We start from the raw sequence: 54640 nt of genomic DNA, 5'->3' as shown, positions 1-54640 counted from the left end.
AGTGGTTGGGTAATAATGGCATATGATTCAACAGAGAATTATTGGATTGGATACTGGGATATTTACAATCTAGAATATGGTTACTATAAAATAACTGTTAGAGCCCTAACTGAAGTGAACATTTATGGTTATGATTGGATAACAGTTTATATTGGTCCACAAATTTAGTGCAGAGGTAAGAAACTTGGTTAAAAAAAGTTACATAAACCCTTATCGCTACTTATTATTATAAGTATATTGCTTCTAGGAATCATATTAACATGTGGTTATAGGCTAGAGGTAGATAGGGAGATTTATAGTGTTGGTGAGACTGTAACTATAAGAATCTTTTATGTCAATGGCTTCCTAATACCTTTACCATTTTTTCCTGGAAATTATAGATATACAATTATTAAGCCTGATGGAGAGGAAGTGGATGCAATTGTGTATATAAATCCTCCATTATCCTCTGCCATGTTATTTGTTGCTCCATTTACAAGAATTTTAGTTGGCGAAATTAATTTTACTCCTAATCAAGAGGGCATGTACATTGTCAGAATAACTCTTCGTTTAAATGTATGTTTGGAAGTAAGGTTTAGGGTGATGAGTTAATAATAGTCTTCTCAATGTAACTTCTCTTTAAGCAATATTTAATTCGTTCCTCATGGAATAAAGCTAATGGGACAAGAGAAGTTTATTAGTTGTCTATGGAGACTTGGTTGGAATGTCTGGTGGGTTTGAATGGGATGGTGTATTGGCTGCATATGGTGAAATAGCTATAAAGTCTGATGTAGTTAGGAGAAGGTTTGTTAGAAGATTGATGAGTAATATTGCTGTTGGTCTTAAGGGTTTGGATATCGAGTTTAAGATTAGGCATAAGTGGTCTAGAGTTATAGTTAACACTTCAAATGTAGATGAGGCTTTAAGTCTGGTCAGTAGGATTTTTGGGGTTGTTTATGCTTCTCCATTTAAGCTGGTTGATTTGGGTGAGCTTAAAGATTTTATTAGGTCGATTTCTCCTAGACTACTGGGAGATGCAGAGTCATTTGCTGTTAGGGTTAGGAGAACCGGCACACATACCTTTACAAGCTTGGAGCTAGAAAGGGAGCTGGGTTCAATTGTAAAGGAGGAGACAAAGCTCAAAGTTTCTCTGGATAATCCTGATAAAATCATCTTCGTGGAAGTTAGAGACAATGAATGCTACATTTTTACTGATAAAATTAGAGGTCCAGGAGGTTTGCCCCTTGGAACCGCTGGTAGAGTTGTTTGCTTGATAAGTGGAGGCATCGACTCCCCTGTGGCTGCATGGCTTATGATGAGGAGGGGTTGCAGCATCGTACCACTGTTCGCCTATTTCCCAAGGGGTGGAGATGAATCTGATTTAAAGCGTTTTATTGAGGTAATGAAAATATTGAAGAAGTGGCATATTGGCGAGGAAATACCTGTCTATATTTATAAACATGAACATAACCTTGTGGCTTTTAGGCGAATTGCCTTAAAGTATACTTGTGTTCTTTGTAGGAGGATGATGTACAGGGTTGCGAATGAGCTTGCTAGGAGAATTGGAGCTAAAGCTATTGTTACTGGTGAAAATTTAGCTCAAGTAGCTTCTCAAACCTTGCATAATTTAAGAGTAATAGACCAAGCTTCAGAACTACCTGTTTTGAGGCCGATGATAGGCTTCAACAAGGAGGAGAGCATTAGGCTGGCTAAAAAAATAGGTACCTATGAAGCTTCATGTATGAGGGTTACTTCTGGATGTACGCCTATCAAAGGTTGTTGGGCTAGACCTCCAAAGCCAGTAACTAAAGCTGAACTTAAAGATGTTCTTGAATTTGAGTCTAAACTGGATATTGATAATCTTCTTAGTAAAAGTGTCGAGAGTATAAGGCAGCTTCCTAACTCTCACTTTAAAGCTTCTTAATGGATTATAGTTATAACAGAGTTAAGAGAATTAATTGTGTGGTGAAAGATTGGATAAGTTTCAAGCTCTCCTCGACTGGTTTAAGGATAAGAACGGTGTATTAGTAGCATTTTCAAGTGGAGTTGACAGTACACTTGTAGCTTATGCTGCTAAGCAAGTTTTAGGAGATAAAGCGTTGGCTGTTACAGCTAATTCACCTCTTCTCCCTCCTGGAGAATTAGAGGAAGCTAGAAAAATAGCTAATTTCATTGGAATTCGGCATTTAATTATTAATGTTAACGAATTGGAGAATGAGCATTTAGTTGAGAATCCGCCTAATAGATGCTATTATTGTAAGTTGGAGTTGATGAATAAATTGCTTGAAATAGCAGATGGGCATGGATTGGAAGTAGTTGTTGATGGAACTAATGCTGACGACATGAAGAGTTATAGACCTGGAATAAAAGCCTTGAAGGAGCTTGGTATTAGAAGTCCTCTTGCTGAAGTTGGTTTAAGTAAGGAGGATGTGAGAGCAATTTCTAGAAAGTTGGGTCTTCCAACTGCTGAAAAGCCTCCTGTTGCATGTCTAGCTTCAAGATTTCCATATGGTGTGAGGATAACTCCAGAAGCAGTTAGGCGAGTTGGAATGGCTGAGCTTATTGTGAAGCAAGTAGCTAAAGTTAACTTGGTTAGGGTTAGGGATCATGGAGTGATTGCTAGAATAGAGGTTGGTAGAAATGAGCGTAAAAAACTTTTTAACGAGAGAGTATTGGATGAAATCTCCAAGCGTCTTAAAGGGCTGGGATACTTATATGTCGCAATGGAGCTTGAGGGTTATGTATCTGGGAGTTTAGATAAGTTAATACTAGTAAGTGGTAAAGGAGAGAAGTAATAGTTTTTACTAGGATTATCGGTGATGTGTTATTTTACTGTCTCAAAATAGCTTTTTAATATTCTACGTAGTCCTCTTCTAATAATTTCTGATAATGTAGATGGGCTTATGCCGAGTCTTTTTGCGAGTTTTGTTATGTTTATTTTTCTAGGATAATCGAAGAAGCCCATTTTAAATGCTAGCCATAAAACTTTGTCTTGGTTTTCAGTTAAGATTTTCCCTTTTGGTTTAAATTTAGTTATTCTTAATACTTTTGGTTTTAAACCACTTTTCTCTATAGCTGAAATTATCCCTAAGTAGGCGTCAAAGTTTGGCACAATAAAATTGTATATGAATGTAGAGTCCTGTATGTTTTTACCAGTTATTAGAAATGAACCATGTGAAATTATGGTGTTACAGACATCACATCCCTCACTTTCTATCCATGCTATGGTTTTTCCCTTGGGGGTTCTGCCTTCATGTAGCTTTATTAGCATGCCTTTTGAAACTTTTGCTACTTGTTCTGGGGTCAATTCTACTAGATGTCTAATTACTCCACCTGTTATTCCTCTGATGTCTGCAACTCTGAATCGACTGATATTTCTTTTCTGTAATTCTCTTAAAACTTTACATCTGTCATTTTTTATTTCAATTGATATATGGTAGGGTTCATTCCATACATCACTCATAATATTTCCCCTTATATTTTCGGGGATACTCTCTAATAGAAATACCTATCAATATACTTCGGTGTCTGTTATGGAGGTTCAATGGCCAGTTAAAATACTCCTAGTTCATCCAAAAGCACCTTTCCTGCAGAAGGATAAATTGACCATTGCAGCTGACTGTGCAGTATTATCTAACAATGAATTGGGTACACGATTTAAAAAGGGTGAAACTGTAATTATTGGTTGTCCATTACTAGAGGATCCTGATAGAATAATGAATAAATTGGCATTGGTAATGAGAGAGACAAGAGCAACTAATGTCGAGGTGTACACTATGGAAGTTCCATGTTGCCATGCAATTCATATGATGACTATGAGAGCTATTAAGAATGCTGATAAAAGTGATTTAAACGCCAAGTACTTTATCGTTAGAGTCGTTTCTGGAAAAATTGAGCCCTATAAGCTTGGGAGAACAGATACCTCAATGATTGAAGCTGAAAAGAAAGCTCACGGTCACCTTTATTAGAGGTGTCATAATTGACTAAAGTAAAGAGATTAATAGTTACAATTGATAAAGATAAGTGTACTGGATGTGGAAACTGTGTTAAAGCATGTTTAACGGGAGCCCTGAAAATAGTTAATGGTAAATCGAAACTAATTGATGAGCGATTATGTGATGGTTTCGGTTCATGTATAGCTGCCTGCCCTTATAATGCAATTAGACTCGAGTATAGGGAAGCTGAAGAATTTGATTGGTCAATACTAAATCAAATAAGCTTTGAAGATCTAGTGAGAAAGTTGAGGATGACTAGTGGTGCTGAAGTGAATTAAATTTAAGATGATTTTTTCCTTAGTTTTAGTTATCTAAACTTTATTTTTGCTTCTCTCATTAATTTTCTAAGTTCTCTAGCTCTTTCATTATCAATTAGGCCTTTTCTCTCTAAGTCGTTGATACATTTCTCAGCATAATTACACCATATGACACATGTTTCAGAGGCTTCTCTACGTACTGTTCGGCCGCAGTTTGGGCATTCCTGTCCAGTTTCATACTCAAAGAATTCAACTTCCTCTCCACAATATGGGCATGTTCCAATGATTATTTGAGGTTCAACAAAGCTTCTAGCTCCAGGACAATATTTTAACATAACCTCACCTCTAAATCTTCCATTAAATGCTTAAGTTAGGCTTTTTCATATTATGATTTCCCCGAAAATATACGGATATTAAATTAAGGGTTAATGTTATAATCTTGATAAATATGATTTTAACTAGACACGTAGTTTGTGGGGTAAACTTCATGAAGCTTGATGTCAATGAGGCTATTAAACTATTATTGAGTGGTAAAGTTAAAATTCATGAGTTAGATGATTTTTTAGGTGATTCTAATTTAGCTACCGAAGTCAGACGTAAATATATTGAAAAACTAGTTAAAGTTGAGTTTAGTAATTTATCTCTTCATCCACTAGACTTTAATGAGCTTGTTGGTAGAAATATTGAGAATCCTATTGGAGTTGTTCAAGTTCCACTAGGTATTGCTGGTCCCCTCAAAATTGATGGAGAGTATGCTAAAGGTGATTTTTACATTCCACTCTGTACTACTGAGGGTGCATTAGTAGCTTCAGTGAATAGGGGTTGTAAGGCTATTACTCTTTCAGGGGGAGCTAGACCTCTAATTTTGAAGGATTATATGACTAGAGCTCCTTTATTTAAGACGCCAAGTATAGTTCATGCCAAAAAACTTGTGGATTGGGTTAAAGAGAATTTTGATAGAATTGTAGAGGTTGCTGAAAGCACTACTCGTTATGGGAAGTTGCTTGATTTTCAACCATACCTGGTTGGTAATTACGTGTTTTTGAGATTTAGATTTTCTACTGGTGATGCCATGGGTATGAATATGGTTACTATAGCTGTGGATGAAATTAGGAAGCTGATTGAGGGGGGAGTTTCATATGCTAACTGTATTAGTTTAAGTGGGAACTTATGTGTCGATAAGAAACCTTCTGCTCTAAATTTAATTGAAGGTCGAGGCAAGACTGTCATCTGTGAAGCTATAGTTAAAAGAGAAGTTGTTAATGAGGTTTTGAAGACTACTCCTGAAAGTATTGTTAATCTTAATTGGAGTAAAAACTATATTGGTTCAGCCTTGGCAAGTTCTCTTGGATATAATGCACATTTTGCTAATATTATTGCTGCAATTTTTGTTGCAACTGGACAGGATTTAGCTCAAATTGTTGAGTCTAGTATGGGCTTTACGGTTGCCGAAGTTGTTGGAAATGGTGACTTATATATCAGTGTTACTTTGCCTTCCCTTGAGATTGGTACTGTAGGTGGTGGAACTAGGCTTCCAGCACAAAGTGAAGCTTTATCAATAATTGACTGTTTGGGTGGTGGGAATCCTCCTGGAGTTAAGGTAAGAAAGTTTGCGGAAATAATTGCTTCAGCTGTTTTGGCTGGGGAGCTTTCTTTGTTAGCTGCATTGGCTTCCCATCAATTGGCTGATGCACATAAAATGCTTGGACGTGGAAAAAGACCTTAACTTTATCTTAAATTTGTCTTTTAAGCCAAGATCTAATCCATTGTTTACGGCATTTTTCAGAGCAGAAGACGTAGAGCTTATTTACACAGCACGTCTTCCTAACATATTTTACATTTCTGACAATTCGTCCACAGATTTGACATCTTAAACTCAATTTGCTCACCCTAGTCAGTTAAGTTTTTTAGTTTTATTTTTCATAAACTTAACGCTGTTATGGGGGTGTTACTTTGAACATGAGGTTAGTTGATGAAGGTGAGATGACTAAAGCTATAATTGAAGCTTCTTTAAAGAAACTGGTTAATCTGACAAGTGTGGATGTAATTGTTGTTGGCGCTGGCCCTGCAGGCTTGACTGCCGCTTTCTATCTAGCTAAGACTGGACTAAAAACTCTGATTATTGAAAGAAAACTTTCTTTTGGTGGTGGAATTGGTGGTGGTGGAATGCAGCTTCCAGCAATATTAGTTCAAGAACCTGCAGATGAAATATTGCGTGAAATAAACTGTAAACTTACCCCGTACAGTGAAGGTTTATATGTGGTTGATCCAGCTGAGATGATTGCTAAGTTGGCTTCAAGTGCAATTGATGCTGGTGCTGAGTTTCTATTGGGTGTAACTGTTGATGATGTTGTTTTTAGAGTTGAAGGGGGAAAACCTAGAATTGTAGGTGTGGTTATTCAGTGGACTTCAATTATTATGTCAGGTATACATGTTGATCCCTTAGCATTGAAGGCTAAAGCTGTTATTGATTGTACTGGTCATGATGCAGAGGTTTTATCAGTGGCTTCTCGGAAAATTCCACAACTTGAATTGATGGTTCCAGGTGAAGCTTCAATGTGGACTGCTGAAGGGGAGAAACTTGTTGTTGAGAAGACTGGTGAAGCTTTTCCAGGCCTATATGTTGCCGGGATGTCTGTTGCAGCTTTATATTCGACGCCTAGGATGGGTCCAGTTTTTGGAGGTATGCTTTTGTCTGGACGTAGAGTGGCTGAAATATTAGTGGAAAAGTTAAAATCTACTAGTGGGTAGTCATTGATTTGATGATGGAGTCTAGAAGGTTTAGGGTTTTAAGGTTTAATGATGGTAATGTAAGCTTTGATGATGATGAAGTAGCGGTGGAGCAACCTGTTCACTTATATGTTAATGGGGAGCATTTAGTGACTTTTCTTGCTTCTCCACATAATTTAAGGGAGCTTGCTTATGGTCATCTGGCTAGTGAAGGGATAATTCAATCTGTAAGTGATGTTGAAGAGATTGATATTGAAGATTTTGTGATAAGGGTTAAAATTCCAAGTGATTTAATGACTAGAGTTAAGCTGTATGGTACCTTGAGGGTTAGATTTACTTCTTGTGGTGAAGTTGATAGTGGTTATCTGAGACTCTTAGATAGCTTGGTTAAGGCTGAAGTTTCTTCGAATACTTGTTTCAGGGTTGAGGATATACTTGAGGCTTTCAAAGTCTTGAATATGAAGTCTATGCTATATAGAAAGACTGGTGGTGTTCATGTTGCCATGCTCTTTGACCCGAATTTGACTGTTGCTAGTTTTGCTGAGGATGTTGGGAGGCATAATGCTGTTGATAAGGTTATTGGTGAAGCATTAATTAATGGCTTTAATTTAAGTAACTTATTTATGGCTTGTAGTGGTAGGCTTTCTTCTGAAATCGTCTTAAAGGCTATCCGACTTAATATTCCTCTTGTCGCTTCAATTTCAGCTCCTACTACACTTGGTGTTATACTTTCCAGGAAGGCTAAGTTGACTCTTATAGGTTTTGTTAGGGGTAAACGTTTTAATGTTTATAGTTTTCCTGAACGCCTTAACTTGTCATGTGAAGGTTTTTACGATTTCTCTTAGTGTTTCACATAGTCTGTTTACTTCTTCCTCTGTATTGTAAATGTAGAAGGAAACTCTCACTGAGCTTTTTATGCCTAGGAATTTGTGGAGAGGTTCTGTGCAATGTAGCCCTGACCTTACAGCTATGTTAGATAGTTCATCTAGGAGTAATGCAATGTCGTGGCTGTCTATTCCTTTAATGTTAAATGATACTATTCCACATCTTTCTTCAATGTTTTTAGGACCATAGATTTCAATTTTATCGCTTATCTCTTCTAATTGTTTTATGGTTTGTTTTACAAGTTTTTCTTCATGTTTCCTAATTTGTGTTTTGTCTAGTTCGTTTAGATAGTCTATTGCTGCTGCTAGGCCAATTGCACCTGCAATATTTGGTGTTCCAGGTTCAAATCTCCAGGGCATATCATTCCATGTACATCCAGTAAGTGTTACTTTTTTAATCATTTCTCCTCCACCGAAGGGTGGATCAAGGTATTCTTCAATTCCATCACGTATGTAAAGGACACCTATCCCTGTTGGTCCAAGCATTTTATGGCCGCTGAATGCTAAAAAATCACATTCTAGTTCATGTACATCTACTAACATATGTGGTGCTGATTGGGCTGCATCTACTAATATTAACGCTCCAACTTTATGGGCTATTTCAGCTATCTTTTTTACTGGATTGATTGTTCCAAGCATATTTGAAACATGAGTTACAGTCACTAGTTTTGTCTTTTCAGTTAGGTATTTATTTAGTTGTTTTAAGTCTAACCTGTAACTATCTTTCAGCCCTATGTACTTTACTTTGACTCCAAATTTTTTCTGTATTATTTGCCATGGAACAATATTTGAATGATGCTCCATTATTGTGGTTATTACTTCATCTCCTGTCTCCCATTTTAATCCATACGCTATTAGGTTTATTGCATCAGTTGTGCCTTTAGTGAAAACTATTTCGCTGGATTTTCTGGCGTTTATGAATTTTGCAATTTTCTCTCTTGCTTTTTCATATTTTTCAGTGGCTTTTTGTGACAGTCTATGTATTGCTCTATGGACATTTGCGGTGTATTCTTGGTAGTATTCGTTTATTGCTGATGTTACTTGTATTGGTTTTAAGGTGGTTGCGGCATTGTCTAGGTAAATTAATGGTTTATCTCTTCTAGTTAGGATTGGGAAGTCTTTTCTTATTTCCTCTACTTTCATTTCAATCATCCTTTAGTTTTTCCATTAACAATGTTATAATTAGTCCTTATAACAATTAGCTTAATATAACGCTGTTAAATTTTATGTTTGGGGAGAAGTATAATGGGAGTATTCGATGGAGAAGAGTACTATAGGAGACAAGTAATTTTACGGGAGCTTGGTTATGAGGGGCAAAATCGTTTGAGAAATTCTAAAATTCTAATCGCTGGTGTTGGTGGTTTAGGTTCTATTTCTGCTTTATATTTGACTCTAGCTGGAGTTGGGCATATAATTCTCGTAGATCAAGATGTTGTCGATATGAGCAATTTACATAGACAGGTCCTATATGATTTAGATGATATTAGGTTTCCTAAGGCTGAAGTTGCAGCTAAGAAGCTAAGCAGATTGAATCCTGAAGTTAATGTGGAGGCAATCTCAGATAATATTAATGAGGAGAATGTCTTTGACTTAGTTAAACAAGTGGATTGTGTTGTTGATGGATTAGATAATATGAGAACTAGATATTTAATTAACAGGGCTTGTGTTAAATATAAGGTTCCATATATTTTTGCGGGTGCTATTGGCTTTGAAGGAAATTTAGCTGTATTAATTCCACATGAAACTGCATGCTTAGAATGCTTCTTGCCAGGTTTAGATGATTCATTACTGCCCACTTGTGAAACGAGGGGTGTTATTGGAGTAACACCTGGAATTATTGGCACTATTCAAGCTATGGAGACAATTAAGCTCCTAGCTGGAATCAACAGTGGTTTAAGGGGTAAATTACTGATTTGCGACTTTATCACTATGGATTTCGTAACTGTAGATCTGAGGAAAAATCCTGAATGTAAGGTTTGTGGAGAAAGGGTTGAAGTTAAGCTTGAACATAAACCTAGCATTGTAATTTTATGTGGAAGTAATACAGTTAATGTTAATCCACCGAGACCTATGAAGATAGATTTAAAGAGAGCTCAGCAGTTGTTGTCAAGTAAATATGAGCTTTTAATTAAGTCTTCATTTGCTATTGCGTTTAGATATTTCGATGACATTGAGGTGACAATTTTTAGTAATGGTAGAATGCTTATTAGAAATATTAGTGATGCTGATAAAGCTCTCGAAATTTATAGGAACTTAATTAGCATTCTTTCTTCTATGTAGTTTTCTTTTATATGTTTTCGAAAGGGTTATAAGGCTAATTATAACAGTGTTATAATGATGAATAGAATAAATGTTGTCCTTGAAGATGCTACTTCACTTAAGCCCTCACTTGAATTAGATTTAAGAGAAGTAATTAGTGAATTTACTCGGATAATGCAATCTAAAGTTGTATCAAATCCAATAATTGTAGATGACGCTTCGAATACTATTTTGAGGGGTCATAAAGTGTTCTTTGCATTAAGTTTGCTCTCAGCTAAAAAGGTGCCAGTAGTTAAAGTGGATACTTCAAAAATTAGTGGACGTGAAGAATTAACTTCCTACTTAAAAGAGATTAGTAAAAAGCTTCCTAAAGTTAAATTCACGTTGAATAAACTTGATGTGTGGTCTAGGGAGGATCCGCGAGTTTTAAGAGTCTATGAGAGTACCTTGGATTTACTAGTTAAGGGTTGGCCTACCCCTTTAGTTAAGTTTAATTCATTGTCCACTGAAGCTCGTTCTGTTTGGGCTAAGTTAGAGGGATTTAATCCATTTAGTAATAGTGTCAAGGATAGAATCGGATGGTCGATGATAATGGAGGCCTTGAAGAAAAGTGAGTTGAAGGAGATATTATATGAAGCTACTTCAACTAATACTGGAATTGCATTAACTTCTATTGCAAATATTCTTGGCAAGAAAACTAAATTGTTTATACCGAAGAGTATTCAAAGGGTAAGCGATACCTTTCTTAGGATTTTAGGCGCTGAGGTTGTAAGAATGCCGGTTAGCTTAACAGTTGAGGCTATAGATAAGGTGGATGATGAAGCAAAAAGGGTTGGTGCTTCCCATCTAAATCAATTTGAGAATGATGTGAACTTCAAGGTTCATCTTAAATATACTGCGAAGGAGTTGGATATGCAATTAACATCCCTAAACCTAAAGCCTACACATATTATTGGCGGTTTAGGGACATCTGGTCATATGAGTGCTATTTCACTTTACTTTAAAAGTAAATATGGTGATGATGTTAGGGTTATAGGTGTCCAGCCTGCTCCTAACGAGATTATTCCTGGTATACGGAGAATTGAGACTGGAATGAAATGGATACACTGGGTTAAATTTGATAAGATAATTGATGTAAAACTTGATGAGGCAATTGAAGGAGTTATTAGAATAGCTAGAAGTGAGGGGCTTCTTATTGGTCTTAGTGCTGGAGCAGTAGTAGATGCTTTCACAAAAATTGCTGGAGAAGATGGAGTTTATATTCTAATATTGCCCGATACTGGATATAAGTATGCAGAGCAACTTGAAAGTTATCTTGTTAGAAAGAGAAACTGTCAACGTAACATTTCTATACTTGGTATTACATAGAACAATGTGATGAGCAATAAACCCCTATGTGAAATGGTTGTAAAATACATGTTACCTGCCATTAGGTATTTGATAGCAAAAGAGTTAATTGAGAATTATGGTTTTCCTCAAATGTCGGCAGCTAAAGTTCTTGGATTATCTCAAGCAGCTATAAGTTATTACATGAATTCTAAGCGGGGACAAAAATGGGTTTCAATTTTAGCCCAAAATGAGAAAGTTATAAAGCTTATTAAATCAACTGCAAAGGAGATTGCTGAGTCAAAAGAGAAGGTTAATGTGGATTTATGTAGATTATGCTTGATGATTAGAGAATTAACATTCTAGAATTCATATTTCTCTGATTTATCTTAAATATCATATTTTTCAGTAAAGTTTATATTATCTGAATTGTTTAGTTTTTATGGTGATTCATTGTGGTTAAGGATGAAAAGTTTTCTGAATGTTGTAGTGGTGAAGCTATGACTAAATGTGCTATTGAAGCGATACTTGTCATTGATGATAGAGGGCAAGTTCTATTTCCCAAGGAGCTTAGAGAGAAATTTAAGTTGAAGCCTGGAGATAAACTGGTTGCAGTTTCATGTAGTAAAGGTGAGAGGATTTGTTGTTTAACTTTAGTTAAGGCTGAGGATTTGGCTAAGAGTGTTAAGAGCTTTCTAGGTCCCTTCTTAAAAGAGCTTATTAAATAATTTGTAGGGGCTCAGTATTGCCGGGTTCTGCCATCAATTGGCAGTAACCGCCAAAGGTACATCATTGCCCATTTTATTATTTTGAACTTGGTTAATTTATTTTAATCTAATATTGGTAGGTGTATCGTATTTTAACGCCGGGGGCGGGATTTGAACCCGCGCGTCCCTTTCGGGACACAGGCTATCTGTTTTTCTCCAGGCCTGCGCCTTAAACCTGGCTAGGCTACCCCGGCTCTATTTTGGTTTACCTCACTACATCCATATTTATTTTTCACTTTATATGTGTGTAATGTTGGCTTATAAGTTTGAATAATAGTTTTACAATTTTCTAATCGCCCTTAATTTATTACTTTTTATCTCCATGCTTTCGGATATGTTCCTCTGTCCATTATTACTCTTTCCGTTTTTGCTACTATTCCTTTTTCTGCTTCTAGTATTTCGTTTGATGTCATCCTTGCTTTTGCTAAGGCTACTAGTTCTCCCTTTTGTGTCATTATTGCTATTAGGCTTCCTCTTTTTATTCCTGTTTCTAGTCTTAGTACTCCTGGGGCTGCTAGGTCTGCTCCGTGACATATTGCGTCTACTGCGCTGTCTCTTATTATTATTTTGGGAAGGTGTTGGATTGCTTTTTCTACTGGTAGTATGGCTTTTCTTAGTTGTGTTTCATTTTTTTCTTCTATCCATGTTTCATATGCGTCTTGTAGGTCATGTAATGTAATTAGGGTTTCATCCTCCTTTAGTGGTCCTGACCGTGTTCTTCTTAGTTCTTGCATGTGTGCTCCTACGCCTAGGACTATTCCTATGTCATGGCATAGTTTTCTTATGTATGTCCCTGCTTGGCATCCTACTTTTATGAGGACGTCTTTCCCTGTTATTTCCAGAACCTCTATATAATAGATTGTCCTTATTCTGACCACTCTTTTTACTGATGATTTTAGTGGTGGTCTTTGATATATTGGGCCAGTGAATTCTTTACATACCTTTCTTATTTTATCTTCATCTACTTTTTTGTGCAGTCTCATTACACATACATATTCTTTTCCTGCATGGATTAATGCTCTTATTGCTTTTGTTGCCTTTTTTAGTGCTATAGGTAGTATTCCTGTTACTTTGGGGTTTCCCCACCCTTTAAGGGTTCTAGGGTCCCTGCATGTCCTGCTTTTTCTATGTTTAATATTCTTTTTACCCATGCAACTACTTCATGGCTTGTGGGTCCTGGTGGTTTGTCTAGATTTATAACGCCTAGTTCTATATGTTTTTCTATGCTTCTTTTCTGTGGTGGGCAGCCATAGTTTGGATTTGTTTCCTCTTCTGCTTTTATCAGTATTTCTCTCTGTATATCTGCTGGTAGAGTTTTATGTCTTTTCAATTATTTCACCAACTATAACAATTTGTTTTCTTTAAATTATGTGTAGTGATTTAGATTTTTATCTTTGCTATTTCCTTCATTTTTTCTAGTAGTCCTGCTTCTTCAAGTGCCTTTTTGACTTCTTCATCTGTTGCGTCTGCTTTTATATTAATTTTGTATTCTGTTGGTTCTAAGTGTTTTATATTGGCTCTTCTTCTTTTTACTCCACTGACGTCTTTAGGTCCTGTTATTAATACAAACCTATCATCTATAACATCTATTATTACACATTTTCTTCCAGCTTCTCTTCCCCTAGTTTTGACGCATATTCTTCCAATTTCTATTGCAGCCATCTTCCACACCTCTTAGTTATATTAGGCTTCATTGATGTAAACAGTTTCTTTGTTTCTTAAACTTTTCCTCTTTATATAGTATTTTATTAGTTTTTCTAGAATTTCACTTACTTCTTCTTCACTCCATTTCTCTGTATTTATTACTATGTCGTAAATGCTTAGGTCCTCTAGGTTTATTCCATAATATTTTAAGTATCTTCTTTTGTTGCTTTCTTCTCTTATTCTTATTTCTTCTAGTGCATCTTCAATTGACTTTTTATCTCTCTTAGCTATTCTTTGTGCTCTGACTTTTAGTGGTGCTGTTAAGAATATTTTTATGTCTGCATAATCCTTTGCCATCCATCCCGTTAGATGTCCATCAATTACAATGTTCCCCCTTCTTGCTTCTTCTATTGTTTTTTTGTCAACTTTGAAGTCGAATTTACTGTTTGTTTCGGCTTTTGAATGGAATTTTTCAAGTGAGATTCCAAGTTTTAATGCCATTTGCCTGAAGTATCTTCCAGTTGAGAAGTATCTTAAATTGAATTTTTCTGCTATTCTCTTTGCGTGGGTTGTTTTTCCTGATCCTGGTGGCCCGCTGACTGTTATTACTATTTTATTTTTTTTCAATTGTTAGGTTGCCTCCCTAACTGTGTTTTTAATTAATTTGTGGAGACATGTGGAGCAGAGTGTTCCGCCATATGGTCTTGTAGGTCGTCTTGAACTTTTCGGTAGTCTTCTTAGTTTTACTGGTCTTAGTCTTGGGACTCCATGTAATTCTTTTCTACATATGGCGCACTTAGCTGGATTTGGTTTTCTTTTAAAGTAATGAATTACAATTCTTCCTCCTGGAGTTCTTACATATTTTCTTTTTAGACTTCGAGATCTGAGTGCTCTTCTAGGCATTTGTTTCACCTCAGAATGATAATTTTAATATTTTTTGAATTATGGGTAAGGTTAGTAGTGAGCATAAAATATACCAAGTTACAAAGCTTGCTTTATCTCCTGCGAAGGGTAGGGTGAATGGGAGGAAAGCTACAATTGAGGGGAAGGCTCCTGAAAATACTATGAAGAACATCCATAATGGCAACATGAATATTAAAGAGGGTTTCATTCTCTCGGCCATTAATTCAGCTTCAAGCTTTTTTATGTATGGCTCCCTTTTTCTTAGTTTTATCATGAGTTTTCTATCTCCACTTGTTAATGCCTTTCTCATTTCTCTTCTCCATTGAGATATTTCAGCTGCGTATTCCCTTAGTTTCTTTACATCTAGTATGAGGTAGTTGGCTAGTGCTGTGGTTAACCCTACACTTAGACTTATAACTAAGACTGATATTGTTGATAGTGGAGGGTATCTGTAGGGGCCTAGTAGATTTCTAATTATGTCAACCAACCATTCCAGCAATATGTCTCCCTCACTTCTAGTTAATATTATGCTGTTGTTGTCCTTCTATTTTTTAAGTTAAAAATATTGCTATTTTTCACCCATTATTCTCCTAACCATTGGGTATAATTCCTCTATTTGTTCTTGTGTCAATATGCTCCAGTATTGATAAATTATTCCTACTGTTAATAATACTCCCATGCCTGATCCTATTGCTCCTATTAAATCTGCTATTGCTGCTATCATTGCTACTGTAATACCACTTAATACGGTCAGTGTTGGTATGTATCTGTTTAATAGTCTTTCGATAATTTTTGGTGATCTTCTAAAGCCTGGTATTTGGAGTCCTGCTTGGACTAATTGTTGGGCTTGATCTCTGGGGTTTAATCCAGATGCTTCCACCCATATTACTGCAAATAATACTGAGCTTAAAATTAACATTAAAGTATATATTACGGCATGTAACGGGTCATTCATAACTGAGTTTAATCCTGTTGGAGGTGTTACATAGTAGGCTAGTCCTCCTATAGGTGTGTTATCTGTAGTATTGAACATTCCAAGCCAGTTTAGAAATATGTTTGTATTGTTATAGTTAAATTGCTTCCAGATCATAAGTGACACTATTTTTAGATCCACAAATAGCATGGATGTAAATATTATTGGGATGTTTGATACATATAGGAATTTTAATGGTACTTTTGTTCTTAGACCTCTATATTTAGGAAATGCTACTGGAACCTCTATTCTCATTCCTTCCAAGTATATAACGAAGATGAATATTAGTATCGTTGTGATGAATCCAGCCATTCCTGGAAGAGCACCTGGTCTAACAAAGGCATTCCATATATTTTCTCCACTTATTATTGTCTGTATGAAGGCTAGTACTGCTCCTAGATATTTTCCATCACCAGCTATTAGGGGGGAGAATGTTTGCCATGCAATTTGTTGTGCTACTCCTGTTGCTATAAAGAGGCTTACTCCACTTCCTATTCCCCAACCCTTTTGAATCATTTCATCTAATAACATTACAATGAGTGTTGCCATCATTAACTGTATAAATACTAATATTATTGCATCTATTGGTAGTGGGCCAAAGGCTCCTCCGAGGATGTATGCTATGGATTGAATTCCACCCCATATGAGGGCCATTAATTTTTGTGCACCTGTATAGAGTGCTCTCTCTCTTGGATTTTGGAAATCCACTTCTAATATACCAGAGCCAACTAGTAGTTGCATTATTAATCCTGCAGTAACTATAGGGCCAATTCCAAGTTCCATTAGTGTTCCACGTTTAGCTGCAAATAGCATTCGCATATAGAGGAATGGATCATAGCCTACTCCTCTAGTTATACCATAAAGGGGGATTTCACTCATTACTAGATAGATAGTTAAAACTATGGCTGTCCATATTATTCTATCGCGGAGTGCTAGTTTTCTTTCTGGTCTAGATACTTCTGGAATTACTCTTATTACTGGTTCAAGGATGTCTAGCACCTTTGGCATCTTCACACACTCAAATGTTATTAGTACATTTAGTTTATTATATTTTAATTACTTCTCCACCTGCTTTACTTATTTTTTCCTCTGCTTTCTTAGAGACGTATGGGGCTATTACTACTAACGGGCGTGATACTTTCCCTCTACCTAAAACCTTATTATATCCTAGTTTCAGTACATTTATTATTATTTTGTCTTCTTTTAGCTCTGCTTTCCCTCTACTTAGTAATTCTGGGGCTATTTCATCTAGTAATCCTACATTAACAACTTTTTCACTTGGCTTCATACTCAATGGTGTTTTAAATCCATGTTTACCAAAGTAGTTTGGTGCATTTTTTAGTACCCATGTCCAGTGATGTTTATGTCTGCCTGATCTCCCAAATCCACCTTTCAATCCCTTACCTCTATGTTGTCCTGTTATTCCCCATCCACAAGTTCTGCTTCCTCTATATTTTCTAATTTTCTTTCTCCTTCTTACAACCATTTTAATCACCTTAATTGTTTGTTTTGCTTATTATATTTTCTAGAACTCCATTTCTATACTTTGCCCTTATGTTTTTGACATTTACATTTAATGGTAAATCTATTTCTTCCTTATAGTGTTTTTTGTCTTCACTAATTACTGGGACTATTAGTTTTATGTTCTCCTTTTTACGCCGGGTAATTCTATATAGACCTTAATGGTCTTTCCTTGATGATGTCTATTGATCGTTTAAATTTTTTATAATTGGACTATTTATATCTTCATTTTCTTTTATTATGAGCTGGTTGTTAAATCTTGTTGAGATCAAAATTATATGTGAATGACCTATTAGAGCTGAATTCTAGATTATCTTTTGAGATTATACTTCTCAAAATCTTCTACTTCTCTCCTTATTCTTTTTGTTTCATTAAAAACGTTGTATGGGGAGTTATTTTCTCTTCTATTAAATTTAACACATTTTTCTTATTAATTCATTTATTTTTAATCCTCTATATCCTAATTCTCCTCCACTTCCATAATGTTTCTTAATGCTTCCTTTAAATCCTCCACTTGGAGGATGTAGTCTGAAGACTGGCTTAAATTTTGGTATGTCCTTAAACGTTATTTTTCCATTAAATATTGCTTGAGCTAATTCTTCTATACTGCTTATTCCAAGTGTTTTTTGTAGGTATTCATCAGTTAGTTTGTTTCCTCCTTCTAATTCTCCTTTCCTTCTAAGTAGGTAGACTAGGGTTTCTGGCGTTATTTCTCCCCATGTTACATAATCTCTAACTTTTTTTAGCATTCCTAAATAACTTGGTCTATCATCTATTATTACTGCATGGTTTTTTCTATGCAGTTTCAGCATTGCAAGGGTATCTTTTACTTCCTTTGGTATTCCAACTCTTCCCCTTAATCTTATAACTATTAATAATCTGGGCAATTTCAATTACCCCATGACTCTTCTTTTTAGAGTCTTTTTAAGTGCATTATAGGTGGCTTTTGCGAAATTTAGTGTTGTTCTTGTTTCTCCTTTTGTTCGTGTCCAAACGTCTTGTATTCCTGCTAGTTTAAGTACTGTTTTTGCAGTGTCTCCTGCAACTAATCCTACTCCTCTTGGTGCTGGTATTAATGTTATTTCTACGCTTCCACTTTTTCCGACTACTTTAAAGGGTACACTGTGTGGTCGATTGCATGAACATTCCCAGCTTCCACATCCTCTTTTTACTGGGATTACATGTAGCTTCGCATTTTCAATTGCCTTGTTTATTGCGAATCTTAGTTGTTTTGCTTTTGCTGTTCCTAACCCGATTAGTCCATCTTCATTTCCAATGACTACTGCTACTTTAAATCTACTCATTTCTCCAGCATCTGTCTGCTTTTGAACTATGCTTATGTCTATTATTTCATGTTTTATGTCTGGAATTAAAACATCTATTATTTCAGGCTCCATTATGGGTAAGTTTAATGCGTAAATTTGATAGATTGAGACTATTTTTCCCTCTTTAACTAATCTTCCTAAAGTTGTTCTTGGAACCCACTCTTCAATATTTGATATGTATCTACTCATATGTTTTCACCCTTTAAATTCCTTCATAATTTTTTCCTTTACGTTTTCAAAATGCGTCGGTAGATTTTCCGGTGGTAAGTTTAGTTTCAAGTATATTGAAAATTGTTTCTCATATTTTTCAGGATTGGTTTCCTTTAGTAGAAGTGCATAGTTTGCTATGTGTTCTCCTCTAATTCTGTTTTCGCTTGGTATTTTTTCTTTTCTATGTGGTATTTCTAGTCCCGCGTCTAGTGCACCTTTTAGTACAGCGAATATTTTTGCACCCTTCGTTGGCCTGTGTAATCCAATGTCTATTATTGCTTCTTTTATTCCTGATTTAATTGATTTGTAGCCGATTAATAGTCCTGTTAGATATGCCGCAGGTGTGTTGGAGTATGATGCTTTCCATCCATATTTCTTCAGTTCACTTGAATGAACTGATGCTAAGACTTTATCACCTTCTACTTTTGCTTCAACTATTTGTGCTATTATGTACTTATTGGTTTTTCTCACCACCAATCTAGGTTTTCCTGATATTATCATTCTAAGTCTTTTTCTGTAATTTGTTTTACCTTCTCTTCTTCTTCTGAAGGGAACCTTGTATCTTGGTCCTCTTGCCATTTTACCTCCTCCTTGCTAAGTTATGTTCCTTAATATATGTTTTTATGTGTGAAATGCTTGTGAATGCTCCACCCTTCACCATCATGTATAATTTTCTGTAAACTGTTCTGCTTATTATCCTTCTTTTTCTTAGTAGTTTTAGAAATTTCCTCTGTGCTCTTACTTTCATTATCCAAAGTCGCTTCCTACTTATAGTTGAGCCTTTTCTGCTTCCTGGACCTTTTCTTCTACCTTTTCTCTTCTGTAGTCTTCTTTTTCTTAATCTTCCTTTGCTAATTCCCTTTACTGGTTTTGCTTTTATTATTCCTTCACGTATTAATATTTTTACGTCTTCTCTAGTCATTGCTTCAGCTGCCCTGTCTAGTTGTTCAGGGTCTATCCATACTCTATTTTCACCTACTTTAAGTATGTCTGCGGCTAATCGTCTTACTGTTCTAAGTGTTAGTGGCATTTTTTACACCTCTGCTTCTGCTTCTTGTATTTCTTCAGTAATTGTACCGGCATTTAATATTTTTAATCCTAATTCCAATGCTTTCCTTACTATTTCTATCCTTTTTCTTTTTCCAACAGTATGTGCTATCCGTATTGCATATATTTTTGGATCTAGTCCTTCAAGTTCATTTACATTTGTAATGATTTTTTCTTTATATCCGGATGGATGATATCCTCTGACTATTTTTGGAGTTCGATATCCTATTTCTACGGCTGGTGGGTACCCTTTCCTTTTTAGTCTATGTTTGTCATCCAGGCCTTTTGGTCGTCTCCATGCAGTTCCAAGTCTCTTTAATCTCCAGTGCCATGGTCTCAGGAATTTTACTTCTTTTTCTTTAAGTTTTTTTCTTATTTTTGCAATTTTTTCTTTATTCATTTTAATCACTCCTTAGAGTAGATGTATATACCGTCTAGGAATACTCTTGGATCTTTCTCTTTAATTCTAGTTGCTAGTTCTATGTTGGCTGCTGTTTGACTTACTGATTCAATATCTATTCCCTCTATGATAACTTCATCTCCTTTAACTGAAATTTTTACATCTCCAACAATTTTTGCCGTTCTAGGAACTTTTTCTCCCAAAAAATTTTCAATTATAACTTTTTTACCCTTTACTTTAACTGAAATTGGGAAGTGAGCGTAAACTATTTTCATTTTATACCTAAAACCTTGAGTTACACCTTTAATCATATTTTTTATATGTCCTGCAATTGTACCTACCAATGCTTTATCTTTCTTTTTAGGAAGGAATGATTCTACAATAACTTTTCTATCTTTAACTCTGATTATAATGTTTCTTGCATGAGAAAAGTCTCTCTCAAGTTTGCCTTTAGGTCCAGATACGACTACTTTTTTATTTTCCAGTATAATTTCAACTCCATCGGGTATGTTGACTATTTTTTCTTCTTTTAGAATTTTAGCCATTTTTCTCACCTAGTAGACGTATGCTAAGAGTATTCCTCCAATTTTTAGTTTTTTTGCTTCTTCGTGGGACATTATACCCTTCGATGTTGATATTATTATTATACCAATGTCTCTTGCTGGCAAATATTGTTTTTCCCATTCTTCAATTTCCCTATATCTTATTGGAAATCTTGGACGTATTGCTCCACATTTATTTATTCTGCCCAATAGTTGAACTCTTATTTTTCCAGCTCTTCCATCGTCTATTAATTCTATTTCACCTACATAACCATGCTTTTGCATAACTCTTAATACGTTTGCAATTAGTTTCGATGCTGGCATTATTATACACTCATTCCTACCTCTCATTTCATTATTCATTATTGTTGCTAGTGCATTTGAGAGAGTATCCATCATAGTCATGCTTTCACCTCACATGTACTTTTTAAATCCAATTTTTTCTGCAACTTCTCTAAAGCATTGGCGGCAGAGCATTAACCCATATTTTCTTATTATTGGGCCATGAGATCCACATCTTCTACATCTTCTACTACCTTTACCGAATTTTCTTATTTTTGGTGGTTTATATTTACCCATAGTAATCATTCCTCCAAAATCTCTACTCCAAACTCTCTCTTCATATATTCCATTGCTTCAATAGCTGTTACTCTTTGTTTTTTACCAATTTTTGATTTTCTTATTCTTCTCCTCATAACTCTATATCCTGGTCTTTCAAAGGATACACATACATCCATGCCGAATATACCTATGTTTGGATCATATTTTGTTCCTGGAATGTCTATGTGCTCCCTTATTCCAAAGGATACATTTCCATATGGATCAAAACTTTTTGCCTTAATTTTATTTCCGACTGCTATCAATGCTTTGCGTAGGAATTCCTTTGCCTTTTCTCCTCTTAGAGTTACTACGCAAGCTATGTTTTCTCCTTTTCTTATTCCAAATTCTCTTATTGTTCTTTTAGCTTTTCTTCTTGATGGTTTTTGCCCAGTTAAGCTTTCTAATACCCTTGCTGCTTTTTCAAGTTTTTCTCCTGATTCTCCTACAGCTATATTTATGACTACTTTTCCTATCTTTACTCTTCGCATTGGATTTATTTTTTCTATTGCTGTTGTTTCCTGTTCTTCCATCCTAAAGCACTCCTTCTGGAAGGGATATTAATGGCTCTTCATATCCAATTGCAAAGACATATAATAAACTTGTCTTAATAAGATCTTTACTTGGAAGTTCAATTGTAACTATACTCCTATGTCTTCCAAATCCTTTTTCAATTCTTATAATTTTTCCAACTAATCCTACATTTTTCCCTCCTATAACCATTACAAGCGTGTTTTCACCAAATTTTATATGATCTAAAATGTCTTGTTGGGGTATGCTAATCTTAATTACATCAAGAGTTTTAAAAACATCTTCAACTGGTTTCTTAGGGTCTGAAACTTTTATAATATGATTTCTACCGTCATGGAGATTTAACTGGATATGTCCACCTTTAACGGTTTTTTTATTTTCAATTCTACATAGCTTGAATTTTGCTTCTTCCTCTGTTATTGAATGGAGTATGAAGCCTTTTTGTTTATGTGGAAGAACTCTAAAGTATTTCTTGGCGTCCGGTATTTCTATTACATCCATTAATCCAACTGGGAATTTATGATCGGTTCTAACTTTACCGTCAATTTTTATTTTTCTTTCTTTTATTATTCTTCTAGCTTCTCTAGCTGTTTCAGCATATTTTAATATGTCTCTTACTATGACGAGTAGAGGTATGCATCTATTGAGTGGATGGGGTCCAGGGTTTGGTTTCACCGCAAACTTATATGCTTTCCTATGTATTGGCCAAAATGCAGGTGAGGGAAATCGCTTTAAATGTCTTTTAGGTCCTTTTTTACCCATTTTATTTTACCTCCTTCATTTCAAGTTTTTCTCTTCTTCGTGGGTCTGATAAGTCTAGTTTGGTTATCATGACTTTTGATGGATGAATTGGAGCAGGAATCACAGTTCCATCCGCTTTTCTCCTAGTTACTCCTTCAATATGAATTCTAAAATTATTTAAATCAACTTTAAGAACTTTTCCTTCATAACCTGCATAATCTCCTCTAAGAATTATTACTGTATCTCCTTTTCTAATGGGAAATGATCGTCTATCATATTTTACCCTTAACTCTGGAGATAGTGGTGCTGACATCATTTTATGTCTTTTATGAAGTGGTGCTCTAAATTGGGCTTTTCTCTGTTTTTTTGGCTTTTTAGACTTTGTTTTCCAATATAGTTTCTTCAATATAAGTCACCCAATTTCAGATTATGATGGTGGCCAAACCTGCAATTCTTGGCCATCGTTCAGCTGCCTCCTTGGCTACTGGTCCTCTTATCTCTGTACCTTTCGGCTCTCCTTCAGGTGTTACTATTACTACTGCATTGTCTTCAAATTGAACCCATGTTCCATCCATTCTTCTAAAGGGTTTTCTCTGTCTTACAACTACTCCTCTTAGTACTTGTCTCCTCATTTCTGGTGTTCCCTTTTTTACAGATACTATTACCAAGTCTCCAACTGCAGCTTCTGGTAGTCTTCTTAGCCTAGTTTTGCTTCCAAGTACTCCTATTATTTGGACTATTTTTGCTCCGCTATTATCTGCACATTTGACATATGCTCCTACCGGTAGACCTGGGCTTACTCCATGTCGATAGGATACTCCTATTGCTCGTCTTATTCCTCGTTTAGCCATCTATTTTCCCTCCATTTTTTCTATTACTACAAATGAGACTGTTTTGCTTAATGGTCTACATTCTATTATTTTAACTTTATCTCCCTCTTTTGCATTTATGCATGGTGGGTTATGTGCTGGTATTCGAGATCTTCTTTTTTCATATCGCTTATATTTTGGGATGTAGTGTAGGTAGTCATATTGTACAATAACTGTTTTTGGCATTTTTGAACTAACAACTGTACCTTCTAGTATTCTTCCTCTAACTGATATTTTTCCATGAAATGGACATTTCGGATCATTACACTCTTGGTCTGGGGGTTTTACTCCTGGAACACCTATATTTCTTGTTGGCATTTCACCACCTTCTCCTGAATTTTTTCTTTATCCTATCCTCAGGTCGACCTAAGATTACTTTCCCATCTACTTCAACTATACTTCCATCTGGAAGTGTAAAATGTATGATGACGCAATTTTTTGGTATTATTTTTACTTGATTGTTTTGCATTATTCTCAATGTTTTCATTGTTTCATCAACTACTTTTCCTTCAATGCCAATATAGCCTGGATGCGTGCTTTCGACAATTTTGACCTTCAAGCCTATTAATTCATGTTTTACGAGATTTTTAGGTGTTATCTTCATTCTCTATTTCCTCCTTATTCCAAGTTCTTCTTCTCTTTGTATTGTTAATATTCTTGCAATGGCTTTTCTTAGTTCTCTTATTTGCTTTGGGTTGTCTAGGGGTGCACCGCTTGCTGCCATTCCTCTTATTCTTGCTAGTTCTGCTCTTAATTCGTTTAGCTTTTTCTTTCTTTCTTCGGGTTTCATTTTTCTAATATCGCTAACTCTCAGTATTGGCACTTTCCATCATACCCTCCTCGGTTTTAGGATAAACTTCTTTAATCATTATATCATCTGGCGTTTTTGTTGGGGGCATTATTCTAACTTTAATACCATATATTCCTGGTTTTAATGCAACATAAACTGTTGCTTCATCTACAAGTTCTTCATAGGGTTTCCCCGATTTTAATAATTCTCCAGCTTTGTATTTTTCGTATCTTGCTCTTTCAGTTCTTAGTTTCCCACTGATTATTATTTCCACACCTTTTGCACCTGCTTCAACTATTTGTCTTAGGGCTATGAATGCAGCTCTTCTAAAATGTATACCTCTCTCCATTGCTCTGGCAATTCGTAATGCCATTATTTTTGCATTTAACTCTGGTACCTGAACTTGTGCTACTGCTATTTGTGGATTTTCTATTCCAAATCGCTTTTCAAGTGTTTCAGCCAAGTCTTTTATGTTTAGTCCTCCTCTTCCAATTACTATTCCTGGTCTTTCAGCATATATTGTAACCCTTGTTCCAAGTGGTGTTTTCTGTATTTCAACTCCTGCATATCCAGCTCTCTTTAATCTTTCAGATAAGTATTCATCTATTTCCATTCTTCTTAGTCCTTCAGCTACAAAGTATTTTTTAACGTTTGTCATTCTTCTTCCTCCATTACAACTACTTCAATATGAGTTAGTTGTTCAAAGTAGGGTGTTGCTCTTCCAAATGCTCTTGGTATATATTTTCTTATTTTAGGTCCTTTTTGTGCAGCTATATGGATTATCCTTAACTTTTCAATATCCAAGCCTTTATACTCTGCATTTGCTTCAACACTATTTAATACCTTTAATATTTCTTTTGCAGCTTTAACAGGATATCTTACTATCGGCCATCCTTCAATTCCTCTATGATGAGCTTGCTTTCCAGTAAATCTTTTAAATGGAATGGGTTTTTTCATTTTAATTACATCTTCAAGATATTTTTTAGCATCAGATAATCTCATACCTTTAATAAAAGCACAAACTTCACGTGCAGCTTTAAATGAAATACGTAGATCACGTCCACTAGCCTTAGCCATTCTATCCGGATCTACTTCAATTATTGAGTATCCCCATTTGGGCATATATTTTCCACCACTACCTATTTAGCGTCTGATTTTAGACTAAGCTTTTTTAAAATAAATTCTATAAAAAGTTTGCTTCCCTATTATGTAAATTTCTATGTTACATTAAGAAATTAACTTTACTGATTCTATTATTTTTCTTACTGGTGTTTCTAGGGAGCAGTGTATGTAGGCTGCGTTTTTATTCCAGTATGGAGGACCTAGTCTAGAGAAAATTGTTATTATTCTTCCATTATGACTTATTTTAAATCCCCTTATTGCTGCTTCATGACCTCTTAGGATTATTTTACTTTTCATTATTTGTAGAAATTTTAATGTGTAGTCTATTCCGAAAATTTTTCCTACCCCCCTTGGAGATGGATAGGCTCCTTTAATGCCACTTTCATCTGGATCATTCCATAGGATTTCAGTTAGATGGGATTTTTGTGGGTGTAGCTCTCTTGCCAATGCTATTTCTTCTATTGTATTTGCTTCTGTAGGTACTCCTCCGTGAAGCATTACTATACCTTGTTTTGTTTTTGTAGTATGAGGCATCACGTTGAATAATTGTCTCAGTTTTAAGTATACAAGTGTTGCTTCATTTTTGAATTTACCATATAATTCGTATGGTAGTGTGTGGGGCTGTGCAATTAAGTCATTTGGACCTTCATGATTTCCTCTGAGGAGTATTATTTGGCTTGGATATTTTTCTTTTAGTTTTAATGTTAGCATTAATGTTTCAAAGGATTTAACTCCTCTATCGATATAGTCTCCTAAAAACACTATGTATAATTTTTTATCTTCTAATTTTTCCATCACTGATTCTACTTTCATTATCTTTATCAACGTTTCAAGGTCTCCATGGAGATCTCCTATAACTAAAATTTCCTTCTTTTCATCTTGAATTTCTATTAGACCATTATTTATAGCCAGTTTTCCTGACATTCCTTTTTTAACTTCTTCTTCGTGAATTTTTATGATGTTATCTATGAAATTTATGGTTTCATCAATTTCTATTTTTAATATCCATCTTATTATTTTCTGCATTTGCTCTTTTCCTCGCATCTATATGCGATGGCTGATACTTCTAATAATGCATTTTTAGGTATGTTTGCTTCTATTGTAGTTCTTGCTGGTGGTTTTTCTTTGAAGTACTTTGCATATTCTGCATTGAACTTATGGAATTGGTTTAGATCTTTCAGGAATACGAATACTTTTACTATCTCATCCATTGTGTAGCCTGCAGCTTCAACTATTGCCTTAATATTTTCCATTACTTGTCTTGTCTGTTTTTCTATGTCTCCTTCGATTATTTTTCCTGTTTCTGGATCTACTGGTATTTGTCCGGATATAAATAAGAATCCTTCAATTTTTATTGCTTGACTGTATGGACCTGCTGGTTTTGGGGCTTTATCTGTGAATATGACTTCTTTTTTCATGTTTAAAACTATATTGTGCTTACTTTATAACCTCTATTCTCTAGATTACTAATAATTTCACTGACATATTTCGGGTCTTGAACTTCAACTGTTAATAGTACGAGTGCACTTCCAGGTTTTATTTGTGGTGATATTCTATCTATTGTAATGTCAAGTACATTTGCTCTGGCTTTAGCAATTATGCTTAGGACATTCTTCAATACTCCTGGTTTGTCTAGCATTTCAACAATGAGTCGTAGGACTCTCCCCTCACTTATTAAGTTCTTTTCTAATATGGTTGATAAGAGGGACGGATCAATATTTCCTCCCGAGATTACCGCTACAACTTTTTTGCCTTCAATATCTATTTTATTTGATAATATGGCTGCTATGGAAGCTGCTCCAGCTGGTTCAGCTACTACCTTTGCTCTTTCTAACAATTTGAATATTGCATCGCTAATTTCATAATCGTCGACTAGAACTATATCATCTACTAGTTTTGAGACTATATTGAATGTATATTCTCCAGGGCTTTTTATTGCAATTCCATCTGCAATTGTATCTATTTTTCTTATTTTCACTATCCTTTTCTTTTTTAGACTTAAGTACATGGATGCTGCCCCTTTTGCTTCTACTCCAATTATCTTTACTTCTGGGTTACGTTTTTTAATTGCAATTGAAATGCCTGATATGAGTCCTCCTCCACCTATTGGAACAACGATTATGTTTGGATCTTTTATTTGACTAATTATTTCAAGGCCAATTGTCCCCTGTCCGGCAATAATGTCTAAATCATTAAATGGATGTATAAAGGCTGCATTTTCTTTTTCAGCTAAGCTAATTGCTTTTTCATATGAGTCTTCTAGAGTTTTTCCGTGAAGAATAACTTGTGCACCATAACCCTTAGTTGCCGATATCTTTGCTGCTGGTGCAAATTCTGGCATGAATATTATGGCCTTTACCCCAGCCTTTGAGGCTGCATATGCCACTCCTTGTGCGTGATTTCCTGCAGATACTGCTACCACTGTTTCTATTTTCTTTTCTGAGATTAATTTAGAAATTTTATAGAATGCTCCCCTCACTTTAAATGAGCCTGTTTTTTGTAGATTTTCTAGTTTTAGATATACTTGTCCTTTTGTCCATGTACTAAATGTTTTGGATCTATCTAGTGGAGTTCTATGAATTACTCCTGTTAATAGCTTATTTGCTTCTAAAATTTTGTTATAAACTTCCTCTATAAGCATCATTTATTTCTCCTACTTTTCTAGGATTCCTTTGAGCAGTTGGTATTGTCTCTTTACGTCGGAATAGAATTTTTCTAAGATTTCTATTGCAGTCTTCTTAGCTTCTTCACTTGCTTCTTCTATTATATTTTTTATTTCTTCAGGTTTTTTGAGTGGTATGTTGAAAATTAGCTCTGTTAGTATTGTTAGTAATCCATCTTCAATGGCTTCTTTTAATGGTTTTTCCCCTATTTCTACTTCATGTCTTCTGGGTAGGTAACGGAATTTAAATGTACTGATTTTTGTTCTTTCTATGATTTTATGGTGTAATTCGTTAAGCTTCCCAAGCAATTTTAAGTGATCAATGTATTCTGGTTTTCTTCTGCCTATAATTTCCATTAAATCTTTTTCTCGAATTTTTCTTTGTGCTATTGCGCTTAATAGGTTGTCACTAATATCATATGTTCTTTCATCAACTTGTTTGATTAATCTTCTTTTGATTAGGCTTTTCAATGCTCTTTCTATTTCACTCCTACTTTTCCCGGCTCTTTTCATCATTCCGCTAATGGATATGGGGCCATGATATGTGATTATATTTAATAGGTCAACTAATTTCAAGGCTCTTCCCATCTAACTTAATTATTAACGATTTATCTTATTCCCTTTTGTTGTGTTAAAATTTTCGTTTCCTTTATTATTTCAAAGTATGTTTTCTTAATTATGCTTCCCTTATCAATGCCTAGTTTTTCAAGTAATTCTAAGATTGCTTTCTCCTTTTCTTTAACTTTCTTTGAGGTGATTTCAATTTCAATGAATTTTCCTAGTTGGTTTATTTCGTCTAGGTTAATGTTTATGTCGTTAATGGTCCATGTTTCTCTATTTTTTACTATTTTTATGATGGGTGTAAATCCTAGTTTTAGTAGTATTTCTTCTATTGGTTTGAAGTTTAGAATTTCTATTTCTATTTCTTCTCTTGCTTTTAGGTTTGATTTTATTCTAGGTCCCTTGTAGGTTAAGTAGGTTTTTTCTCCTATTTTTCTTATTCTTAATGCTTCGTCTGTTTTTTCAAAGTTTTTGCATGGATGTTGAAAGTAGACATCTATTTGTTGGCCTTTGAATACTAGTTTTCCACCTAACTTCTTTATTCTATTTCTTATTTCATTAAGGCTTGATATTGGTGCTTTTACTTCTATTTCCAATTTTTTCCCTCAAGTAATGTTTGGGAAGATAAGATTTATATGTCTCCCAATATGCATTACCTATAGCTAACATGTGATGGTGAGATTATGCCTAGAGTGTTTACATATAGGGGCTTCACCCTTGAGCAATTATTGAAGATGCCAATGGATCAGTTTATTCAGTTACTTCCATCTAGGCAGAGGAGGAGTTTGAAGAGAGGTTTGACAGTGGAGCAGAGGAAATTGCTTGAGAGAATAAGGGAAGCTAAGAAGCTTATGGAGAAGGGAGTTAAGGTGACTATTAGAACTCATTGTAGAGACATGATAATTTTACCTGAAATGGTTGGTTTAACTATTCATGTTCATAATGGTAAGGATTTTGTTCCAGTTAATATAACGCCTGAAATGATTGGTCACTATCTGGGTGAATTTGCTATTACTAATAAGCGTGTTGTTCATGGTGCTCCTGGACTAAGGGCTACGCGTTCAAGTATGTATGTGCCTTTAAAGTGAGTTGTTATTTTAGCTTTTTAAATTTTGTAGTTAACTGTACATTTACTTCTCTTATCACATTTCTTAACGGTATTCCAGTCTTCTCAGATATTTTTTTGACGTCTTCATATTCTGGTTTCATATTTAGTATTTCTCTATTTTCTAATTGTGATATTTTAACTCTTACTTGGAATTCTTCTCCTTTTATTTTTATTTTAAATTTTTTTACTTCTCTCTTAATCACTATTCTAGGTGTTTTTAGTATTCTTACCCCTAAAGTGCCTGTTTCTCTTATCAATATTTTCATTAACTTATAGTAGTCTTGAGGTTTTGTCAGTACTTTTATAATGTATACTGGGCGGTTTTTCTTCCCTATGGATGGTGTGATTGTTACGTCTAATGCTTTGTTTTCTATTAACTTGTTTATTAGATGGCCTGCTATTTCTCCTGTTATATCATCTATGTTTGTTTCTAGGATTACTATTTCTTCTTCTGTTATTTTTTCTTCTTCTCCTTCAACTATTCTCAGTACGTTTGGTATTTCTTGGAAGTCTTTACTTCCAGCTCCATATCCAATCCTATTTATTTTCATTGGTGGATAAAATTCGACTATTTGATTTGTAAGGGTTACTAATAGTGCTGCTCCTGTTGGGGTTGTTAATTCTTCGTTTATTAGTGTTTTTGAATACTTGAATTTATGTCTAGCTAGGATTTCTAGGGTTGCTGGTGCAGGTGCTGCGATTGTTCCATGCTTCATTTTTATATATCCTCCTCCTAATGCTGGTGGAGTGGTATATACTTTGATTTTTCCTTTGAAGAATCCTATTTGTTCTAGTATTAGTGACGTTCCAATAATGTCTAGATATGTGTCTGCTGATGCGAGTTCATGTAGATGTATTTCATTTCTACTTCCATGAATTTTCTTTTCAGCTTCTATTAATTCGTTAATTGCTTTTAATGTGTATTTTGTTGCTTCAGGTGTTAGCCTTATTTTTTGACATATTTCTTCAAAATATTTTATTATTTGATTTGAACTTATTCCGTTCACTTTTTCTTGTATTTTTGTTATTATTCTTTTAGCTTTTATGCTCTTTTTTATTTGATCTGTGATTTTAATGCTTATTTTGTTGCAGTATGGTAGGGTTTCTTCTATTATTCTTGCCAGCTCTCTTATTTTCTCCTCATTATCATATAGGTCTATAAGTGCTGATAGTAGCATGTCTCCTGAAATTCCCGCTATTTTTGGGTCTATTATTAGTGTTTTCATTGTTTTTTCTCTCCTCTATATTTGGCTATTCTATTGGCTATAAGAGCCGCTGTAACTGCTGCTCCTATACTGTTGTCAATGTTTACTACTACTAGTCCTGGTGAGCATGATTGAAGCATTGTCAGTAGTGCGGCTATACCTTTTCCACCTAAACCATAACCTTTTGATGACGGTAATCCTATTACTGGAATGTTTACTAGTGATGTGATTAGGGATGGCATTGCTCCCTCCATTCCAGCTATTGCAACTATTACATCTACATCTTCTTCTATGATTTTTCTAATTGCATTTATTGTTCTATGAATCGCTGCTATTCCTACATCGTAGATTGTTATAGCTTCACAGCCCATTTCTTCTACTATCATTTTTACTTCATCTGCTAATGGTATGTCTGCTGTTCCTGCAGCAATAATTCCTACTTTTCCTCCTTTTTTTGTAGTCTTTAGTTTCTTTTTCTTTACAATAGCTATTCTATTTGAACTGCTCTTTATGATGTGGTATTTTTCATTTATTTTTTGGAGGATTTCATGTTGATTTTCTTGTAGTCTTGATATTATGGCCTTTCCTGTTTTTTCAACCATTCTTATTATTGTTTCCATTAGGATTTTTTCATCTTTATATTCTGCGAGGATTACTTCCGGTATCTCCCTTCTTAATTCTCTACTAATGTCAAGTTTCACCTTTCCATTAATTTCTTCTAGGGCTAGTAGCTGTATTTGTTTTTCTGCTTCTTGGATTGTTATTTTTCTTTCTAATAATTGCTTTAAAATTTCTCTTAATTTCATCTATACTCCTCTCTGAGATTATTTGATTTCATGAATGATAGATTATTTCCCGTTTATAGATGCTTCTCTTTTGGCTCTCTAAGTACGAGAGACCAGAATATTGTTTCAAGTATACAGACAATTATTGATACTTTAAATGCTAAGAGTGGATTTATTGAGTATAGATATCCTGTTACCATGTTCCCCCACATCATTCCAATTTCTAATGATACTGAAATTAAAGCATCTGTTCTTCCTCTATATTCTCTTTTAATTATATCTCCCATATATGTCTGCCATGCAGGAAAGCTTATGGTGTTTGATACAGTGCTACTTATCACTGAGACTACAGCTCCATTGCTATCCATATACGATAAGGAGGATATTGATATAATGTAGAGAAGATATGATGCTACTATCAGATATTTTCTTGGCATCCTGTCCAAGTATGGTAGGATCATTGTAGTTACGATTAGTGATAGTATTGTTCCTATAGTGGTATACCATCCCCACATTTCTCTTGAAATTCCTAGTTTTTCACTTGCATAGACAACTGCATACATGTGATATGACGTCATACTTAGTCCACTTAGGAGTATGCTTCCTATAATAATGTACTTTACTTCCACTGGAGTCTTATCTAGTATTCTAAATGTTTCAATATATGATCTAGTAATTGCCCTTGATATTGGTGTTCTTGTAGAGGCTTTCTTTTCTTTGATGGTCTCTATTAGAAATTTGGTTCTTAATAGTGCAGCTGTAATGGCTGTTATTCCATTTAGAGCATATGCTATTCGAAATCCTTCCACTCCATATTTGTCGATTAGCCATCCCCCTATTGGAGGAAAAATTAGCCAGGGTATGCTTGGTATAACTGAAGTTAACATTACTCCTCTAGCCCTAATTTCTGGTGGTAGTGAATCAACTATTATTGCGTGAAGTGCAGGTGTATAGAAATGGAGAATTGAATCAACTACGCTTATTACAAGTAGAAAAATCCAGTTTGGTGCCATTGCATAGGCGAAGGTTAGAGTTGCGACAGCCCATGTTAGTGGAATTATTATTTTCCTTCTTCCTAGTGCATCTGTTAGATATCCTCCAGGAATTATTAGTGGCAATGCAGCAAGTCCACTTATCGTTCTGATAATGGCTATATGAATGTCTGATCCTCCAAGGGCCTTTACATATAATGAGAAATAGGGTCTTGTAAGTGACGATCCTATTCCAAATAATATCCATGATGCTATCATTACGCCAATGTTTCCTTTCAATACTTTCCGTAGCATTTTTCCACCTAGTGGACTGGAGTTATTCGGCACTATGGGTTTAATGTATTTTGATGTTTAGGGTTATTTATTTTATGGTTAGCTTCTACGTGAAATTTTATAGATTGCTACTTTATCTAATTCATAGCTTCTAAAATAATAAAAATATGCTTTTAAGTGCCCCTCTTATGTTGTATCATTCCTAATTAACACATTTTCTTCTACCTTTCATTCTAAAGGTTGAATGTTATGCAATATGGCGCCGGGGGTGGGATTTGAACCCACGTGTCCGCTAGGCGGACACGGGCTTTCTGGCCCATTGACTTTGAATGTGATCTCGAGGCCCGCGCCTTACCACTAGGCTACCCCGGCCTTTCTTCATTATTTGTACTTTTCATCTTTCCAATATATTTTCTTATAGCTTCAATGTTTTCTTTATGTATGCTTTTTCTTCTCTTATCCACCTTTAATCCTAGTTTTCGTGCTTCTTTTATTGTTAGCCCTGCCTCTCTTAGTTCTCCAACACTGAATCCTCTTCCAATTTTCCATTCTTTAATGATTTTTCCATATCGAATTAGGGATGGGGGCTTTACTTTTGGTATTGGTTTCTCCATTTTCTCACCTCTCAGCTTTATTTTCCAAAAAAATGGAAGTTAGAGTGTAATTAGTAGTTAAACACCATATCTAATCATTTTGAGTAGTCTTTTAGCTGCTAATTTTATGTCATCTGCAGTTACAGTTTTTCTTTCTGCATGATTTGCTAATTCAATTGCATCTCTAGAGACTTCTATTGCTATTTCCTCTAAGATTTCTCTTAGGGCTTCTGCTGCGTCTTCACTTACTCTAGAGGCTCCTGCTTTTCTAATTAGTCTATCTACTGGTGCTAACGGAAGTTCGGGCAATTTATTCCCTCCAGATACCAAAACTATATTCTTTTGGTTATATTAAAGAGTTTTCTTGAAGGAGACATATTTAAAAGTCTTAATTTTATTTTAATGTAATTGAGGTGTGACTTTGGGTAAAGTTAGACCCATATTGGTGAAGCGTCTTGCAAGAGAATTGCTGAGTCGATATCCAGACAAATTCACTTTAAATTTTGAGGAGAATAAACGTTTAGTTGCAGAGTTAACTGATATTAAATCTAAAAGACTGAGGAATAGAGTTGCAGGTTATATTACTAGGCTGGTTAAAATTCGATTTAGAAGTGAGCAAGGAGAATATGAAGAAGAATTGTCTAGTGAAGAGCTTAGTTAATGTGTTTAGATTTAGATTGGTTAATGATTTTAATTTTCCTTCTAAAAATTGTTTGTAAGTTATACTTTATTATGTTAACTTTCCTTTTTCTAAGGTTTAGTTTTACTTTTATTTGAATTTCACTTGGAAGTATAGTTATTTTTTCTGCTTTCTTCCTAGTTAGTGATCTAAATATTTCTTGTACATCTGTTTCATTGATTTGAGGTATTTTTGCAGGGCAGTTGTTTGGACAGTTTGTGCATTGTCCTTTAAGCCAACAGAGATTTATACATGGTACTCTTGCATTATATGCGTTGGCACAACAGGCTGAATTGAAGGGTATTAGGCCATGTTTCCTTGCTTTCCTTATTGCTTCTTTTTTTAGATCCGACGTTTTGATATACATTTGTTTTTCTGTTATTTGTTTATTTTTAGTTCTCTGAAGTATCGGTTTAATATTTATTCCTTTTTCTTTTAGTCTTTCAATTATTCTTTTTGTTATTCTGAATCCTCCCACTACTACTCCATTTGCTCCTGCCCTCTTTGCTTTTTTAATGATTTCATCGGCTTCATTGTCCGTTATTCCTGGTATTATTGGTCTTAGGAATAGCATTGGGTTTATTCTTTGCTTACTTAAATTTCTAATTGTCTCTAACCTTTTTGATATTGATGGTGCATTTGTTTCGATTTGTAAAGCCTTTTTTATGGTTATGATTGTGATTAACGGGTTTATTGGTATCTTTATTTTTGAGATTTTTTCTGCAGTTTCACTTGATATGTAAGCTTTTGTTGAGAATTGACATGGGTTTCCTAGATATTCAATTGATTTGAAGTATTCTATTGTTTTTGAGGTTACTTTTTTATTGAAGGGGTCTGATATGCTTCCGAAGGCTAGAAAGGTTCCCCATCGGCTTGGTAGGAAGTATGGATTTAGTAGCAGTGAGTATGTAAGTTCTTTTCCAGTTAGTCCATATGGTTTTGCTTCTATAAAGTCGAATCCCATGTCTTGAATATAACAGTATGAGCATTTATGGGGGCAGCCGATGGCAGAGTGTATGGTTAGTCCACATGGTCTAGGCTTTCTTTTTGAATGTGGGTCTGCCATTGCTTTACGTATTGACTGGGCATTTAATTTTTCTTTTAATTTTTCTCTTAGCATAATCTTTTTGAATACTATTTCCTTATTTTTCACTGTAAGCCCCACACTTAAAAGCGCGTCTATATAAATAAGTTTAGGGATGATGAGTTTGACCTGCGCTGATGATGTGATGTAATGCATCTCCTCTGACCCTATGTGAGGTGGTTTAATGGCGTCATCGGTCTTTAAATTGTCACAGTTGGGATTTAATATCAAGTTAAAGTTGGAGGATTTGAATAGGCTTTATATTCATGAGGAAATAATTCCTTCACTTTTAAATAAGCTGATAAGTAAGATTGAAAGTGAAGGCGTCCTCAAGGATCCTATTATTGTTGATGAAAATTCGCTTGTTGTTCTTGATGGTATGCATAGAGTTGAAGCATTAAAGCGACTTAACTGTAATTTTATCCCTGTATGTTTGGTTGATTATAATGATCCTAAAGTTATTGTTAATGCATGGTGGAGAACTCTTAGAGGAGAGGTTAACAATCTTCTTTCCTTGATTGAGGACTTAAATTTGCCTTTAAGACCTGTATCAGATTTCTCTATTGGAAAAGTGGATTTTCCAATGATAATTACATCGAATAAGATTTTTTCAATAGTTTATAGTGGCGGTTTATATGAGTTGTTTAAGTTGGTTGGTTTAATTGAAAGGAAGTTAAAATTGTCTGGTTTTAAGGTTTGGTATGAATCTGAAGATGATGCCTTAAAGTTTCTTAGACTTGGTATGTGTGATGCAGTAATTGCTCTTCCTAGTATCTCTAAGAGTGAAGTTGTCAATCTAGCTTTAAGGCGTTTAATTTTACCTCATAAGTCAACTAGACATGTTATTCCATTTCGACCTTTAGGAGTTAACATTCCCTTGTCCCTGTTGAAGAGTAGTAACTTAGATGAAGCTAATTTAAAATTTATTGATTTGATTAGAAAAAAGAAGGGGTCTCTTCTTCCTCCTCAAAGATTTATGGGTAGAAAGTATGATGAGCATTTATATGTATTTGAGGGATTTTAGATGGCGAAGATAACTGTTCGCTTACTTGCAACTTTAAAAAGTCTTGCAGGTAGTGAATATTTCATCTTAAATGTTGATTCTTTAATTACGTTGAGGGATTTGCTTGGGAGGTTAGCTGAAATTATTGGAGATAAAGCTAGAGAGAGACTCTTTAAGAAAGGTTCTATTGAACTTCAATCTGACATCTTGGTTTTAGTAAATGATGTTGAGATAGGGGTCTTAAATGGTCTTGACACCGTCCTACGAAATGGTGATGTAGTAGCTTTTCTTCCAACTGTTCATGGAGGTTGACTTTGTTTCTATAACTGTTCAATTCAAGACTTGGGGGGTATGCTGTTTGACTAATAGTTTTTCTTATAGTTTAAAGGAGATCCTAGAGCCTAATGCTATTGCAGTTGTAGGGGCTTCAACTTCTCCTGGTAAAATTGGCTTTGAGGTTTTAAGAAATATTGTTAACGGCGGTTTCAAGGGGGATATATATCCTGTTAATCCTAAGGGTGGAGAAGCTTTAGGATTGAAATTTTATACTTCTATTCTCGAAGTCCCATCGATTCCTGAACTTGCAGTTATCACTACTCCTGCTAGGATTGTACCTAGGGTTGTAGAGGAATGTGGAGTTAAGGGTGTTAAGGGAGTTGTAGTAATTTCAGCTGGATTTAGTGAGATTGGAAATTTTAAGCTTGAAGAAGAATTGGTTAGAGTTGCTGGGAAGTATGGTGTTAGAGTTATCGGCCCTAATAGTGCTGGTGTCGTTAATACGGATTATAATTTATTTGCTTGTCTTGAATATCGAGTTAATTCAGGTCCTATTTCACTGGTTTCTCAGAGTGGTGCTATTGGTGGAATTTTATTTTCTTATGCTCGTGCTAGTGGAATTGGTTTTAATAAGTTTGTTAGTTGCGGTAATTCATGTGATGTAGATGAAGTTGAAGTACTTGAGTATTTAGCTATTGATGGTGGAACAAAGGTTATAACGTTGTATTTGGAGAGCTTAAGGCGTGGTAGACTGTTTTTGAATGTTGCTAGGCAAATTTCAAGTGTAAAACCTATTTTAGTCTTAAAGGGTGGTTTAAGTTCCGCTGGGCTGAGGGCTGTTGCTTCCCATACGGGTTCTATTGCAACTAGTCATGATATCTATAGTGGGGTTTTTAAACAAGCAAGGGTTCTTCAGGTTGATTGTTTGGAGGAATTATTTGATGTTGCTAAGGTTATGGTGCTTCAGCCTTTACTTCGAAGTAGGAGAATAGCTATTGTAACTAATTCTGGTGGTCCTGGAGTACTTATTACCGATGCATGTGAGAGGATTGGATTAATTGTCCCTGAACCCTCTGATAACCTGAAGAAGCGTTTGTCCAGTATTCTTCCTCCAATTTGTAGTGTTAAAAATCCTATTGACCTAACTGCAAATGCTGATTATGATTTATATCTTAATGTTTTGCGGGAAATATTGTTTTCAGGTGAGTTTGATGGTATAATAGTTGTATTTGTTCCTCCAAGCTTTGTTGACTCTCTTGAGGTTGCTAAAGCTGTTGTTGATGTGAAAAGGTTAAGTAATAATATTCCTATTATAGCTTGTTGGCTTTATGGTGATATGGTGGAGTCTGCTGTGTCGTTTCTAGAGTCTAATGGTATTCCGAATATACCGTCTCCGAGTAGAGTTGCACGTGTGATGCGTTTTCTTTTAGATTACTATGTAATTAAGGGTGGATGAGAAAGTTGAAGGAGCTTTTAATGAAGGCTGGATCTAAAGTTTTGCTTATGGGTAATGAGGCTATTGCAAGAGGTGCTATTGAAGCTGGTGTTAATATTGTTGCTGGTTATCCTGGTACGCCCTCATCTGAAGTTATTATGGCTCTTTCTCAAGTTTCTAGTGATATTGGAATGAAGGTGGAGTGGTTTGCAAATGAGAAGGTTGCATTGGAGGTTGCTTTAGCTGCTTCTTCAGCTGGATTGAGGTCACTTGTTACTATGAAGGCTCCTGGAGTTAATGTGGCTGCTGATGCACTAATGTCCGCTGCGTATTGTGGTGTTAATGGTGGAATGGTTGTTCTAGTGGCTGATGATCCTGGGCCTCATACTACTCAAACTGAACAAGATAGTCGTTTTTATGCACTTATGATGAATTTACCGATGATTGAGCCATCTAATCCTCAAGAGGCTAAGGATGGAGTTGTATGGGCTTTTGATCTTTCTGAGAGGCTTAATCTTCCCGTAATTTTTAGGACTACAACTAGGGTTAATCACACTTCTAGTGATGTTATTTTAGGTGATATTAAAAGTTTTGATCGTAACCCAGTTTTCCCTAGGGATTTACCTAGATATGTTAGAGCTTCAATGGCTTGGAATTTCAAGAGACATGTCTGGCTTAATGAGAGAATGATGTTAGCTGAACAGTATGCTAATGATTGTCCCTTAAACAAGAAGATTGGAAATGGTGATCTTTCTATTATAACTTCTGGTGTATGTTTTTCCTATGTGCTTGAATGTTTACGTGGCTTGAATGTTTTAGATAAATTTTCAATTTATAAGCTTGGTATGATTCATCCTCTTCCTCTAGGGATTGTAAGAGAGGCTGTTTCATCTTCTAGTAAGATATTGATTGTTGAGGAGCTAGAGCCCTTTCTAGAATCTAGGATTCGTGCTTTAGCAAATTTTTATGGAGTGAACGTTGAAGTTTATGGTAAATATGATAAATTATTGCCTAGGGAAGGTGAGTTGAATCCTAGTAAAGTCAAATCTGCTATACTGCGATTTCTAAATGTATCTGAAGGTTTTGTTGAGGAGGCTAAGGTTAAATTTTCTCCTCCATCTCGTCCTCCACCTATGTGTCCCGGGTGTCCTCATAGAGCCACTTATTATTCACTTTTATCGGCTGTTAGACTGCTTGGATATATGCGTGAAGATGTTCCTATAATGGGTGATATTGGTTGTTATGCTTTAAGTTTATTGCCACCACTTGAGGCTATATGGACTGAGCATTGTATGGGTGCAAGTATTTCTATGGCTTTGGGATTAAAATTTGCTGGTTATGATAAGCCTGTTGTGGCTACTATTGGTGATTCAACCTTCTTTCACGCTGGGATGCCTGCTCTGGCGGATGCAGTTCATTTTAATGTAAATATAATTGTAGTGATTCTTGATAATAGAATTACTGCTATGACTGGACATCAACCTCATCCTGGAGTTAGCTTTAGAGCGGATGGTTCAAGGGCAGTGGAAATTGATATTGCAAAGGTAGTTGAAGGTATGGGTGTTAAGAAGATTCGTACAATTGATCCATACGATATACCTGGTTCGATTAATGTTTTTAAAGAGGCATTGGAGAATGTGGATGGACCATTTGTTGTTATTGCCAAAAGGGAATGTGTCCTTCTGGCTAGGAGGAGAGGCATAATTCAAAGGAGAACTGTCAGAATTGATCGTGATAAGTGTATAAAGTGTAAAAGCTGTATAGTTAAGCTTGGCTGTCCATCTATCTTGTGGGATGGAAAACTTGGCCCAATAATAAGTGGTACTTGCACTGGATGTGGCGTATGTGTTTATACGTGTCCAGTAAATGCTATGGAGGTTGTTGAAAATGTTGAATGAATTTAACTTGGTGATTACGGGTGTTGGTGGTCAGGGAGTTTTAACGCTTTCTAGAATAATTGCTCGTGCAGTTTTAAAATTGGATTTAAGGGTTTTTGTTGGAGAAACCCTAGGTATGGCTCAGAGAGGCGGTATTGTTCAGAGTTATGTTCGTTTTGGAAAGAAGGTTGAGGGTCCCTTAATTGAGTATGGTAGAGCTAATGTATTGATTGCTTTAGATTATATTGAGGCCTTAAGGGCTATTAATTTTGTATCTAATAATTCTTTTGTAATTATTAACTCAAACACTATTCCTCCTACTTCAACTTTACTTGGAATTGAAAGGCTACCTAATTTTGATGAGGTTAAATTTGAGCTTAAGAGGCGTGTTGACGAGGATAAAATGGTAATTGTTGATGCAAATTCACTTGCAGTTAAGGCTGGTTTACCCATTGCAATTAATGTTGTTATGCTTGGAGTATTTGCATCTCTATTTAAACATATTATTCCAATCCGATTTCTAAGAGATTCAATTTGCAGTATTATTCCTAGGAGGTATTTAAAAGAAAATTTAAGGGCATTTGAGTTAGGTATGATTTTTATGGAAAGTTCTAAAAATAATTAGTGTAATAAGCTTTATTTTGGTGTTTAACTTGGATGAGCTGAAGTTCACAGCACCCAGTTGGGGTAAGCTTCATCTCTATATTTTGAAGTTATCTAAATTGATTAGGGAGAGTGGTTATAAGCCTGACATAATTGTTGGAATAGCTAGAGGAGGATGGATCGTAGCAAGATTGTTATCTGATTTACTTGATGTGCCAGATATTGCTAGTATTAGAATTGAATTTTATAAGGATATTGCTGAGACTAGTAGGAGCCCAATAATTACACAACCGGTATCGACGAGTGTTAGAGGTAAGAGGGTTTTAATTGCAGATGATGTTTCAGATACTGGTAGTAGTTTAAATGCTGCTGTTAAGCATTTAATTGAAGAGGGTGCAAGTGAAATTAGAGTTGCAACTGTACATGTTAAGCCATGGACAATTTTTGTTCCTGACTATTTTGTTGTAAAGACTGATGCTTGGATAATTTATCCCTGGGAGCCATTTGAAACTATCAAGAGACTTACCTTTAAATGGCTTAAGAGTGGAGTGAGTCGATTTGATATTGAGAAGAAGCTTTTAGAGCTTGGAATTAAAAAGGAGTTTGTAAAAGAATTACTTCCACTTGTATTGGAGGGAGATGATCCTGAGTTGGAAGGATGTTGAAGTTGGAGTTAAAGTTTATCCTTTAAAGGTTAATGGAGCTGATAGATCTGCTTTTATTGGTATTGCAGGTGTTTCTTTAGCCTCAGAGGTTAGTTCCGATATTATTTTAGATGTTTGTAAGAAAGTTTCATTAGAACATGATGTTATTCTTCAAGTCTTTAATCCTAAAATTATTGTGTCCTTAAGACATTTACTTTCCTCGGTAATGAGAGCTCTTAGGGCATTTAATGATAATAGGAACATATGTGATAGAGCTGAAATGGAAATCTTGCTTTATGTTTCTGGTGTTAGGCAGATAAGAGATGCTTTAGAGATTGCTGGTTTGCCTAAATACACTAGTGACTTTATTTCTACTTGTATTGGTGACGATTATGAAATTGTTTTTAAAGCTTTATCTATGCTTGTTAGTTGTTTGGATGGTGAGTTTAATTGGGATTTGTTTAGGTTAAATGCTGATAAGATTTCTTTTATTAGAGAAGTTTTTGGTATTGGTGATGATGAGTTAAATGTTGTTATGAGGCATGATTTGTCTATTGAGAATGTAGTGGAACGTTTAGTTATTGAGCGTTGTGCTTTATTGGATGTTGTTAAATAGTTTACTGATTTCCGTGTTTACTATAGTTATTCTCTTATTCTTCTTATGAATTCATCTTTTATTTTGGTTATTGATAGAATATCTGATGGTTTTATTATTGAGATTCCAGTTACTTTGCCTAGAACTTCTATTTGTATGATTTTGTCTGGGTTTTTTAGGTTTACTTTTCTATTGATGTTTGATGCTGCTGCTTCTATTATTTCCATTGATGATAGTGTTGTTGCTCTTTTGTTTACTGTTACTCTGAAGGTGTCTTGGGGTGTTATTTTGTCCTTCAGTTTCATTACTGCTTCTTTAATTTCTTCTATGTCTGTTGGTACTACTACTTCTATTGGGGTTACTTTTAGTACGTATCTGAATTCCCATGGTCTTTCTTCGGCTATTTCTCTTAATCTTCTAATGGCTTCAAATGGGTTTAGTGATGACTTTACTATTATTAATCCTGGTATACCTGTTTTTTGGTATATTGCCTTTTCATCTCCTATCTCTCTGAGTAGGTACCATAACTCTGAGATACAGTCATTTTCTCTTCCTCTTTGAGTTGAGATTAATAGGTTGAATTCCTTCATGTTTTCACGCTTCTAGACCATTTTAGACATATATTTTGTTACACTTAAATTTTAATATGAAGAATAGTTCTGAATATTTGGGATGAGTTGAATTGGAGACTGTGATTAGATTAGTTGACTTGCATAAATATTATTATATGAGGAATTGGGTTGTTAAGGCTCTTAGAGGTATAAATTTAGAGGTTTATAAGGGTGAGTACTTATCTGTTATGGGGCCTAGTGGGAGTGGAAAGACTACTCTGTTTAACATGATTGGGGGGTTAGATAAGCCAACTAAGGGTGAAGTTTATGTTAATGGTAAGAATTTAGCTGAAATGTCCCCTAAAGAGTTGGCTGATTTTCGCTGCTTTAAAATTGGATATATTTTTCAGACATTTAATTTAATTCCGTTTCTTACAGCTTTAGATAATGTAAGTTTACCTATGCTTTTTGCTGGTTTGATGAGGGAGGAGCGTATTAAGAGGGCGAAGATGTTATTGGAGAAAGTTGGTCTTGGTGACAGGCTTTATCATAAGCCAGATCAGCTTAGTGGTGGTCAACAACAGCGGGTTGCTATTGCTAGAGCTTTGGCCAATAATCCTTCTATTATTTTGGCTGATGAGCCTACTGGTAATTTGGATTTGGAAACTGGTTTGAAGATCGTTGAATTGTTGAAGAGTATTAGTGAGGAGAGGAATGTTACTGTTATTTGTGCTACTCATGACTTAAAGATGCTTGGTGTTAGTGATAGGATTGCTTGGCTTCGTGATGGTGTTATTGAAAGTATTGAGCCTAGGAGAAGTGTTAGACTTGTTTTTGAGGAGCTTCTGCTTTAACTTCTACTAATGTTTCTTCAAGTGCCCTGTAGAATATTTCTTGTATCTGTTTTGGTGTTGCTGGTTCTTCAAGTCCTCCTCTTCTAGTTCTGTGGCTTAGGGTTAGGTATGCACAGGATAGTATGTCTTCTGGTTTTACTTCTATTCTACCTTCAAGGGCTGCTAGTGTTTTTGATGCCTTTAACATTATTATATCTGGTCGATGTCCATCAACGTGTAGTGTTATGCACATTCTTGCAATTACTTCAAGTAGATTTAAGGGTACTTTCACTTTTGGAAGTAACTCTCTTGCCTTGATTATTTTCCTTTTTAGTCTTTCTTGTTCATCTCTATATTTAGCTATGAATTCTATTGGATTTTCCTCGAATTCTAGGTTTCTTTTCATTATTTCTATTCTCATTTCTTTATTATATATTGTTTCGACTTGTACATGAAGTGCTAATCTGTCTAGCAGTTGTGGTCTTAGTTCTCCTTCTTCAGGGTTCATTGTGCCTATTAATATGAATCTTGAGGGGTGTGCAACTGAGATTCCTTCTCTTTCAACTACATTCCATCCTGATGCAGCTGCATCTAATATGTCATCTACAATGTGGTCTGGGAGTAGATTAATTTCATCTACGTAAAGTATATTTTGATTTGCTTCTGCTAGTAATCCTGGTTCCAGTGCTTTTACTCCTTCTTTTATGGCTCTTGTTATGTCAAGTGTTCCTACCACTCTGTCCTCTGTTGCTCCTATTGGCAACGTTATTATTCTCATTTTTCTTCTTTCTACTGGTATTTCCTCTCCTGCTTCATATTTTGATCTGCAGACTTCACACATGTTGGTTGGATCTCTTGGATTACAATTAAATGGGCATCCCTTTACTACTTCTATTTCTGGTAGTAGGTCTGCTAATGCTCTTACAGCTGTGCTTTTTCCAGTTCCCTTTGCTCCTCTTACTAGTACGCCTCCTATTCTTGGGTTTACTGCATTTAGTAGTAGTGCGAGTTTAAGTTTTTCCTGGTTCACTATTGCTGAGAATGGGAATACGAGTGGTACTCCAGACATATTTATCATAATCTCTTTACTTAAAGTGTTACTAAAAGTTTCCTTATTTTGTTTACTCTTTCAACGTTAACTTTAAATACTTATGTTGAATTCTCTCTTTGAGACAATATGTTTTCGGCTGTATTGTAGAGGTGGATTAGCCTGTGTGGAGGCGTAAAACTTGGAGTTCTGTGAAAAATGTGGTAAAATGCTGGTTCCTGAAAGAAGTAGTGGTAGGATAGTTTTAGTATGTAGGAGTTGTGGCTTTATAAAGCAACTTAAGGATTCAAGCTCATATAAAATGACTTATTCTGTTGAGGAGAATAAGCGTAGGAAGATAGCTATTGTTAGTGAAGCTGAGATTAGAAGGAGAAGTAGGGAGGAGCAAGAGTTAATGGAGGATTACTATCGACTTTTCCTTGAAACTTATGCTGAATCTCAAAGTGAAAGTGAGTCTGAGAGATAGTATTGTGGGATCAGTATCCACAGCAACAGGCATCTGACAATTGCATTCTCGCCGTCGCCTTTACATCATCTCCCATAAAACAAAATTTGTTTGATTGTAATATTTTTTACGTAGTTTGAGGGGTTTTATGTTATGGTTCGTATTGCCATTTTAGATAGGGAGAGATGTAAGCCTAAGGATTGTAATAGGGAGTGTTATCGTTTTTGTCCTAGGGTTAGGAGTGGAGATCAAACTATTGTTTTTAATGGGGAGACTGGCAAACCAGTTATAGCTGAATCTTTATGCTCTGGTTGTGGTATTTGTGTTCGTAAGTGTCCATTTAAAGCTTTAAAGATTGTTAACCTGCCTGATGAGCTTGAGGAAGATTGTGCTCACAGGTATGGTGTTAATGCATTTAAGCTTTACAGGCTTCCAATACCTAAGCCTGGCGTCGTTTTGGGTTTAATTGGACCTAATGCTGTGGGGAAGACTACTGCTTTAAGAATTTTGGCTGGAGAGATCAAACCTAATTTAGGGCGTCTTAATGATCCTCCAGATTGGGATGAAATTATCAAGTTTTATCGTGGATCCGAATTACAGTTATATTTTAAGAAGCTTTCTTCAGGAGATTTAAGGATTTTTCATAAGCCTCAATATGTTGATAGGCTTCCAAGGGTGGTTAAGGGTGTAGTTAAGGATTTGCTTAGTAGAGTTGATGAAAGGAATGTTATTGATGATTTACGTGTTGAATTAGAGTTAGATGCTATTTGGGATCGTGAAATTTCTGTTTTGAGTGGTGGTGAGTTGCAACGTGTTGCCATTGCTGCTATAGCTTCTAGGGATGCTGATGTATACTTAATTGATGAGCCTTCAAGTTATCTTGATGTTTATCAGAGGATGAAGGTTGCTAGGGTTATAAGGTCTTTAGCGCAGGATGGTAAATTTGTTATTGTTGTTGAGCATGATCTTGCTGTTTTAGATTATATTTCGGATTATGTTTGTATTTTCTATGGTAAGCCTGGAGTTTATGGTATTGTTTCAAATGTTCATGGAGTGAGAGTTGGTATTAACTTATACTTGGATGGTTATCTGCCTGATGAAAATGTTATGTTTAGACGTGAAGCTGTTCATTTTGATGTTGCTCCAAGTCAAATGGAGTGGAGTGGGGAATCGCTATTGCTCAAGTGGGATAGGATGATTAAGCGTCTTGGAGATTTCATGTTGGAGGTTGATGCTGGTGAAATTCACGTTGGCGAGGTTATTGGTATTCTGGGTCCTAATGGTATTGGTAAGACTACCTTTGTAAAGTTAATAGCAGGTATTCTGGAGCCAGATGAAGGTTATTCACCTGCGGCAGGCTTAAAGATAAGTTATAAGCCTCAATATTTGACTCCAAGTTATAAGGGGCGGGTTGAAGATTTATTGAGGAAGGCTGCTGGAAGTAATTATGGTTCTTCTTGGTTTAAAACTGAGATTATAGGTGAACTCGGTTTAGAGGAGCTTTTAGATCGTGATGTTAATGAACTGAGTGGTGGTGAGTTGCAGCGTGTTGCTATTGCTACTTGTCTTTCGATGGATGCTAATATTTATCTTCTCGATGAACCTAGTGCATACTTAGATGTTGAGCAAAGAATTGCTGTTGCTAAGGTTATTAAGCGTATTGTTGAGAGTAGAGCTGCTGCAGCCTTTGTGGTTGAGCATGACCTAGTTACTCAGAGCACTTTGTCTAATAGTTTAATGATTTTCTCTGGGGAACCTGGAGTTTATGGGCATGCTAGAAAGCCTACTGGGTTGAGGAAGGGTATGAATGTTTTTCTAAAGGATATTGGAATAACTTTTAGACGTGATCCTCAGACTGGTAGGCCTAGAGTTAATAAGGCTGATTCTTGGCTTGATAGGAAACAGAAGGCTATTGGAGAATATTTCTATTATTCTTCTAAGTGATATTATTTATGGCTGTAAATATTTTTATTAGGTTTTAACTCTATAGTTTTGGAGGGGTTAATTGTGGTGAAGATAACTGTTAGCGTAATTAAGGCTGATGTAGGTAGCTTAGCTGGACACCATGTAGTTCATCCAAAGCAAATTGAAGTTGCAAAGCAAAGTCTACAATTGGCAGTTGAAAGCGGCCTCATAATTGACTACTATGTTTTTAATTGTGGCGATGATTTAGAGCTAGTAATGACTCATAGGCGTGGCGAAAATAACTCTGAAGTTCATAAATTGGCTTGGGATATTTTTAGGGAGGTTACAGAAAAGGTTTCAAAGCCATTGAAGCTTTATGCTGCTGGTCAAGATTTATTGGTTGAGGCCTTTTCAGGTAACATTCGTGGTATGGGTCCAGGTGTAGCTGAACTTGAATTTGAAGAGAGGCCTAGTGATCCTATAGTTATTTTTGCAGCTGATAAAACTGAGCCTGGTGCATGGAACTTGCCGCTTTTCAGAATTTTTGCTGATCCCTTTAATACTGCTGGGCTTGTTATTGATCCTAGGCTTCATCAAGGCTTTAAATTTATTGTTTTAGATGTCTTTGAGGGTGCAGAGGTTGAATTGTTTTGTCCAGAGGAAATGTATGATTTGTTGGCGTTGATTGGTACGCCAAGTAGATATGTAATTTCTAGAGTTTATAGGAAGGATGGCTTACCTGCAGCTGCTGCTAGTACTACTAGGTTGTCTCTTATTGCTGGTAGATATGTTGGCAAGGATGATCCGGTATGTATTGTTCGTGCGCAGAAGGGTTTACCAGCTGTTGGAGAGATCTTAGAGGCATTTGCATTTCCACACTTGGTTGCTGGTTGGATGAGGGGTTCTCATCATGGTCCATTAATGCCAGTATCTTTAACAGATGCTAAGTGTACTCGGTTTGATGGGCCTCCACGTGTAGTTGCATTAGGTTTTCAGCTTCATAATGGCTTGCTTGAGGGTCCAGCTGACTTATTTGATGATCCTGCCTTCGATTATACACGTAGAATTGCATGTGAAATTGCTGATTATATGAGGCGTCATGGTCCATTTATGCCTGCAAGACTTGGGCCTGATGAAATGGAGTATACAACTCTACCACAGGTTTTAGAGAAGCTTAGGGATAGATTTAGGAAAGTGGAGTGAAATTAATGGTTGATATTCAATTGCCTGCAATAGTCCTTAACTTTAAAACATATGTTGAGGCAACTGGTAATAAAGCTTTTAAGTTGGCTGAAATAGCTGAAAGAATTTCTATGAAAACTGGTGTTACAATAATTGTTTGTCCACAGTTTACTGACATTCCATTGATAACTAAAGCCTTTAACATTCCTGTTTTTGCACAGCATATCGACCCTATCAGGCCTGGCTCCCATACTGGTCATATTTTACCTGAGGCTGTTAAAGCTGCTGGAGTTAAAGGTACACTTTTAAATCACTCAGAGAGGAGGCTCCTCCTCTCTGATATTGATTATAGTATTCAAAGGGCTAGGGAAGTTAAACTATTAACTCTTGTATGTGCAAATAATGTCTCTGTTGCCTCTGCTATTGCTCTCTTAAATCCATGGGCTATTGCTATTGAACCACCTGAGCTTATAGGTACGGGGAGAGCTGTTAGTAGAGTTAAACCTGAAGTTGTTAGTGATGCTGTTGAAGAAATTAAGAGAATTAATGATAGTGTACATGTTTTTTGTGGGGCTGGAATTACATCTGCAGAGGATATTGAAGCTGCGTTAAGACTTGGAGCTGAAGGTGTATTGCTGGCTTCTGCATTCGTCAAGTCGAAAAATCCAGAGGAAACTCTAGTTAGTATGGCTGAAGCTGTAATTAAGATGAGTTAGAGTGCATTAATTTTTTAAATCTCCTCTCCTCTTATAATCAGGGGTTGATGATGTTCAGAGTAGCTCTCCTATTAGGAGTGTTAACTGGGATTTTAATATTAACTGGCTATGCTATTGGCTCATATTTTGGAAGTCCAATACAAGCAATAGAAGTCTCATTAATCTTTGCAATGATACTAAACTTCCTAACATATCTATATTCAGATAAAATTGTTTTGGCAATGACTGGAGCTAAGCTAGTTAGCCCTACAGATTATCCCAGACTACATAGAATAGTTGAAAGAGTTGCAAATGCAGCAAAAATACCGAAACCCAAAGTTGCAATAATTGATAAAGACGCACCAAATGCCTTTGCAACTGGTAGAGGACCCGGTAAAAGTGTAGTGGCAGTAACTAGAGGGCTATTAAACTTGTTAGATGAAAGTGAACTTGAAGCAGTAATTGGACATGAAATAGCCCATATAAAAAGTAGAGACGTCCTAATATCCACTATAGCTGCCACCATAGCAGGAGCAATAAGCTATCTTGCATATATTGGAAGATGGAGCCTATACCTAGGATATGGCGATAATCGAAGAAGAGATAGCTCAGCAGCTGCAGCTCTCCTAGCAGCTATACTCGCCCCAATAGCTGCATTAATAGTCCAACTAGCAATTTCAAGAAGTAGAGAATACGTAGCGGATGAAAAGGGAGCGAAAATAACGAGAAAACCACTAGAATTAGCAAGCGCACTAATGAAAATAAGTAAAGCAAAAAGTTTAGGATTAACAATCCAAACAAATCCAGCTACAGGTCACCTATGGATAATAAATCCACTTAGAGGAGGAGGTCTATCAGAGTTATTCTCAACTCATCCACCCGTAGAAAAAAGAGTTGCAAGACTAAGGAAAATAGCAAGAGAAATGGGAATATACATTTTCCCAATTTAACAGTAAATTAAAATTATCTTTATAACAATTACAATGTTAAAGTAGATTTGGGCCCGTGGCTCAGCTGGAGAGAGCGAGTAAAGCATAACGTGCTTTACCTCGAATCGGCCTGCGGAGCCGAAGGTCCGGGGTTCAAGTCCCCGCGGGCCCGCCACTACCATCAATTTCATGATAGTCTGATGGTGTGAGCACATGTTTTCTCATGGTTTTTGGGTATCATGAACATGAGCATCATCGTACATGAACATCAGATATAAGTATCAAGTGTGATATTCAATTAATGGGGTTCAAATTGGACCCCGAATTAGTAGACATATCGAAACTCTCGCAGGATGTTAGGCGCAGAATCCTCATGTACGTTCTTAAGAAGGGCGTTTCGTCAACTATGCTGGGCTACTCACCTATCTACATTAATAGAGTTAAGCGCGGCGTCCTCCCGGTTAGCGACAATTTAGTTAAAGTTTGCCTCAAGCACCTAACCCTCGAAGAGTACGTTCAGCTGACAGGAGAGAAGTTCGAGGCGGTTGACGCCGGCACAGTTATCAGAGTTCTCAAATCAGCGCTGCGGGATAGAAACCTCCGCTACCTAGTAATCGATTTAGTTGTTAAAGAAGCTGGTGAAGAGGTGAGGCTGACCTCAAGGCAGTACAGAGTTACTGAGGACGACATCAGAAAATTCGAGAGGATTTTAGCTCAAAAAGCTAAGGCAACCGCTAGAGATCACAGAGTTTACCTTTTAAGAGCGCTCAAGTCGATAAACTTCACATTAACTCCTGATGGGCTGAGCGACTACATCCTAGAGCTGCTTGAGAGCAGAGGTGAAGGAGTAGCTAGGCACACAGCCAAATCTCTAAAGCTTTTCATAAAGGAAGTCATCAAGCCTAAAGAGCCAATTCTAGGACAGATACTCTACAGCAGCTTTAAAACAATTAAGCCGAAGCCGGCCCGCAACGTAATCCCACTAACTCTGCTACAAGTTAGAGGGATAGCGGCGGAAATAAAGCATTTAGGCGCTAAAGCCTACTTCGCATTGCTAGCTGAAACTGGCTGCCGGCCCGGAGCACTATTCAAACTCCAGCTAGATCACATTGACTTAGAAGAGCGACTAATAAAATTCTATGAAGCCATGACCGCCAACAGTACAACTAAGCATCACTACATCGGCTTCTTCAGCACGTCAACTGCAAAGTGGCTGAAAGAGACATACCTACCTTATAGGGAGAAATTTATTGAAGAAAATGAAAATGCCATGAGGAACTTGGGCTTCTCAGAAAAGGAGATTAAGGAGTGGAGGAAGAAGCTCATTCCATTTAAGGAGTCGACGATTAGATCTGAAATTTATAGAGCCTCTGAAAAAGTCGTTGGAAAACGAATAAGACTCTATGATTTGAGGGCTTTCTTCGCATCTTACATGAGCCTCAAAGGAGTTCCAGCCCAAGTAATCGACATCCTTCAGGGCCGCCTCCCTCCAAGAGAGTTTCACGTTCTAGCCAAGCACTACCTAGCCTTCTCAATTAAAGACCTCAGAGAAATTTACGATAAGGCAGGTTTAACCGTGCTTTAAACAGCACTTCTCATAATGCTCAATTAATCTTTGAATCACATCGTTAATCGACTTAGCACACCTAAACCTCTTCTTAAACTGAACAAGCTTCATGTAAGTTGACTTCCTAATCTTAACACTAATTCCATCACGCATGGGCATATCTCTCAGCCTCCTAGCTTTTAACTTAAGAATCTAGGCTTACTTGTGCAAGTACCACCCCTCTCCATGAGTTTAGAATCATGAACCCTGCAGTAATTTTCCTCTGCTTTAGGCTTGAAGTGTGGGCAGCTTTCAGCGTAGGTTGCTATTTGGCTTACGAATACTTTATCCTCATAAATTGCACATTTATATGGAGACCAGTAGATACACTCACCACAGAAAGCTTTGGACTCTGGTTCTCCTTTTATCCATTTTATCCGTTTATCCCATGTTACAGAGACATTCTTTCCCTTTTCACCTTTACTTCCTTCAGGACTTTTCTGGGAAGTGCTTGTCTGTGAATTGGGATAAATGGATAAAACGGATAAATTGGACAACAACTTCCCTTTAGGTTGAATAAATGGTACTGGTTTGATATCGGTTAAGATTACTTCTATTTCGCCGTCTTCACGAAGCTCTAGTCTGAAGCCGAAATACTTTTCGAGGTTAAGTACTACTTCACCTATGTCTTTCCTCTTTTTAAGCCTGTTAATGCACCTTGAGAGATACTTGTTTGTTCCTTCACTTCCTTCCCATGGTATGGCTTTTAGCAAGATTGCATTATTTCTTGGCTGACTCCTTCTCCACAATTCAACTGCAGAAACTATACACTGCAGGTATTCTGGTAGATTATTGTAGAAGGTTTGGGCATATCGCTTGAGTTCTTCACCTACTGATTTTGCTATATTGGCTATTGAGGTTAGATTTAGGTCTATAAAGCTTGGAAGCAGCTCTTCGGCTTCAGCTAATATTTCCTTTATACTGTACTCATTTAACACTATTTTATCCAAGTTATCCGCTAAGGCTACGAAGAGTGCTGCTGCTCTTAATCTATGCTGTGCTCCTTTAGCATGTTCTTCGAGGAAGGAGGTTACTTCTATGCTTTCAATTCCATCTAGTAAGCCTAGAACTGAGTCTTCATAGCCTTCAATTGGTGTGAACAGCCAGCTCCAAACTTCCTTGCTTGTAAGTGTTTTCTTTAATCTTTGGAGTGCGTATTCTTCAACTGCTCGGAAGAAGTCTACTGCTTCTCGCCACTCATCAATAATTGCTGGGCCGCCTTCAATCTCCTTAACTCTCTTGAAGTCTCTGCCATAAATGATGATTCCAAATCTCCTGCCTAGAGCAGGATTGTGTGATAGATGCCTGATCATTAATGCGAAGCTCTTATCAGGGTTGCGTGCGTCACCGATGGGATTTCCTAGTATTGCAAATATGCTTGTGGTTGTGACTTTGAATTTAACCGCACCGCTTCCCACATAGCCCCAGCCGTGCTCCATTGCATTGAAGAGATACCGCATTATTTGCGGGGCGCCTTGACTTTCAATTTGATCTATGCCTATCGGTACTTCCATTCCATCAATAATTCCTGGAAATATTTCCTCAGGAGACTTTGCAAAGCCAAGGAAACTTTTAGGGGTAACCTTGTCGAAGCACTCTCCAATTATGTGGTAGAATAGTGTTTTACCTGTACCACCATTGGTAAATTCAAGTGAATTTGGATTAATTCTTGGGATAATGCCTCTAAACAAATGTGATTTATGCACAAGTTTTATTCGCGGATCTTTTTCAGCCTTATATGCTGTCAATTGATCCACGAAGGATTTCCAGTCTATTTGGCGGAGTATACTAGGATCTTTTAGTCTTGGTACTGGACGTAGCATTAAGCAACTTTCAGTGATTTTCCTAGTTATGATTTCAGGGCTATCTTTGTCTATTTCTATGCCCCACCATGACTCAAGTATTTTTACAATATGCTCCCTTTTCTTCCTAGGTAATTCTTGGATGATTTTGCTTATCTCCTCAGAGTCCATGTCAATTAAAGCTAGCTTGCTTACATTTGGATTTATAAAGCCGTCAGTATCGAATGCAAATACTGGTGGGGCAAGCCTGTCAACATATATTTTCCAGAGAGTCCACTCTCTCTTAAAGCCTATAAGCTCTCCTCTCTTGCTTTTAAGTATACGTGTTTTAGCGTGAAATGGCGCGATTCTAAATGGCTCAACAGTCCTTCTCTGATAATCTCTCCAGTCTCCCAAAACAGGCAATTTAACAAGCCTAACTGGGTTGCGCTTCGTGGGCAAATGGCTGAAGGCCAACTTATGCAGGAATTTGAAGATTTCCTTCTCCTCGTCTCGTCTCATTAAGTTGAATTTCCTTATGAAGTAAGCTACAGCTTTAACATGCTTGCTTCCAATAAACTTATTGCCCAAAAAGTCTTCTCTATCCTTAATTCCAGTTAAAATCGGCTTTCCATCAACAGTTAGGGTGAATGTGACATCCTCGCATGGTGTGAATTCAACTTCAACTTCAATTAACCTACCAGGAAGCCTAAATCTAGTTATGGCTTTTCACCTCCCTCTCCTTCGCATATTGGGAGGCCCTCTTCGCAGCCCGCCTAATCTCCTCAACATGCCTATGATTACAATTAAAGGGTGCAAGGAGGATGAGTTCCTTTACTCTGCCCTTTTCTTCAATGATTGCATAGTCAATCTTATGCTTCTTCTTATGCGGCTCCAGGAGCTTTGGCTTCAAAAATCTAGTCCAAGCAGGATCATCCATTGGGATTGGGCGCTCTAGCTGTAATCTTATAGCTTTAAAGCCTTCCTTATTTTCCTTTACTCCCCGCTCCTCAATTTCACTACATTTATCCTTGAATGAGCACGTCTTGCATTTCCATCCCAGAGTGGAGTCACCCCATACACATGGAGCAATGGCTGGGTTCCTAGCTTCAAGAGCCCTTAATAGCGCTTCTCTACGTTCTTGAGACCAATCAAAAAGTTGGCCGAGTTCCTCCTCACTAAAAGTAACTTTAAAACATTTGAGTGGCCGTTCATCGTCATTAAGCTTCAAAATCACCAAGTAGCCGTAATTAACTCCTAGAGCTAGGCAGTAGAGACCCAGTTGGATAAGATAGTGTGGCCTAACTAAATTTTCACCTTTATAACGAGTTGTCTTAATTTCAACTGGAATGAGGCTACCGTACTCATAGATTATTGCGTCGATAGTGTGAATAACATTTCCATCAACACAAATAACTTCATTATCATCACTAATCAATGTCTCAATAACTTCGCCTTGACCTTGTCCCAGCGCAAAGTAAAGTAGATCACGTTCAGTTAAATCCTGGTTTTCAAGCCTTCTAAAAACAGCTAATCGGGGCCAAAGTAAATCGGTAGCATGAATGCCCATTCTCTCCTTCTCATACTTTTCCTTCAGTTTTCTCAAGATTTTCCTCTTGAGGTTCTGTGCCTCCTCGATTTGAGGTTTAATCATCACATATATCACCCATAATTCTGATACATAATTATGTTACATAATATATAAGAATTTCTGTAACATAATTCTTTTATAGAAGTTTCCGTCAGAATTATGTTGGTGAAAACGTGAAAGTCAAAGTCCAGCACAAAGTCACTAGAACCGTCGCGGGCCGACAATATGCCAGCTTCTATGTGGTCATTCCAAGTGCATAAGCCGAGCTCCTCAAGATAAGAAAAGGC

Annotated in this window: 73 protein-coding genes, 3 tRNA genes and 1 pseudogene (1 of these 77 cut by a window edge); 30 read left to right on the top strand and 47 right to left on the bottom strand. The window is 36.2% G+C overall.

Annotated features, from left to right (window positions below):
* From ACW8TM_RS01480 to larE, 4 genes are all read left to right on the top strand, one after another.
* A protein-coding gene (locus ACW8TM_RS01480) for a matrixin family metalloprotease (RefSeq protein ID WP_491531496.1) crosses the window boundary here: on the top strand, positions 1 to 168 show its 3' portion. It extends 681 nt beyond the left edge of the window; the window shows 168 of its 849 coding nt (coding positions 682-849); the start codon falls outside the window, past its left edge; the stop codon is at positions 166 to 168.
* 69 nt (positions 169 to 237) lie between these two features.
* Positions 238 to 591 carry a hypothetical protein gene (locus ACW8TM_RS01475; RefSeq protein ID WP_491531495.1) on the top strand — a complete coding sequence of 118 codons (354 nt, stop codon included), beginning with the start codon at positions 238 to 240 and terminating at the stop codon, positions 589 to 591.
* Positions 592 to 703: 112 nt separating this feature from the next.
* Positions 704 to 1903, top strand: coding sequence for a tRNA uracil 4-sulfurtransferase ThiI (gene thiI / locus ACW8TM_RS01470; RefSeq protein ID WP_491531494.1), 1200 nt, complete (start codon positions 704 to 706; stop codon positions 1901 to 1903).
* A gap of 49 nt (positions 1904 to 1952) precedes the next feature.
* Complete coding sequence (gene larE, locus ACW8TM_RS01465; RefSeq protein ID WP_491531493.1) at positions 1953 to 2774, top strand: ATP-dependent sacrificial sulfur transferase LarE; 822 nt, start codon at positions 1953 to 1955, stop codon at positions 2772 to 2774.
* Positions 2775 to 2803: 29 nt separating this feature from the next.
* Here larE and ACW8TM_RS01460 read toward each other — a convergent pair whose 3' ends face one another.
* Entirely contained in the window at positions 2804 to 3442 is a 639-nt protein-coding gene (locus tag ACW8TM_RS01460) for a helix-turn-helix domain-containing protein (RefSeq protein WP_491531492.1), read from the bottom strand.
* Between the two features lie 70 nt (positions 3443 to 3512).
* Between ACW8TM_RS01460 and ACW8TM_RS01455 the strand changes: the two genes are divergently transcribed.
* A complete protein-coding gene (locus tag ACW8TM_RS01455; RefSeq protein ID WP_491531491.1) occupies positions 3513 to 3947 on the top strand; it encodes a hypothetical protein in 435 nt (144 codons plus the stop codon).
* Positions 3948 to 3958: 11 nt separating this feature from the next.
* On the top strand, positions 3959 to 4252 hold the full coding sequence (locus ACW8TM_RS01450) for an ATP-binding protein (RefSeq protein ID WP_491531490.1): 294 nt from the start codon (positions 3959 to 3961) through the stop codon (positions 4250 to 4252).
* Positions 4253 to 4281: 29 nt separating this feature from the next.
* Here ACW8TM_RS01450 and ACW8TM_RS01445 read toward each other — a convergent pair whose 3' ends face one another.
* A complete protein-coding gene (locus ACW8TM_RS01445) occupies positions 4282 to 4566 on the bottom strand; it encodes a class I tRNA ligase family protein (protein WP_491531489.1) in 285 nt (94 codons plus the stop codon).
* A gap of 152 nt (positions 4567 to 4718) precedes the next feature.
* On the opposite strand from ACW8TM_RS01445, the gene hmgA reads away from it, so the two are divergent.
* Positions 4719 to 5957, top strand: a complete 1239-nt coding sequence (gene hmgA / locus ACW8TM_RS01440; RefSeq protein WP_491531488.1) for a hydroxymethylglutaryl-CoA reductase (NADPH) — start codon at positions 4719 to 4721, stop codon at positions 5955 to 5957.
* Between the two features lie 7 nt (positions 5958 to 5964).
* Here the strand turns inward: hmgA and ACW8TM_RS01435 are convergent, their stop codons facing one another.
* A complete protein-coding gene (locus ACW8TM_RS01435; RefSeq protein WP_491531487.1) occupies positions 5965 to 6111 on the bottom strand; it encodes a hypothetical protein in 147 nt (48 codons plus the stop codon).
* 79 nt (positions 6112 to 6190) lie between these two features.
* Here ACW8TM_RS01435 and ACW8TM_RS01430 point away from each other — a divergent pair, with 79 nt between their 5' ends.
* Together ACW8TM_RS01430 and fdhD are read left to right on the top strand one after the other, a co-directional pair.
* Entirely contained in the window at positions 6191 to 6982 is a 792-nt protein-coding gene (locus ACW8TM_RS01430; RefSeq protein WP_491531587.1) for a sulfide-dependent adenosine diphosphate thiazole synthase, read from the top strand.
* An 11-nt stretch (positions 6983 to 6993) separates the two neighbouring features.
* Positions 6994 to 7806, top strand: coding sequence for a formate dehydrogenase accessory sulfurtransferase FdhD (gene fdhD, locus ACW8TM_RS01425; protein WP_491531586.1), 813 nt, complete (start codon positions 6994 to 6996; stop codon positions 7804 to 7806).
* Here fdhD and ACW8TM_RS01420 read toward each other — a convergent pair.
* The gene (locus ACW8TM_RS01420; protein ID WP_491531486.1) at positions 7777 to 8988 is read right to left on the bottom strand and encodes an aminotransferase class V-fold PLP-dependent enzyme; all 1212 of its coding nucleotides are present in this window, start codon (positions 8986 to 8988) and stop codon (positions 7777 to 7779) included. The two genes, fdhD and ACW8TM_RS01420, sit on opposite strands and share 30 nt — an antisense overlap.
* Positions 8989 to 9090: 102 nt before the next feature.
* Between ACW8TM_RS01420 and ACW8TM_RS01415 the strand changes: the two genes are divergently transcribed.
* The 4 genes from ACW8TM_RS01415 to hgcC all read left to right on the top strand — a co-directional run bounded on the left by ACW8TM_RS01415 (position 9091) and on the right by hgcC (position 12158).
* Complete coding sequence (locus tag ACW8TM_RS01415) at positions 9091 to 10125, top strand: HesA/MoeB/ThiF family protein (protein WP_491531485.1); 1035 nt, start codon at positions 9091 to 9093, stop codon at positions 10123 to 10125.
* A gap of 54 nt (positions 10126 to 10179) precedes the next feature.
* Complete coding sequence (locus tag ACW8TM_RS01410; protein ID WP_491531484.1) at positions 10180 to 11472, top strand: pyridoxal-phosphate dependent enzyme; 1293 nt, start codon at positions 10180 to 10182, stop codon at positions 11470 to 11472.
* Between the two features lie 33 nt (positions 11473 to 11505).
* Positions 11506 to 11796, top strand: coding sequence for a transcriptional regulator (locus tag ACW8TM_RS01405; RefSeq protein WP_491531483.1), 291 nt, complete (start codon positions 11506 to 11508; stop codon positions 11794 to 11796).
* Between the two features lie 89 nt (positions 11797 to 11885).
* Positions 11886 to 12158 (top strand): HgcAB-associated protein HgcC, encoded by a 273-nt coding sequence (gene hgcC / locus ACW8TM_RS01400; protein ID WP_491531482.1) that lies wholly within the window; start codon positions 11886 to 11888, stop codon positions 12156 to 12158.
* Positions 12159 to 12293: 135 nt separating this feature from the next.
* Here the strand turns inward: hgcC and ACW8TM_RS01395 are convergent.
* The 31 genes and pseudogenes from ACW8TM_RS01395 to cyaB form a co-directional block, all read right to left on the bottom strand.
* Positions 12294 to 12391: transfer RNA gene (locus tag ACW8TM_RS01395), tRNA-Ser, on the bottom strand.
* 120 nt (positions 12392 to 12511) lie between these two features.
* A pseudogene (locus tag ACW8TM_RS01390) lies at positions 12512 to 13527 on the bottom strand (RNA-guided pseudouridylation complex pseudouridine synthase subunit Cbf5).
* 50 nt (positions 13528 to 13577) lie between these two features.
* Complete coding sequence (locus tag ACW8TM_RS01385; protein WP_491531481.1) at positions 13578 to 13859, bottom strand: 50S ribosomal protein L14e; 282 nt, start codon at positions 13857 to 13859, stop codon at positions 13578 to 13580.
* A gap of 21 nt (positions 13860 to 13880) precedes the next feature.
* On the bottom strand, positions 13881 to 14468 hold the full coding sequence (gene cmk, locus ACW8TM_RS01380; protein WP_491531480.1) for a (d)CMP kinase: 588 nt from the start codon (positions 14466 to 14468) through the stop codon (positions 13881 to 13883).
* Positions 14469 to 14471: 3 nt separating this feature from the next.
* A complete protein-coding gene (locus ACW8TM_RS01375; RefSeq protein ID WP_491531479.1) occupies positions 14472 to 14744 on the bottom strand; it encodes a 50S ribosomal protein L34e in 273 nt (90 codons plus the stop codon).
* 10 nt (positions 14745 to 14754) lie between these two features.
* On the bottom strand, positions 14755 to 15243 hold the full coding sequence (locus ACW8TM_RS01370; RefSeq protein ID WP_491531478.1) for an EMC3/TMCO1 family protein: 489 nt from the start codon (positions 15241 to 15243) through the stop codon (positions 14755 to 14757).
* A gap of 69 nt (positions 15244 to 15312) precedes the next feature.
* Positions 15313 to 16725 carry a preprotein translocase subunit SecY gene (gene secY, locus ACW8TM_RS01365; RefSeq protein ID WP_491531477.1) on the bottom strand — a complete coding sequence of 471 codons (1413 nt, stop codon included), beginning with the start codon at positions 16723 to 16725 and terminating at the stop codon, positions 15313 to 15315.
* Positions 16726 to 16762: 37 nt separating this feature from the next.
* The gene (locus ACW8TM_RS01360; protein WP_491531476.1) at positions 16763 to 17203 is read right to left on the bottom strand and encodes an uL15 family ribosomal protein; all 441 of its coding nucleotides are present in this window, start codon (positions 17201 to 17203) and stop codon (positions 16763 to 16765) included.
* A 10-nt stretch (positions 17204 to 17213) separates the two neighbouring features.
* Positions 17214 to 17339, bottom strand: coding sequence for an Hsp20/alpha crystallin family protein (locus ACW8TM_RS01355; protein ID WP_491531585.1), 126 nt, complete (start codon positions 17337 to 17339; stop codon positions 17214 to 17216).
* A 312-nt stretch (positions 17340 to 17651) separates the two neighbouring features.
* The gene (locus tag ACW8TM_RS01350) at positions 17652 to 18125 is read right to left on the bottom strand and encodes a 50S ribosomal protein L30 (RefSeq protein ID WP_491531475.1); all 474 of its coding nucleotides are present in this window, start codon (positions 18123 to 18125) and stop codon (positions 17652 to 17654) included.
* Positions 18126 to 18131: 6 nt separating this feature from the next.
* Complete coding sequence (locus ACW8TM_RS01345; protein ID WP_491531474.1) at positions 18132 to 18752, bottom strand: 30S ribosomal protein S5; 621 nt, start codon at positions 18750 to 18752, stop codon at positions 18132 to 18134.
* Between the two features lie 6 nt (positions 18753 to 18758).
* Complete coding sequence (locus ACW8TM_RS01340; protein WP_491531473.1) at positions 18759 to 19352, bottom strand: 50S ribosomal protein L18; 594 nt, start codon at positions 19350 to 19352, stop codon at positions 18759 to 18761.
* 1 nt (position 19353) lies between these two features.
* The gene (locus ACW8TM_RS01335) at positions 19354 to 19803 is read right to left on the bottom strand and encodes a 50S ribosomal protein L19e (protein ID WP_491531472.1); all 450 of its coding nucleotides are present in this window, start codon (positions 19801 to 19803) and stop codon (positions 19354 to 19356) included.
* A 3-nt stretch (positions 19804 to 19806) separates the two neighbouring features.
* Positions 19807 to 20220 carry a 50S ribosomal protein L32e gene (locus ACW8TM_RS01330; protein WP_491531471.1) on the bottom strand — a complete coding sequence of 138 codons (414 nt, stop codon included), beginning with the start codon at positions 20218 to 20220 and terminating at the stop codon, positions 19807 to 19809.
* A gap of 5 nt (positions 20221 to 20225) precedes the next feature.
* The gene (locus ACW8TM_RS01325) at positions 20226 to 20765 is read right to left on the bottom strand and encodes a 50S ribosomal protein L6 (RefSeq protein ID WP_491531470.1); all 540 of its coding nucleotides are present in this window, start codon (positions 20763 to 20765) and stop codon (positions 20226 to 20228) included.
* Positions 20766 to 20774: 9 nt separating this feature from the next.
* The gene (locus ACW8TM_RS01320; RefSeq protein ID WP_491531469.1) at positions 20775 to 21167 is read right to left on the bottom strand and encodes a 30S ribosomal protein S8; all 393 of its coding nucleotides are present in this window, start codon (positions 21165 to 21167) and stop codon (positions 20775 to 20777) included.
* 9 nt (positions 21168 to 21176) lie between these two features.
* A complete protein-coding gene (locus tag ACW8TM_RS01315) occupies positions 21177 to 21341 on the bottom strand; it encodes a 30S ribosomal protein S14 (protein WP_491531468.1) in 165 nt (54 codons plus the stop codon).
* Positions 21342 to 21346: 5 nt separating this feature from the next.
* Positions 21347 to 21892, bottom strand: a complete 546-nt coding sequence (locus ACW8TM_RS01310) for a 50S ribosomal protein L5 (protein ID WP_491531467.1) — start codon at positions 21890 to 21892, stop codon at positions 21347 to 21349.
* A 1-nt stretch (position 21893) separates the two neighbouring features.
* Positions 21894 to 22652, bottom strand: coding sequence for a 30S ribosomal protein S4e (locus ACW8TM_RS01305; protein ID WP_491531466.1), 759 nt, complete (start codon positions 22650 to 22652; stop codon positions 21894 to 21896).
* A gap of 1 nt (position 22653) precedes the next feature.
* On the bottom strand, positions 22654 to 23037 hold the full coding sequence (gene rplX, locus ACW8TM_RS01300; protein WP_491531465.1) for a 50S ribosomal protein L24: 384 nt from the start codon (positions 23035 to 23037) through the stop codon (positions 22654 to 22656).
* Positions 23038 to 23053: 16 nt separating this feature from the next.
* Positions 23054 to 23482 (bottom strand): 50S ribosomal protein L14, encoded by a 429-nt coding sequence (locus ACW8TM_RS01295; protein WP_491531464.1) that lies wholly within the window; start codon positions 23480 to 23482, stop codon positions 23054 to 23056.
* Positions 23483 to 23818 carry a 30S ribosomal protein S17 gene (locus tag ACW8TM_RS01290; RefSeq protein ID WP_491531463.1) on the bottom strand — a complete coding sequence of 112 codons (336 nt, stop codon included), beginning with the start codon at positions 23816 to 23818 and terminating at the stop codon, positions 23483 to 23485. It abuts the gene before it with no gap.
* A gap of 1 nt (position 23819) precedes the next feature.
* Positions 23820 to 24104 (bottom strand): ribonuclease P protein component 1, encoded by a 285-nt coding sequence (gene rnp1, locus ACW8TM_RS01285; RefSeq protein ID WP_491531462.1) that lies wholly within the window; start codon positions 24102 to 24104, stop codon positions 23820 to 23822.
* A gap of 3 nt (positions 24105 to 24107) precedes the next feature.
* A complete protein-coding gene (gene rpmC / locus ACW8TM_RS01280) occupies positions 24108 to 24314 on the bottom strand; it encodes a 50S ribosomal protein L29 (protein ID WP_491531584.1) in 207 nt (68 codons plus the stop codon).
* Positions 24304 to 24948: a 30S ribosomal protein S3 gene (locus ACW8TM_RS01275; protein ID WP_491531461.1), complete on the bottom strand. Its 645-nt coding sequence runs from the start codon at positions 24946 to 24948 to the stop codon at positions 24304 to 24306. Before ACW8TM_RS01275 ends, rpmC begins: the two co-directional genes overlap by 11 nt.
* Positions 24945 to 25412 (bottom strand): 50S ribosomal protein L22, encoded by a 468-nt coding sequence (gene rplV, locus ACW8TM_RS01270; RefSeq protein ID WP_491531460.1) that lies wholly within the window; start codon positions 25410 to 25412, stop codon positions 24945 to 24947. Before rplV ends, ACW8TM_RS01275 begins: the two co-directional genes overlap by 4 nt.
* Positions 25413 to 25517: 105 nt before the next feature.
* Positions 25518 to 26438: a metallophosphoesterase family protein gene (locus tag ACW8TM_RS01265; protein WP_491531459.1), complete on the bottom strand. Its 921-nt coding sequence runs from the start codon at positions 26436 to 26438 to the stop codon at positions 25518 to 25520.
* The gene (locus ACW8TM_RS01260; protein ID WP_491531458.1) at positions 26426 to 26830 is read right to left on the bottom strand and encodes a RidA family protein; all 405 of its coding nucleotides are present in this window, start codon (positions 26828 to 26830) and stop codon (positions 26426 to 26428) included. Before ACW8TM_RS01260 ends, ACW8TM_RS01265 begins: the two co-directional genes overlap by 13 nt.
* Positions 26831 to 26838: 8 nt before the next feature.
* Positions 26839 to 28053 (bottom strand): threonine ammonia-lyase, encoded by a 1215-nt coding sequence (gene ilvA, locus ACW8TM_RS01255; protein WP_491531583.1) that lies wholly within the window; start codon positions 28051 to 28053, stop codon positions 26839 to 26841.
* 12 nt (positions 28054 to 28065) lie between these two features.
* Positions 28066 to 28590: a hypothetical protein gene (locus ACW8TM_RS01250; protein WP_491531457.1), complete on the bottom strand. Its 525-nt coding sequence runs from the start codon at positions 28588 to 28590 to the stop codon at positions 28066 to 28068.
* 92 nt (positions 28591 to 28682) lie between these two features.
* The gene (cyaB, locus tag ACW8TM_RS01245; RefSeq protein ID WP_491531456.1) at positions 28683 to 29231 is read right to left on the bottom strand and encodes a class IV adenylate cyclase; all 549 of its coding nucleotides are present in this window, start codon (positions 29229 to 29231) and stop codon (positions 28683 to 28685) included.
* Between the two features lie 87 nt (positions 29232 to 29318).
* Here cyaB and ACW8TM_RS01240 point away from each other — a divergent pair, with 87 nt between their 5' ends.
* Complete coding sequence (locus ACW8TM_RS01240; protein WP_491531455.1) at positions 29319 to 29723, top strand: 30S ribosomal protein S19; 405 nt, start codon at positions 29319 to 29321, stop codon at positions 29721 to 29723.
* A gap of 4 nt (positions 29724 to 29727) precedes the next feature.
* Here ACW8TM_RS01240 and larC read toward each other — a convergent pair whose 3' ends face one another.
* From larC to ACW8TM_RS01210, 6 genes are all read right to left on the bottom strand, one after another.
* Positions 29728 to 30969 carry a nickel pincer cofactor biosynthesis protein LarC gene (larC, locus tag ACW8TM_RS01235; protein ID WP_491531454.1) on the bottom strand — a complete coding sequence of 414 codons (1242 nt, stop codon included), beginning with the start codon at positions 30967 to 30969 and terminating at the stop codon, positions 29728 to 29730.
* A complete protein-coding gene (larB, locus tag ACW8TM_RS01230) occupies positions 30966 to 31754 on the bottom strand; it encodes a nickel pincer cofactor biosynthesis protein LarB (protein WP_491531453.1) in 789 nt (262 codons plus the stop codon). Before larB ends, larC begins: the two co-directional genes overlap by 4 nt.
* 53 nt (positions 31755 to 31807) lie before the next feature.
* Positions 31808 to 33019, bottom strand: a complete 1212-nt coding sequence (locus tag ACW8TM_RS01225; protein WP_491531452.1) for an MFS transporter — start codon at positions 33017 to 33019, stop codon at positions 31808 to 31810.
* Between the two features lie 236 nt (positions 33020 to 33255).
* Positions 33256 to 33370 (bottom strand) — tRNA-Ser (locus ACW8TM_RS01220).
* A complete protein-coding gene (locus ACW8TM_RS01215) occupies positions 33361 to 33612 on the bottom strand; it encodes a ribosomal protein L13e (RefSeq protein WP_491531451.1) in 252 nt (83 codons plus the stop codon). The genes ACW8TM_RS01220 and ACW8TM_RS01215 overlap by 10 nt, the downstream gene beginning before the upstream one ends.
* A 57-nt stretch (positions 33613 to 33669) precedes the next feature.
* Entirely contained in the window at positions 33670 to 33900 is a 231-nt protein-coding gene (locus ACW8TM_RS01210) for a histone family protein (protein ID WP_491531450.1), read from the bottom strand.
* 112 nt (positions 33901 to 34012) lie between these two features.
* Between ACW8TM_RS01210 and ACW8TM_RS01205 the strand changes: the two genes are divergently transcribed.
* Positions 34013 to 34252, top strand: coding sequence for a 30S ribosomal protein S17e (locus ACW8TM_RS01205; protein WP_491531449.1), 240 nt, complete (start codon positions 34013 to 34015; stop codon positions 34250 to 34252).
* Here the strand turns inward: ACW8TM_RS01205 and ACW8TM_RS01200 are convergent.
* On the bottom strand, positions 34245 to 35423 hold the full coding sequence (locus ACW8TM_RS01200; RefSeq protein WP_491531448.1) for a radical SAM family protein: 1179 nt from the start codon (positions 35421 to 35423) through the stop codon (positions 34245 to 34247). The genes ACW8TM_RS01205 and ACW8TM_RS01200 overlap by 8 nt on opposite strands.
* Before the next feature lie 115 nt (positions 35424 to 35538).
* Here ACW8TM_RS01200 and ACW8TM_RS01195 point away from each other — a divergent pair, with 115 nt between their 5' ends.
* From ACW8TM_RS01195 to cgi121, 7 genes are read left to right on the top strand one after another with little or no spacing between them, the layout of a single operon-like run.
* Positions 35539 to 36378, top strand: a complete 840-nt coding sequence (locus ACW8TM_RS01195) for a hypothetical protein (RefSeq protein WP_491531447.1) — start codon at positions 35539 to 35541, stop codon at positions 36376 to 36378.
* Positions 36379 to 36669, top strand: a complete 291-nt coding sequence (locus ACW8TM_RS01190) for a MoaD/ThiS family protein (RefSeq protein WP_491531446.1) — start codon at positions 36379 to 36381, stop codon at positions 36667 to 36669.
* Positions 36670 to 36715: 46 nt separating this feature from the next.
* Positions 36716 to 38089, top strand: coding sequence for an acetate--CoA ligase family protein (locus ACW8TM_RS01185; RefSeq protein WP_491531445.1), 1374 nt, complete (start codon positions 36716 to 36718; stop codon positions 38087 to 38089).
* Positions 38086 to 39966 (top strand): indolepyruvate ferredoxin oxidoreductase subunit alpha, encoded by a 1881-nt coding sequence (gene iorA / locus ACW8TM_RS01180; RefSeq protein ID WP_491531444.1) that lies wholly within the window; start codon positions 38086 to 38088, stop codon positions 39964 to 39966. Before ACW8TM_RS01185 ends, iorA begins: the two co-directional genes overlap by 4 nt.
* A complete protein-coding gene (locus ACW8TM_RS01175; protein WP_491531443.1) occupies positions 39956 to 40570 on the top strand; it encodes an indolepyruvate oxidoreductase subunit beta in 615 nt (204 codons plus the stop codon). Before iorA ends, ACW8TM_RS01175 begins: the two co-directional genes overlap by 11 nt.
* A gap of 28 nt (positions 40571 to 40598) precedes the next feature.
* The gene (locus ACW8TM_RS01170; protein WP_491531442.1) at positions 40599 to 41213 is read left to right on the top strand and encodes a phosphoribosyltransferase; all 615 of its coding nucleotides are present in this window, start codon (positions 40599 to 40601) and stop codon (positions 41211 to 41213) included.
* Positions 41188 to 41808, top strand: coding sequence for a KEOPS complex subunit Cgi121 (gene cgi121 / locus ACW8TM_RS01165; RefSeq protein WP_491531441.1), 621 nt, complete (start codon positions 41188 to 41190; stop codon positions 41806 to 41808). Before ACW8TM_RS01170 ends, cgi121 begins: the two co-directional genes overlap by 26 nt.
* Before the next feature lie 26 nt (positions 41809 to 41834).
* Here the strand turns inward: cgi121 and ACW8TM_RS01160 are convergent, their stop codons facing one another.
* Complete coding sequence (locus tag ACW8TM_RS01160) at positions 41835 to 42377, bottom strand: THUMP domain-containing protein (protein WP_491531440.1); 543 nt, start codon at positions 42375 to 42377, stop codon at positions 41835 to 41837.
* A 101-nt stretch (positions 42378 to 42478) separates the two neighbouring features.
* On the opposite strand from ACW8TM_RS01160, the gene ACW8TM_RS01155 reads away from it, so the two are divergent.
* A complete protein-coding gene (locus ACW8TM_RS01155) occupies positions 42479 to 43192 on the top strand; it encodes an ABC transporter ATP-binding protein (protein WP_491531582.1) in 714 nt (237 codons plus the stop codon).
* Here ACW8TM_RS01155 and ACW8TM_RS01150 read toward each other — a convergent pair.
* The gene (locus tag ACW8TM_RS01150; RefSeq protein WP_491531439.1) at positions 43161 to 44240 is read right to left on the bottom strand and encodes a magnesium chelatase ATPase subunit I; all 1080 of its coding nucleotides are present in this window, start codon (positions 44238 to 44240) and stop codon (positions 43161 to 43163) included. The genes ACW8TM_RS01155 and ACW8TM_RS01150 overlap by 32 nt on opposite strands.
* A 160-nt stretch (positions 44241 to 44400) precedes the next feature.
* On the opposite strand from ACW8TM_RS01150, the gene ACW8TM_RS01145 reads away from it, so the two are divergent.
* The 7 genes from ACW8TM_RS01145 (at position 44401) to ACW8TM_RS01115 (ending at position 50960) form a co-directional block, all read left to right on the top strand.
* Positions 44401 to 44685, top strand: a complete 285-nt coding sequence (locus ACW8TM_RS01145; protein WP_491531438.1) for a hypothetical protein — start codon at positions 44401 to 44403, stop codon at positions 44683 to 44685.
* Between the two features lie 132 nt (positions 44686 to 44817).
* On the top strand, positions 44818 to 46608 hold the full coding sequence (locus ACW8TM_RS01140) for a ribosome biogenesis/translation initiation ATPase RLI (protein ID WP_491531437.1): 1791 nt from the start codon (positions 44818 to 44820) through the stop codon (positions 46606 to 46608).
* Positions 46609 to 46671: 63 nt separating this feature from the next.
* Positions 46672 to 47772, top strand: a complete 1101-nt coding sequence (gene fbp, locus ACW8TM_RS01135; protein WP_491531436.1) for a fructose-1,6-bisphosphate aldolase/phosphatase — start codon at positions 46672 to 46674, stop codon at positions 47770 to 47772.
* Between the two features lie 5 nt (positions 47773 to 47777).
* The gene (gene tpiA / locus ACW8TM_RS01130; RefSeq protein ID WP_491531435.1) at positions 47778 to 48467 is read left to right on the top strand and encodes a triose-phosphate isomerase; all 690 of its coding nucleotides are present in this window, start codon (positions 47778 to 47780) and stop codon (positions 48465 to 48467) included.
* A gap of 47 nt (positions 48468 to 48514) precedes the next feature.
* Complete coding sequence (locus ACW8TM_RS01125) at positions 48515 to 49396, top strand: zinc metalloprotease HtpX (RefSeq protein ID WP_491531434.1); 882 nt, start codon at positions 48515 to 48517, stop codon at positions 49394 to 49396.
* 49 nt (positions 49397 to 49445) lie between these two features.
* Positions 49446 to 49550: transfer RNA gene (locus ACW8TM_RS01120), tRNA-Arg, on the top strand.
* A gap of 138 nt (positions 49551 to 49688) precedes the next feature.
* On the top strand, positions 49689 to 50960 hold the full coding sequence (locus ACW8TM_RS01115; RefSeq protein WP_491531433.1) for a tyrosine-type recombinase/integrase: 1272 nt from the start codon (positions 49689 to 49691) through the stop codon (positions 50958 to 50960).
* Here the strand turns inward: ACW8TM_RS01115 and ACW8TM_RS01110 are convergent.
* From ACW8TM_RS01110 to ACW8TM_RS01100, 3 genes are all read right to left on the bottom strand, one after another.
* Positions 50946 to 51101, bottom strand: coding sequence for a hypothetical protein (locus ACW8TM_RS01110; protein WP_491531432.1), 156 nt, complete (start codon positions 51099 to 51101; stop codon positions 50946 to 50948). The genes ACW8TM_RS01115 and ACW8TM_RS01110 overlap by 15 nt on opposite strands.
* 20 nt (positions 51102 to 51121) lie before the next feature.
* Positions 51122 to 53353: a hypothetical protein gene (locus tag ACW8TM_RS01105; protein WP_491531431.1), complete on the bottom strand. Its 2232-nt coding sequence runs from the start codon at positions 53351 to 53353 to the stop codon at positions 51122 to 51124.
* A gap of 124 nt (positions 53354 to 53477) precedes the next feature.
* On the bottom strand, positions 53478 to 54416 hold the full coding sequence (locus ACW8TM_RS01100) for a CRISPR-associated protein Cas4 (protein WP_491531581.1): 939 nt from the start codon (positions 54414 to 54416) through the stop codon (positions 53478 to 53480).
* Positions 54417 to 54640 lie beyond the last annotated feature (224 nt).

This window comes from Candidatus Culexmicrobium sp. (assembly GCF_058356305.1).
This window is presented reverse-complemented; position numbering and strand designations above follow the sequence as displayed.

Bases quoted from the DNA above. Each gene is read 5' to 3' on its own strand.
- thiI (WP_491531494.1), top strand. From the start codon at position 704: ATGTCTGGTGGGTTTGAATGGGATGGTGTATTGGCTGCATATGGTGAA.
- ACW8TM_RS01460 (WP_491531492.1), bottom strand. From the start codon at position 3,442: ATGAGTGATGTATGGAATGAACCCTACCATATATCAATTGAAATAAAA.
- ACW8TM_RS01455 (WP_491531491.1), top strand. From the start codon at position 3,513: ATGGAGGTTCAATGGCCAGTTAAAATACTCCTAGTTCATCCAAAAGCA.
- ACW8TM_RS01445 (WP_491531489.1), bottom strand. From the start codon at position 4,566: ATGTTAAAATATTGTCCTGGAGCTAGAAGCTTTGTTGAACCTCAAATA.
- hmgA (WP_491531488.1), top strand. From the start codon at position 4,719: ATGAAGCTTGATGTCAATGAGGCTATTAAACTATTATTGAGTGGTAAA.
- ACW8TM_RS01430 (WP_491531587.1), top strand. From the start codon at position 6,191: ATGAGGTTAGTTGATGAAGGTGAGATGACTAAAGCTATAATTGAAGCT.
- fdhD (WP_491531586.1), top strand. From the start codon at position 6,994: ATGATGGAGTCTAGAAGGTTTAGGGTTTTAAGGTTTAATGATGGTAAT.
- ACW8TM_RS01420 (WP_491531486.1), bottom strand. From the start codon at position 8,988: ATGAAAGTAGAGGAAATAAGAAAAGACTTCCCAATCCTAACTAGAAGA.
- ACW8TM_RS01415 (WP_491531485.1), top strand. From the start codon at position 9,091: ATGGGAGTATTCGATGGAGAAGAGTACTATAGGAGACAAGTAATTTTA.
- ACW8TM_RS01410 (WP_491531484.1), top strand. From the start codon at position 10,180: ATGATGAATAGAATAAATGTTGTCCTTGAAGATGCTACTTCACTTAAG.
- ACW8TM_RS01405 (WP_491531483.1), top strand. From the start codon at position 11,506: ATGGTTGTAAAATACATGTTACCTGCCATTAGGTATTTGATAGCAAAA.
- ACW8TM_RS01385 (WP_491531481.1), bottom strand. From the start codon at position 13,859: ATGGCTGCAATAGAAATTGGAAGAATATGCGTCAAAACTAGGGGAAGA.
- ACW8TM_RS01375 (WP_491531479.1), bottom strand. From the start codon at position 14,744: ATGCCTAGAAGAGCACTCAGATCTCGAAGTCTAAAAAGAAAATATGTA.
- secY (WP_491531477.1), bottom strand. From the start codon at position 16,725: ATGCCAAAGGTGCTAGACATCCTTGAACCAGTAATAAGAGTAATTCCA.
- ACW8TM_RS01360 (WP_491531476.1), bottom strand. From the start codon at position 17,203: ATGGTTGTAAGAAGGAGAAAGAAAATTAGAAAATATAGAGGAAGCAGA.
- ACW8TM_RS01345 (WP_491531474.1), bottom strand. From the start codon at position 18,752: ATGAGTAGATACATATCAAATATTGAAGAGTGGGTTCCAAGAACAACT.
- ACW8TM_RS01340 (WP_491531473.1), bottom strand. From the start codon at position 19,352: ATGGCAAGAGGACCAAGATACAAGGTTCCCTTCAGAAGAAGAAGAGAA.
- ACW8TM_RS01335 (WP_491531472.1), bottom strand. From the start codon at position 19,803: ATGCCACTAACACTTAGAACAGTAAGACGATTAGCCGCAGACATACTT.
- ACW8TM_RS01330 (WP_491531471.1), bottom strand. From the start codon at position 20,220: ATGAATAAAGAAAAAATTGCAAAAATAAGAAAAAAACTTAAAGAAAAA.
- ACW8TM_RS01325 (WP_491531470.1), bottom strand. From the start codon at position 20,765: ATGGCTAAAATTCTAAAAGAAGAAAAAATAGTCAACATACCCGATGGA.
- ACW8TM_RS01320 (WP_491531469.1), bottom strand. From the start codon at position 21,167: ATGACTATGATGGATACTCTCTCAAATGCACTAGCAACAATAATGAAT.
- ACW8TM_RS01315 (WP_491531468.1), bottom strand. From the start codon at position 21,341: ATGGGTAAATATAAACCACCAAAAATAAGAAAATTCGGTAAAGGTAGT.
- ACW8TM_RS01310 (WP_491531467.1), bottom strand. From the start codon at position 21,892: ATGGAAGAACAGGAAACAACAGCAATAGAAAAAATAAATCCAATGCGA.
- ACW8TM_RS01305 (WP_491531466.1), bottom strand. From the start codon at position 22,652: ATGGGTAAAAAAGGACCTAAAAGACATTTAAAGCGATTTCCCTCACCT.
- ACW8TM_RS01295 (WP_491531464.1), bottom strand. From the start codon at position 23,482: ATGGCTAAACGAGGAATAAGACGAGCAATAGGAGTATCCTATCGACAT.
- ACW8TM_RS01290 (WP_491531463.1), bottom strand. From the start codon at position 23,818: ATGCCAACAAGAAATATAGGTGTTCCAGGAGTAAAACCCCCAGACCAA.
- rnp1 (WP_491531462.1), bottom strand. From the start codon at position 24,104: ATGAAGATAACACCTAAAAATCTCGTAAAACATGAATTAATAGGCTTG.
- ACW8TM_RS01275 (WP_491531461.1), bottom strand. From the start codon at position 24,948: ATGACAAACGTTAAAAAATACTTTGTAGCTGAAGGACTAAGAAGAATG.
- rplV (WP_491531460.1), bottom strand. From the start codon at position 25,412: ATGCCCAAATGGGGATACTCAATAATTGAAGTAGATCCGGATAGAATG.
- ACW8TM_RS01265 (WP_491531459.1), bottom strand. From the start codon at position 26,438: ATGCAGAAAATAATAAGATGGATATTAAAAATAGAAATTGATGAAACC.
- ACW8TM_RS01260 (WP_491531458.1), bottom strand. From the start codon at position 26,830: ATGAAAAAAGAAGTCATATTCACAGATAAAGCCCCAAAACCAGCAGGT.
- ilvA (WP_491531583.1), bottom strand. From the start codon at position 28,053: ATGCTTATAGAGGAAGTTTATAACAAAATTTTAGAAGCAAATAAGCTA.
- ACW8TM_RS01250 (WP_491531457.1), bottom strand. From the start codon at position 28,590: ATGATGAAAAGAGCCGGGAAAAGTAGGAGTGAAATAGAAAGAGCATTG.
- ACW8TM_RS01240 (WP_491531455.1), top strand. From the start codon at position 29,319: ATGCCTAGAGTGTTTACATATAGGGGCTTCACCCTTGAGCAATTATTG.
- larC (WP_491531454.1), bottom strand. From the start codon at position 30,969: ATGAAAACACTAATAATAGACCCAAAAATAGCGGGAATTTCAGGAGAC.
- larB (WP_491531453.1), bottom strand. From the start codon at position 31,754: ATGAAATTAAGAGAAATTTTAAAGCAATTATTAGAAAGAAAAATAACA.
- ACW8TM_RS01225 (WP_491531452.1), bottom strand. From the start codon at position 33,019: ATGCTACGGAAAGTATTGAAAGGAAACATTGGCGTAATGATAGCATCA.
- ACW8TM_RS01215 (WP_491531451.1), bottom strand. From the start codon at position 33,612: ATGGAGAAACCAATACCAAAAGTAAAGCCCCCATCCCTAATTCGATAT.
- ACW8TM_RS01195 (WP_491531447.1), top strand. From the start codon at position 35,539: ATGGCGTCATCGGTCTTTAAATTGTCACAGTTGGGATTTAATATCAAG.
- ACW8TM_RS01190 (WP_491531446.1), top strand. From the start codon at position 36,379: ATGGCGAAGATAACTGTTCGCTTACTTGCAACTTTAAAAAGTCTTGCA.
- iorA (WP_491531444.1), top strand. From the start codon at position 38,086: ATGAGAAAGTTGAAGGAGCTTTTAATGAAGGCTGGATCTAAAGTTTTG.
- ACW8TM_RS01175 (WP_491531443.1), top strand. From the start codon at position 39,956: ATGTTGAATGAATTTAACTTGGTGATTACGGGTGTTGGTGGTCAGGGA.
- cgi121 (WP_491531441.1), top strand. From the start codon at position 41,188: ATGATCCTGAGTTGGAAGGATGTTGAAGTTGGAGTTAAAGTTTATCCT.
- ACW8TM_RS01160 (WP_491531440.1), bottom strand. From the start codon at position 42,377: ATGAAGGAATTCAACCTATTAATCTCAACTCAAAGAGGAAGAGAAAAT.
- ACW8TM_RS01150 (WP_491531439.1), bottom strand. From the start codon at position 44,240: ATGTCTGGAGTACCACTCGTATTCCCATTCTCAGCAATAGTGAACCAG.
- ACW8TM_RS01140 (WP_491531437.1), top strand. From the start codon at position 44,818: ATGGTTCGTATTGCCATTTTAGATAGGGAGAGATGTAAGCCTAAGGAT.
- tpiA (WP_491531435.1), top strand. From the start codon at position 47,778: ATGGTTGATATTCAATTGCCTGCAATAGTCCTTAACTTTAAAACATAT.
- ACW8TM_RS01125 (WP_491531434.1), top strand. From the start codon at position 48,515: ATGATGTTCAGAGTAGCTCTCCTATTAGGAGTGTTAACTGGGATTTTA.
- ACW8TM_RS01110 (WP_491531432.1), bottom strand. From the start codon at position 51,101: ATGCCCATGCGTGATGGAATTAGTGTTAAGATTAGGAAGTCAACTTAC.
- ACW8TM_RS01100 (WP_491531581.1), bottom strand. From the start codon at position 54,416: ATGATTAAACCTCAAATCGAGGAGGCACAGAACCTCAAGAGGAAAATC.